General features: G+C 65.6%; 37 protein-coding genes and 2 pseudogenes. 27 read left to right on the top strand and 12 right to left on the bottom strand.

Features of this window, described 5'->3' with window-relative positions:
* Positions 1-110 precede the first annotated feature (110 nt).
* Positions 111-1,085 (bottom strand): M23 family metallopeptidase, encoded by a 975-nt coding sequence (locus AB0J47_RS38860; protein WP_364358531.1) that lies wholly within the window; start codon positions 1,083-1,085, stop codon positions 111-113.
* 132 nt (positions 1,086-1,217) lie between these two features.
* Here AB0J47_RS38860 and AB0J47_RS38855 point away from each other — a divergent pair, with 132 nt between their 5' ends.
* The 5 genes and pseudogenes from AB0J47_RS38855 to AB0J47_RS38835 all read left to right on the top strand — a co-directional run.
* Positions 1,218-2,384 carry a pyridoxal phosphate-dependent aminotransferase gene (locus tag AB0J47_RS38855; RefSeq protein ID WP_364358528.1) on the top strand — a complete coding sequence of 389 codons (1,167 nt, stop codon included), beginning with the start codon at positions 1,218-1,220 and terminating at the stop codon, positions 2,382-2,384.
* A 143-nt stretch (positions 2,385-2,527) separates the two neighbouring features.
* Entirely contained in the window at positions 2,528-3,238 is a 711-nt protein-coding gene (locus tag AB0J47_RS38850) for a TetR family transcriptional regulator (RefSeq protein WP_364358525.1), read from the top strand.
* A 160-nt stretch (positions 3,239-3,398) separates the two neighbouring features.
* Positions 3,399-4,820 carry an adenylosuccinate lyase gene (purB, locus tag AB0J47_RS38845; RefSeq protein WP_364358522.1) on the top strand — a complete coding sequence of 474 codons (1,422 nt, stop codon included), beginning with the start codon at positions 3,399-3,401 and terminating at the stop codon, positions 4,818-4,820.
* Between the two features lie 21 nt (positions 4,821-4,841).
* Positions 4,842-5,264, top strand: coding sequence for an HIT family protein (locus AB0J47_RS38840; RefSeq protein ID WP_364358519.1), 423 nt, complete (start codon positions 4,842-4,844; stop codon positions 5,262-5,264).
* Positions 5,265-5,414: 150 nt separating this feature from the next.
* A pseudogene (locus tag AB0J47_RS38835) lies at positions 5,415-5,543 on the top strand (esterase family protein); the annotation flags it as partial.
* 2 nt (positions 5,544-5,545) lie between these two features.
* Here AB0J47_RS38835 and AB0J47_RS38830 read toward each other — a convergent pair.
* Together AB0J47_RS38830 and AB0J47_RS38825 are read right to left on the bottom strand one after the other, a co-directional pair.
* Positions 5,546-6,589, bottom strand: coding sequence for a DUF2330 domain-containing protein (locus tag AB0J47_RS38830; protein ID WP_364358516.1), 1,044 nt, complete (start codon positions 6,587-6,589; stop codon positions 5,546-5,548).
* 41 nt (positions 6,590-6,630) lie between these two features.
* Positions 6,631-7,719, bottom strand: a complete 1,089-nt coding sequence (locus AB0J47_RS38825; protein ID WP_364358513.1) for an alkene reductase — start codon at positions 7,717-7,719, stop codon at positions 6,631-6,633.
* Between the two features lie 185 nt (positions 7,720-7,904).
* On the opposite strand from AB0J47_RS38825, the gene AB0J47_RS38820 reads away from it, so the two are divergent.
* From AB0J47_RS38820 to AB0J47_RS38810, 3 genes are all read left to right on the top strand, one after another.
* Positions 7,905-8,276, top strand: coding sequence for a MerR family transcriptional regulator (locus AB0J47_RS38820; protein WP_364358510.1), 372 nt, complete (start codon positions 7,905-7,907; stop codon positions 8,274-8,276).
* Positions 8,277-8,285: 9 nt separating this feature from the next.
* Entirely contained in the window at positions 8,286-10,475 is a 2,190-nt protein-coding gene (locus AB0J47_RS38815; RefSeq protein WP_364358507.1) for a S9 family peptidase, read from the top strand.
* 86 nt (positions 10,476-10,561) lie between these two features.
* The gene (locus AB0J47_RS38810; protein ID WP_364358505.1) at positions 10,562-10,780 is read left to right on the top strand and encodes a nitroreductase family protein; all 219 of its coding nucleotides are present in this window, start codon (positions 10,562-10,564) and stop codon (positions 10,778-10,780) included.
* A 1-nt stretch (position 10,781) separates the two neighbouring features.
* On the opposite strand, the gene AB0J47_RS38805 is transcribed toward AB0J47_RS38810, so the two are convergent.
* Entirely contained in the window at positions 10,782-11,072 is a 291-nt protein-coding gene (locus AB0J47_RS38805; protein WP_364358502.1) for a hypothetical protein, read from the bottom strand.
* A 103-nt stretch (positions 11,073-11,175) separates the two neighbouring features.
* Between AB0J47_RS38805 and AB0J47_RS38800 the strand changes: the two genes are divergently transcribed.
* The gene (locus AB0J47_RS38800; RefSeq protein WP_364358499.1) at positions 11,176-11,877 is read left to right on the top strand and encodes a DUF2334 domain-containing protein; all 702 of its coding nucleotides are present in this window, start codon (positions 11,176-11,178) and stop codon (positions 11,875-11,877) included.
* A gap of 141 nt (positions 11,878-12,018) precedes the next feature.
* Here AB0J47_RS38800 and AB0J47_RS38795 read toward each other — a convergent pair whose 3' ends face one another.
* Complete coding sequence (locus tag AB0J47_RS38795) at positions 12,019-13,428, bottom strand: glutamate decarboxylase (RefSeq protein WP_364358496.1); 1,410 nt, start codon at positions 13,426-13,428, stop codon at positions 12,019-12,021.
* Between the two features lie 232 nt (positions 13,429-13,660).
* Here AB0J47_RS38795 and AB0J47_RS38790 point away from each other — a divergent pair, with 232 nt between their 5' ends.
* Complete coding sequence (locus tag AB0J47_RS38790) at positions 13,661-15,025, top strand: dipeptidase (protein ID WP_364358493.1); 1,365 nt, start codon at positions 13,661-13,663, stop codon at positions 15,023-15,025.
* Between the two features lie 87 nt (positions 15,026-15,112).
* Here the strand turns inward: AB0J47_RS38790 and AB0J47_RS38785 are convergent, their stop codons facing one another.
* Entirely contained in the window at positions 15,113-15,757 is a 645-nt protein-coding gene (locus AB0J47_RS38785) for an MBL fold metallo-hydrolase (protein ID WP_364358490.1), read from the bottom strand.
* Between the two features lie 95 nt (positions 15,758-15,852).
* On the opposite strand from AB0J47_RS38785, the gene purS reads away from it, so the two are divergent.
* Positions 15,853-16,092 carry a phosphoribosylformylglycinamidine synthase subunit PurS gene (gene purS, locus AB0J47_RS38780; protein ID WP_040686358.1) on the top strand — a complete coding sequence of 80 codons (240 nt, stop codon included), beginning with the start codon at positions 15,853-15,855 and terminating at the stop codon, positions 16,090-16,092.
* Positions 16,089-16,787 carry a phosphoribosylformylglycinamidine synthase subunit PurQ gene (purQ, locus tag AB0J47_RS38775; protein WP_364358486.1) on the top strand — a complete coding sequence of 233 codons (699 nt, stop codon included), beginning with the start codon at positions 16,089-16,091 and terminating at the stop codon, positions 16,785-16,787. Before purS ends, purQ begins: the two co-directional genes overlap by 4 nt.
* A 26-nt stretch (positions 16,788-16,813) precedes the next feature.
* Here the strand turns inward: purQ and AB0J47_RS38770 are convergent, their stop codons facing one another.
* A complete protein-coding gene (locus AB0J47_RS38770; RefSeq protein ID WP_364358483.1) occupies positions 16,814-17,890 on the bottom strand; it encodes a substrate-binding domain-containing protein in 1,077 nt (358 codons plus the stop codon).
* Positions 17,891-17,939: 49 nt separating this feature from the next.
* Here AB0J47_RS38770 and AB0J47_RS38765 point away from each other — a divergent pair, with 49 nt between their 5' ends.
* A complete protein-coding gene (locus AB0J47_RS38765; RefSeq protein ID WP_364358480.1) occupies positions 17,940-18,365 on the top strand; it encodes a MarR family transcriptional regulator in 426 nt (141 codons plus the stop codon).
* 30 nt (positions 18,366-18,395) lie between these two features.
* Here the strand turns inward: AB0J47_RS38765 and AB0J47_RS38760 are convergent, their stop codons facing one another.
* Positions 18,396-18,725: a hypothetical protein gene (locus AB0J47_RS38760; protein ID WP_364358477.1), complete on the bottom strand. Its 330-nt coding sequence runs from the start codon at positions 18,723-18,725 to the stop codon at positions 18,396-18,398.
* On the opposite strand from AB0J47_RS38760, the gene AB0J47_RS38755 reads away from it, so the two are divergent.
* Positions 18,724-20,013 (top strand): M18 family aminopeptidase, encoded by a 1,290-nt coding sequence (locus tag AB0J47_RS38755; protein WP_364358474.1) that lies wholly within the window; start codon positions 18,724-18,726, stop codon positions 20,011-20,013. The two genes, AB0J47_RS38760 and AB0J47_RS38755, sit on opposite strands and share 2 nt — an antisense overlap.
* Before the next feature lie 18 nt (positions 20,014-20,031).
* Here the strand turns inward: AB0J47_RS38755 and AB0J47_RS38750 are convergent, their stop codons facing one another.
* Positions 20,032-21,321: a glycosyltransferase 87 family protein gene (locus AB0J47_RS38750; RefSeq protein ID WP_364358471.1), complete on the bottom strand. Its 1,290-nt coding sequence runs from the start codon at positions 21,319-21,321 to the stop codon at positions 20,032-20,034.
* A gap of 178 nt (positions 21,322-21,499) precedes the next feature.
* On the opposite strand from AB0J47_RS38750, the gene purL reads away from it, so the two are divergent.
* Both purL and AB0J47_RS38740 read left to right on the top strand, forming a co-directional pair.
* Entirely contained in the window at positions 21,500-23,794 is a 2,295-nt protein-coding gene (purL, locus tag AB0J47_RS38745) for a phosphoribosylformylglycinamidine synthase subunit PurL (RefSeq protein WP_364358468.1), read from the top strand.
* A gap of 149 nt (positions 23,795-23,943) precedes the next feature.
* On the top strand, positions 23,944-25,725 hold the full coding sequence (locus AB0J47_RS38740; protein WP_364358465.1) for an alpha/beta-hydrolase family protein: 1,782 nt from the start codon (positions 23,944-23,946) through the stop codon (positions 25,723-25,725).
* 60 nt (positions 25,726-25,785) lie between these two features.
* Here AB0J47_RS38740 and AB0J47_RS38735 read toward each other — a convergent pair whose 3' ends face one another.
* Positions 25,786-26,076, bottom strand: a complete 291-nt coding sequence (locus tag AB0J47_RS38735; RefSeq protein ID WP_364358462.1) for a YiaA/YiaB family inner membrane protein — start codon at positions 26,074-26,076, stop codon at positions 25,786-25,788.
* Between the two features lie 379 nt (positions 26,077-26,455).
* Between AB0J47_RS38735 and AB0J47_RS38730 the strand changes: the two genes are divergently transcribed.
* The 5 genes from AB0J47_RS38730 to AB0J47_RS38710 all read left to right on the top strand — a co-directional run bounded on the left by AB0J47_RS38730 (position 26,456) and on the right by AB0J47_RS38710 (position 30,569).
* Positions 26,456-28,207, top strand: coding sequence for an alpha/beta hydrolase (locus AB0J47_RS38730; protein WP_364358459.1), 1,752 nt, complete (start codon positions 26,456-26,458; stop codon positions 28,205-28,207).
* A gap of 68 nt (positions 28,208-28,275) precedes the next feature.
* A complete protein-coding gene (locus tag AB0J47_RS38725) occupies positions 28,276-28,845 on the top strand; it encodes a CPBP family intramembrane glutamic endopeptidase (protein WP_364358456.1) in 570 nt (189 codons plus the stop codon).
* Positions 28,846-29,070: 225 nt separating this feature from the next.
* Entirely contained in the window at positions 29,071-29,772 is a 702-nt protein-coding gene (locus tag AB0J47_RS38720) for a hypothetical protein (RefSeq protein WP_364358454.1), read from the top strand.
* Positions 29,772-29,939 carry a hypothetical protein gene (locus AB0J47_RS38715; protein ID WP_364358452.1) on the top strand — a complete coding sequence of 56 codons (168 nt, stop codon included), beginning with the start codon at positions 29,772-29,774 and terminating at the stop codon, positions 29,937-29,939. Before AB0J47_RS38720 ends, AB0J47_RS38715 begins: the two co-directional genes overlap by 1 nt.
* A gap of 234 nt (positions 29,940-30,173) precedes the next feature.
* Positions 30,174-30,569 carry a sterol carrier family protein gene (locus tag AB0J47_RS38710; RefSeq protein ID WP_364358449.1) on the top strand — a complete coding sequence of 132 codons (396 nt, stop codon included), beginning with the start codon at positions 30,174-30,176 and terminating at the stop codon, positions 30,567-30,569.
* Positions 30,570-30,867: 298 nt separating this feature from the next.
* Here the strand turns inward: AB0J47_RS38710 and AB0J47_RS38705 are convergent, their stop codons facing one another.
* A complete protein-coding gene (locus AB0J47_RS38705; RefSeq protein WP_364358446.1) occupies positions 30,868-31,980 on the bottom strand; it encodes an acyl-CoA dehydrogenase family protein in 1,113 nt (370 codons plus the stop codon).
* Positions 31,981-31,990: 10 nt separating this feature from the next.
* Positions 31,991-33,244, bottom strand: a complete 1,254-nt coding sequence (locus AB0J47_RS38700) for an ABC transporter permease (protein ID WP_364358540.1) — start codon at positions 33,242-33,244, stop codon at positions 31,991-31,993.
* Between the two features lie 216 nt (positions 33,245-33,460).
* Here AB0J47_RS38700 and purF point away from each other — a divergent pair, with 216 nt between their 5' ends.
* From purF to purM, 6 genes and pseudogenes are all read left to right on the top strand, one after another.
* Positions 33,461-35,020 (top strand): amidophosphoribosyltransferase, encoded by a 1,560-nt coding sequence (gene purF / locus AB0J47_RS38695; protein ID WP_364358537.1) that lies wholly within the window; start codon positions 33,461-33,463, stop codon positions 35,018-35,020.
* A gap of 394 nt (positions 35,021-35,414) precedes the next feature.
* Positions 35,415-36,971 (top strand): ABC transporter substrate-binding protein, encoded by a 1,557-nt coding sequence (locus tag AB0J47_RS38690; RefSeq protein WP_364358443.1) that lies wholly within the window; start codon positions 35,415-35,417, stop codon positions 36,969-36,971.
* A 119-nt stretch (positions 36,972-37,090) separates the two neighbouring features.
* Complete coding sequence (locus tag AB0J47_RS38685) at positions 37,091-38,101, top strand: ABC transporter permease (protein WP_364358534.1); 1,011 nt, start codon at positions 37,091-37,093, stop codon at positions 38,099-38,101.
* A gap of 92 nt (positions 38,102-38,193) precedes the next feature.
* Positions 38,194-39,054: pseudogene (locus tag AB0J47_RS38680) on the top strand (ABC transporter permease); the annotation flags it as partial.
* A 341-nt stretch (positions 39,055-39,395) separates the two neighbouring features.
* Positions 39,396-41,081, top strand: a complete 1,686-nt coding sequence (locus AB0J47_RS38675) for an ABC transporter ATP-binding protein (protein ID WP_364358440.1) — start codon at positions 39,396-39,398, stop codon at positions 41,079-41,081.
* A gap of 110 nt (positions 41,082-41,191) precedes the next feature.
* Positions 41,192-42,271, top strand: a complete 1,080-nt coding sequence (purM, locus tag AB0J47_RS38670; RefSeq protein WP_364358437.1) for a phosphoribosylformylglycinamidine cyclo-ligase — start codon at positions 41,192-41,194, stop codon at positions 42,269-42,271.
* Positions 42,272-42,417: the final 146 nt, after the last annotated feature.

Below are 42,417 nucleotides of genomic sequence, written 5' to 3'. Positions count from 1 at the left end.
CTCGCGTCCGAGTCGTCGAAGCGCATGCGACGTAGTCGCGAGTCTCGACGGCTCGGACGCGAGACACCAGGGGGCCGCGAACACGCCGCGCCGAAGGCGCGGCCAACAACTCAGGCGAACGTGAGCCCGTGCACCGCCAACCACTGCTGCGGATCGACGTGCTGTCCGTTGACTATGACCTCGAAGTGCAGATGCGGTCCCGTGGAGTCACCACGGTTACCCATGCGGGCGATCTGCATACCCGCCGGAACACGTTCGCCGACCGAGACGAAGAAGTCGTACATATGGCCGTAGACGGTGATGCTGCCGTCATCGTGCCGGATGCGCACCCATAGCCCGAAGCCCTGCGCCGGTCCCGCATCGATGACGGTGCCGCTGGCAACGGCATAGATCGGTGTGCCGATCGGCCCCGCGATATCGATTCCGTTGTGGAAAGTGCCCCAGCGCGAACCGAATCCGGAGGTGAATGTGCCGCGCGTCGGCAAAACCATACTGGTGATGCCGGGCAGCACCGAGCCAGCGGTGACCGGCGCGCTGCCCGCCAGCCACGGCTGGTACTCGCCGGACACGGCCGCGGCCGCCTCGGCCTTGGCACGTTCCAACGTCGCGCGTGCCGCGGCCGCCACGACCTCCTGCTCACGGATGCGCTCACCGTTGGCGATGGCATTCAGATAGCGCTTCACCGACGGCGGTGTCGACTGCATCTGCTGTGGATAGGCGAAGGCGACGCGTTGGGACTCGTCCGGGCCGGGCGTGCGATCGGTGATGCCCCAGTCGAACGCGGAATCCGCGGCCGCGAATACGGCGGTGACACAGACACCGGCGATCAGGATTCGGTGCTTGCGCGATAACGCGCGGTAGTCGGGTTTGGGTCGGTCCTGCCACAGCGCGCGCAGGTCGGGCGGTGGTTGCCGACGCAGCCAGACCAGGCCTTCCCTGCACTCGCCGAACACCTCGTGCGCTCGCCGACGCAGCTCGGACTCGCGCCGCTCCCGCAACTTGGCACGCCAATCGGGGGGAATGACACCGATGCCACCCACCCCGGGTACTCGGTCCAGCCGCGCCCGGCGAGCCTTGTCAAGCATTAACGCCGACCATAACCCGTACCGCATGCCGCACACATGCCGAAACACGCGGTGGGTCGCATTTCGCTACCTGTCGACAAAAGCCGAGTATCGGCGCCCACTCGACCTGCGGGACCGTCTACCGTACGTCGGGTGTCCAGAGAATCTCGCCGGTCGACCATTCCACCTTTCTACGTGATGGATGTCTGGAAAGCCGCCGCGGAACGTGCCAGGACGCACGGCGATGTGCTGGTGCTGGCGGCCGGGCAGCCCTCGACGCCCGCACCAGCCCCGGTGCTGCGTGCGACGAAGGCGGCGATCGATGCCGAATTGCTCGGTTACACAGAGACATTCGGCATTCTGCCGCTGCGCGAGGCGATCGCCGAACACCACCGCGATACCTACGGATACGCCGTCGAACCCGATGACGTCGTGGTGACGACCGGATCCTCCGGCGCATTCACCCTAATCTTCCTGGCCGCGTTCGATGTCGGGGATACCGTCGTGGTGGCCAGGCCCGGATATCCGGCCTACCGCAACACCCTCACCGCGCTTGGTTGTCGCGTGGTCGAACTCGATTGCGGTGCGCAAACCCGATTCCAGCCGACGGTCGCCATGCTGGAAGCGCTGCCGGAACCTCCCGCCGGCCTGATCGTGGCCAGTCCGGCCAACCCGACCGGCACCATGATCGATCCCGATGAGCTCTCCGCACTGGCCCGCTGGTGCGATGCGCACGGCACTCTGCTGATCTCCGACGAGATCTACCACGGCATCACCTACCAGGGCCTCAGCGTTGGCCGAACGTCGTCGGCCTGGGAGACCTCGCGCGAATCCGTGGTCATCGGTTCGGTCTCGAAGTACTTCTCGATGACCGGCTGGCGGCTCGGCTGGATGCTGGTGCCGAGCGGTTTGCGGCCCGCGCTGCAACGGCTCGCATCCAATATGACCGTCTGTCCGCCCGCGGTCTCGCAGTTCGCGGCGCTGCACGCGTTCGGTGCCGAGGCCAAGGAGGAGCTCGACGGTCACGTCCGCCGCTACGCGGTGAATCGGCAACTGCTGCTGGAGGGGTTGCCGAAGCTCGGCATTACCGAGCTGGCCCCGGCCGACGGCGCCTTCTACGCCTACGCCGATATCGGCCATCTCACCGATGATTCGAGGAAGTGGTGCGCCTCGGTGCTCGACCACACCGGAGTCGCGTTGGCCCCCGGAGTCGACTTCGATACCGCGGCGGGGAACCGGACGGTACGGATCTCCTTCGCCGGCGCTACTGCGGACATCGAGGCGGCACTCGTTCGGCTGGGTCACTATCTGCGTGGTTGATCATGCTGTCGGACAATGAGTTTGCACAGTTCGGCACCCTGAACGAGCAGATGCGGTAAAACAACGATGGCTGGGTTTTCACTCTCTGGGTTTCCTCTCTGATTTCGCACGGATGAACTGATGATGACTGGCACGATGGCACGGTGATAACCGCGACGACCCCGAAAGGCGAACGGCGTCGCCAGGCTTTGGTAGCGGCCGCCGCCGAGTTGTTACTCGAAGGCGGATTCGATGCGGTGCGGCATCGCTCGGTCGCGACGCGCGCCGACCTTCCGCTGGCGTCGACGACGTACTACTTCGAGTCGCTCGATGATCTGATCGCGCGAGCGGTCGAATTCAGCGGCAATGCGGAACTGGACGCGATGCGGCGTCGGGTCGGCGAGGTGAGCCACCGCAGACGCGGCTCGGAGGCGACCGTCGATCTGGTGTTGGACCTGTTGGTGGGGTCGGACGGCAGCGACGAGGGCGCACGCGGACAGCTCATCGCGCGCTATGAACGTTCGGTGGCCTCGGCGCGGCATCCGGAACTGCGCGAAGTGCAGCTCCGACTAAGGGCACAGCTGGACGAGTTACTCGCCGACGTACTGCGCCGCTCCGATCGGGCGGTTCGACCGGAGCAGTTGCGCAGGATGGTCGCGGTGGTCGACGGTGCCGTGGTCGCGGCGCTGAGCGAAATGGACCCGGAGCCAAGGCGAATGGCGCGCGGTGCGTTGCTCGAGGTCATCGATATCGTCGCGCCCCCGGTGCGAGCGTCCGGCCCGGAGGTGGTAGCTCGGGTAACCACAGAGGGTCCGCTCGCGCCACATCAGATACAGACGCCGCAGCAGGTCGACAGGTTCCGGACACTAGACTGACAACACGTGAGAGAGCGCAGCGAGCGAACCAAAGACACAGCGCCCAGGCGTACGACGGAGCCGAGCGCTAGCGAGGTGCAGTCGTGAGGGAGCGCAGCGAGCGAACCGAAAACTCAGCGCCCAGGCGTACGACGGAGCCGAGCGCTAGCGAGGTGCAGTCGTGAGCCTCGTCCCGAATGTCCTTGCCACTCGATACGCCAGCCCGGAGTTGGTGCATCTCTGGTCGCCCGAGAACAAGATCGTGCTCGAGCGGCGGCTGTGGCTGGAGGTGTTGCGGGCGCAGTCCGAACTCGGCATCGGACTGCCCGCGGGCGTCATCGACGATTACGAGCGGGTCATCGATCAGGTGGATCTGGCCTCGATCGCCGAGCGTGAGCGGGTCACTCGCCATGACGTGAAGGCGCGCATCGAGGAATTCAACGCGCTGGCCGGGCACGAGCATGTGCACAAGGGCATGACCAGCCGTGATCTCACCGAGAATGTCGAGCAGTTGCAGATTCGGCTCTCGCTCGAGCATGTGCATGCGCACGGTGTCGCGGTGGCGGCGCGGCTGGCCGAGCGGGCCGCCGAGTACCACACGCTGGTGATGGCGGGCCGTTCGCACAATGTCGCCGCCCAGGCCACCACGCTGGGCAAGCGGTTCGCCTCCGCCGCCGATGAGCTGCTCATCGCGCTGACCCGGCTGCGCGAGCTCATCGACCGCTACCCGCTGCGCGGTATCAAGGGCCCGATGGGCACCGCGCAGGACATGCTCGATCTGCTCGGCGGCGATTCGGCCAAGCTGGCGACGCTGGAGCAGCAGGTCGCGCGGCATCTCGGTTTCGCGAATGTGCTCACCAGTGTCGGTCAGGTGTATCCGCGCTCGCTCGATCACGATGTGCTCTCGGCGCTCGTTCAGGTCGGTGCGGGCCCGTCGTCGTTCGCCCACACCATTCGGCTGATGGCGGGCCATGAGCTGGTCACCGAGGGCTTCCAGCCCGGGCAGGTGGGCAGCTCCGCCATGCCGCACAAGATGAACACCCGCTCCTGCGAGCGCGTCAACGGTCTGCAGGTGGTGCTGCGCGGTTATGCCTCGATGGCCGCCGAACTCGCTGGTGCGCAATGGAACGAGGGCGATGTGTTCTGCTCGGTGGTGCGCCGTGTCGCGCTGCCGGATGCCTTCTTCGCCATCGACGGCATGATCGAAACCTTCCTAACCGTGCTCAGCGAATTCGGCGCCTACCCCGCCGTCATCTCCCGCGAACTCGACCGCTATCTCCCCTTCCTCGCCACCACCCGCATGCTTATCGCCGCCGTGCGCGCCGGTGTGGGCCGTGAAACCGCCCATGAGGTAATCAAGGAACACGCCGTAGCCGTCGCCCTCGCCATGCGTGAACAGGGCCGCGAACCCGACCTGCTGGACCGCTTGGCCGCCGACTCCCGCTTCCCCTTGGACCGTGCCGAATTGGAAGCCGCCCTGGCCGACAAGTCGGCCTTCATCGGCGCGGCAGAAGCTCAGGTTTCGGATGTGGTGGCCGGCGTCGAAAAGCTCGTGGACCAGTATCCGGACGCCGCTCGCTACACCCCGTCCCCGATCCTCTAGCCGACCGGCCATAGTGATCGGGTGAATCCGTACACGATCTTCGGGGACATTGTGGCCGGGCGGGCCGAGGCCAGCTGGGTGTATGAGGACGATGATGTGGTGGCGTTCATGGACATTCGGCCCATGACGCCCGGGCATTTGCTGGTGGTGCCTAAGGTTGCGGCGCGCAGTCTGGCGGAGTTGGATCCGGTGGTCGGGGGGAAGTTGTTCCAGGTGGCGCAGAAGCTGGCCGAAGCGCTGCGGGCCAGCGAGGTGGGGTGTGATGGAGTCAACTTCTTCTTGGCCGACGGGGTGACCGCGGGTCAGGAAGTGTTCCATGTGCATCTGCATGTCATTCCGCGGACGCCCGGTGACGGGTTCGGATTACGTGGGCGGCCGACCAGTCCGCGCCGCGCTGACCTGGACTATCTGGCGAGTTCGATCCGCGGCGCGCTCGATCGCTGAGCCGTCGCCGGGTTGGGCGGTGCCGGCGTGAAAGTCGGCGGGAGCTACCGCTGATCATCGACGCCGATACGACAATGGCGTCAATGCCATCGGCGGCCTGTCCATGGGCGGTAATGCGGCCTCTATCCTCGCCGCCGCATCCATTCGAACAGGCGGCTGCGCGCCCTCGGCATCCCGGCCGAGATCGAATACAGCCCAACCGGAACCCACTCCTGGCCCTACTGGCAGGACACCCTGCACGCCTCCTGGTCGACCATCGGTCCGGGCATCGGAGCCTGAGGTCAGGTCCGCAGCACCCGGACGATGGCGAAGACCACGACGATCGCGGCCAGGGATGCCGTGCCGAGGATGACGATGCCCGCGGGCACGCCGAATAGTTCAACATCCTCGGTTCGGTGGATCGTCTGGTAGACCTCCGCGTCGCTGGCATCGGCCTCGAAGGCGAAGTCGGAGCGGATATCCGCGGGGGTGTCGATCGAAACCCGCAGTTCGGTCAGGTAGTTGCGGCCATTCGTGGTCACCGCCGCGAGTTCTGGATCCGATGTGGCAACCCGGCCTGCGAAGTCGACATGCACACTTTGGGCGGCGGCATCGGGATCGCTGCGGCGCACACGATGCTCGCTCAGCGCGTAAAGGTGCACGTACTGGGCCTGTTTGGCGGCGCTCGACATGCGCATCGGATAGACGAAACGATCCGAATCGAAGCTCAGGCGCACCGGATCTATTGCGCCATCGAGTGGTTGGGCGCTGGTGAGGCGCATCGCGACGAAGGACCAGCCCTCGCGCAGATATGGTTCGACAGTGGTGACCACCTCGGGACGTATCTCGTAGCCGTTGTCGCTCAGCCACTTTCGAATGCCGTCCAGGTTGCCGCCGGACAGGGTGGTTGCTTCGAGCGGGCCGAGTTGCACGCGATCGAGGACGGTCGGGCCGCCACCGGCAGCGGTCATAGCGCCCTCGCCCGCGGCGTCGCTGGAACCGGAGCCGAACCATCGACGCTGGGTAACAACCTTGGGCGCGGTCAAGTTCGCCAGGTCGGTAAAGGTCGCCGCCGAGCCACCCGCGACGGTCGCCGGTTTCGGTGTCGGCACGATGAGCGCCGCCTGATCGGTACCGGATTTCAGCGTGAGCCGCATGAGCATCGTCTCGCGCTGTCCGTCCCAGCTGACCAGCGCCGTCTCCTCGCGCACCGACGCCGGATGCCCGGGTGGATTGGCGACTGCGCCGCACGCGCATGCGGATGCCGGTGCGAGCGTGCCGATTCCGGCGGTGGCGAATAGCATCCCCGTGACGGCCAGCAGGCGAATTGCGATTGTGGCGCGCATGGCCGCGAGCCTAGTGGGCTGCGCGGCCGTGCATCCGGACCTCAGGCGCACCGCGTTTCGCGCAACCCCCAGCGTGGATAGTCGCTGTAACCCGCCGCATCGCGCCCGTACAGCAGTTCCTCGCGGATCGAACCGAGCGGCAAATTGTAGGTAATCCGTGTCACCAGATCGGGATTGGCGATGAAGGCGCGTCCGAACGACACCAGATCGGCGAGCCCCTGCTGCAGCACCGTCTCGGCCTCGACCGCGGTGGTGGGTTCGCGGTTCTCACCGATATTCGCGATGAGCGTGCCGTGCCAACGCGGCCGCAGGTCGGCGAGAGCCGGGTAGTCGTCGTTATCGGTCAGATGCAGATAGGCAAGGTCACGGCGATCCAACTCGGCCACCAATGTGCGGTACAGCGGTGCCGGATCCGCCTCGTACATATTGAACTGCGGGTTGCCCGGCGATAGCCGAATTGCGGTCCGGTGCGGCCCGACGGCACCGACGACCGCGTCGACGATGGCCAGCGGCGCCCGCATGCGGTTCTCGATCGAACCGCCGAATTCATCGGTGCGCAGATTGGTGTTGTCGGCCAGGAACTGGTGCAGCAGATAGCTATTGGCCCCGTGGATCTCGACACCGTCGAAGCCCGCCGCGATCGCATTGGCGGCAGCGGCCGCGAAATGCTCGATCACGGCGGCGATTTCGGCACGGCTGAACGCTCCCGGCGTGATCGGATCGGCCTTGGTGCCGTCGAGCAGGTGCGGCCGATCGTCATCCACTACGGCCGACGGTCCGGTCGGCCACGAGCCGTCGACGCGCGCCAACGGATGTCCCTTCCGGCCACCGTGCATCAGCTGTGCGACGATCCGCCCGCCCGCCGCGTGCACCGCCTCGGTGACCTGCCGCCAGGCATCGACATGGCGGCCGGTCTGCAGGCCCGGCACCCAGGCCTCGCTCTTGCCGGTCGAATGCGGCCAGATGCCCTCGGTCACGATCAGTCCGGCCGTGGCCCGCTGCGCGTAGTAGTCGACCACATCGGCGGTCGGCGAACCGTCCGGATGCGAACGCAACCGGGTCATCGGTGACATGACGATGTGATTGGGCAGGGCCAGAACGTTGTTGCGATATTCGCTCAATAGCTGCATGACGGCACCATAAAACCTGACATCGATGTGAGGTCAAGTAAGCTCGACACCGCAACGGCTGATCTCGGGAGCGCATGGGTAACTCGTCGGGAACGTCCAGCAGCTCTTCGTGCGTGGCCGCCGACCCGCAGCGCGCCTTCCGTTGCACTCACTTGTCGGCAAAGGTCCGGGAAGGCGGAACAGATATGCGCATCGGTGAGCTGGCCGAGCGGACCGGGGTGAGCGTCCGGTCGCTGCGGTACTACGAGGCCAAGGGCATGCTCGGATCCGAGCGCAGCTCCGGTGGTCAGCGCGAATATCCGGAGTCGGCGGTCGCGCGGGTGCTGCGCATTCGTGAAATGTTCGCCGCGGGCATCGGCAGCGATACTGTCAGCCAGCTGCTGCCGTGTATCCACGACGAAGATGGCACGCCGAACGAACTGGCGACACCGTTCCTGGTGGACAAGCTGGCCGAGGAGCGCCGCCGCATCGACCAGGCCATGACCGATCTGCACCGGGCGGGCGCGGTACTCGACGAGATCATCCGAGCGGCGGGCGGTGTGCAGCCCGAACAGTAGGGTGGGCCCATGGCTCTCGACAGTGGAACCGGAACGCTCGCCGGTCCGGGTGATGAATCGGCCGTGGTGACGGCCCCGGTCGCCAAGCAGGTGCGCACCGAGCGGGTGCACCATGGCGACGTCTTCATCGACGAGTACGAATGGCTCCGCGATAAGGAAAATCCCGAGGTCATCGCCTATCTGGAGGCTGAGAACGCCTACACCGAGGCGCAGACGGCGCATCTGGGCGGGCTGCGGGACAAGCTCTACGACGAGATCAAGGCGCGCACCCAGGAGACCGATCTGTCGGTGCCGACCCGGATCGGCGAGTACTGGTACTACTCGCGCAGCTTCGAGGGCAAACAGTACGGCGTGCACTGCCGCTGTCCCATCGTTGCCCCGGCGGGAGCCGAGGGGATCGACGCCTGGACCCCGCCGCAACTCGAGGCCGATACCGAGATTCCCGGCGAGCAGGTGCTGCTGGACAGCAACCAGGCCGCCGAGGGCCACGACTTCTTCACGCTCGGCGCGTTCTCGGTCAGCCATGACGGCAACCTGCTCGCGTACTCGGTCGACACCAGCGGTGACGAGCGCTACCTGCTGCGCTTCAAGGATCTGCGCACCGGGGAGGAGCTCGCCGACGAGATCGCGGGCACCGCCCCCGGCGCGACCTGGTCGCTGGACGGCACGCACGTCTTCTATCAGACGGTCGACGAATCCTGGCGGCCCGACACTGTGTGGCGGCACCGGCTCGGCACGGCCAAGGATGACGATGTCAAGGTCTTCCACGAGCCCGATGAGCGCTACTGGGTGAGCATCGGCTCGACGCGCTCGGAGAAGTACCTGATGATCTGGCTCGGCTCCAAGATCACCAGCGAGGCCTGGGTACTCGAATCCGATAATCCGGAAGGGGATTTCCGGGTCGTTATTCCGCGTCGCGAAGGTGTCGAGTACTCGGTGGACCATGCCGTGGTCGGCGGTGAGGACCGTTTCCTGATCCTGCACAACGACGTCGTGGACGGGGTGAAAGCGCAGAACTTCGTACTCGCCGAGGCCCCGGTATCGGATCCGTCGAATATGACGCTGCTGATCGGCCACCGCGACGACGTGCGGCTCGAGGACATCGATCCGTTCGCCGATCATCTGGTGCTGAGCTATCGGCGCGAAGCCCTTCCCCGCATTGCCATTTGGCCGCTGACCGAATCCGGCTACGGCGAGCGGCGCGAACTCGAGTTCGATCTGGAACTCTTCGCGGTCGGTTCCGGCCGCAATCCGGAGTGGGAGCAGCCGACGCTGCGGATCGGGTTGACCTCGTTCATCACACCGATGCAGGTCTTCGACTATGTCCCGGCCACCGGTGAGCTGTTGCTGCGCAAGGAGCAGCCGGTACTCGGCGGTTATGACGCGAACGACTATGAGCAGGAACGCGATTGGGCGATCGCTGCGGACGGCACCCGGATTCCGATCTCGCTGGTGCGCAAGAAGGGGCTGCCCGCGGGGCCGAAACCGCTGCTGCTGTACGGATATGGCTCCTACGAGACCCCTATTGATCCGTCCTTCTCGTTATCGCGGCTTTCGCTGCTCGACCGCGGCATGGTGTTCGCGGTGGCGCATGTGCGCGGCGGCGGTGAAATGGGGCGGCTCTGGTACGAGAACGGCAAGACGCGCACCAAGAAGAACACCTTCACCGACTTCATCTCCTGCGCAAGGCATCTCATCGATACCCGTGTCACCTCGGCGGACCGGCTGGTCGCCGATGGCGGCAGCGCGGGCGGTCTGCTGATGGGCGCGGTGGCGAATATGGCGCCCGAGCTGTTCAGGGGCATTCTGACCAACGTGCCGTTCGTCGACCCGCTCACCTCGATCCTGGACCCGTCGCTGCCGCTTACCGTCATCGAATGGGACGAGTGGGGGAATCCATTGGCGGACAAGGACGTCTACGACTACATGAAGTCCTACGCGCCCTATGAGAACATCGAAGCCAAGGACTACCCGGCCATCCTGGCGGTCACCGGCATCAACGACACCCGCGTGCTCTATGTCGAACCCGCCAAGTGGGTCGCCAAACTGCGCGCGACCAAGACCGGTGACACCCCGCTACTGCTCAAGACCGAAATGAGTGCGGGCCATGGCGGTGTCAGCGGCCGCTACGAGCAGTGGAAGGAAGTCGCCTTCGAATACGCCTGGCTGCTGAGCACTCTCGGCCTGGCCGACGCGTAGGTCGGGTGAGCGGTCGGTGCACCCCGGCCGCTCACCCGGTGGGGCCAATAGTTTGCCGAGCAGCGCCGTGAGCTGGCGGCGCCGCGGTGTGGAGCTTCATGCTCGCCGCGCGCGCTCGCGGACTCGGCACCACCTGGACCAGTGCGCAGGGGCCGCTGGAACGCGAACTAGCTGCGGCACTGGGGATTCCGTACGACACGGTGATGCTCGCGGCATTCATCCCGCTGGCCTACACCCTCGGCACCGACTTCAAACCCGCGGTCCGGGTGCCGAGGGAGCAGGTACTGCACTGGGAGCGGTGGTAAATCAGAGGCCGCAGGTGCGCATGTTGTCCAGGAACGTCGCACGATCGCTGTCGCGGTATTGCTCGATTCCCTGATATGCGCCGTTCGCATCCATGATCGCGATATAGGCGTCGGCGATCTGATCCGGCGTCGCGTCCGGCGTGCGGCTGCGCACCTGGTTGACGAACCCCTGTGTCGCAGTGCATGTTTCGTCTTGGCTGAAGATCTGGGGGGCGTCCGGATCGGCTAGGGCGGTCGCCGGTGCGATGAGCAGGAGTGGAACTGACAGAGCGCTGAGCAGGGCTGTCTTCACGCCGGAGATCTTAGGTCAGATGTGCCGCGGGTGTGACGCAGTGTTCGTCGGCGGGTCATCCGCCCTGCACGCCGAGTACATCTGCGGCTGGCACCGTGAGGTCATGAACGCTGAGCTGATCGTGTCGATTTCCGGGATCCGGGACACCACGCGGGACGCGGCTATCGAATTCGCGGCCGAAATGGATCGCCGCGATGTGCGGCTTTCGCTGCTGATCGCGCCTCGGTTGAAGGGCGGCTACCGGCTGGTGGAAGATCCGGCGACGCAGGCATGGCTGCGTGGCCGGCGGGCCCGCAGTGATGCGATCGTGCTGCACGGCTACGACCAGGCGGCGACCAAGCGGCGCCGAGCCGAATTCGCCACCCTGCCCCGGCACGAGGCGCGCCTGCGGCTGACCGCGGCGGATCGCGTGCTCGAGCAGGTGGAATTGCGCACCCGGTTGTTCGCGGCTCCGCGCTGGGATGCCTCGGCGGGCGCCATCGAGGCGCTGCCCGAGGCCGGTTTCCGGCTCGCGCTCGGGCTGACCTCGATTCTCGATCTCGAGCGCAATATCGCCCAGAAGGCGCGCGTCTACGGCATGGGCGAGGGTTTCCGCGCCGAACCGTGGTGGTGCCGCGCGCTGGTGCTCGGTGCGGCCAGGACCGCACGTCGCGGCGGTGTGCTGCGCTTGGCCGTTTCCGCCGCTCAGCTCGGCCGTTCCGGTCCGCGGCAGGCGATGCTCGATGCGGTCGATCTCGCGCTGTTCCACGGCGCGTCCAGCGAGGTGTACCGCTGGGAGCCGTTCGCCGCCGTCAAGGCGGCCTGATCAGGTCTGCCCGAAGCCGTGTGGGGGTGTGGTCGGCACCGCCTACACGAGCCGCCGCCGCCCGTAATGGCGTGATCGGGCGGCGGCGCGCGGCGAAATCAATTCTGCGCCAGCGCTATTCGGTGGCGGAGCGCTGGCGGGTCAAGATCGGGGCCGGACGGCTTTCGCCTTCTCGCTCGGTACGGCCGCGGTCGCGTTATGCGTGAATCCGCCCGCTTCCTCTCGAGTGAGCGGTTTGGATTGTGGATGCTTCTCCAGTTGCTCCATGCCGCGCGCGATATCGGCGAGCAGTAGGTCGGCCATATCGATGCTGAACCCGTGCCGGACCAGTGCGCGCATGATCGTCTCGTGCTCACGGTCGGCGGGCAACGGATACGCGGCGATCAGCCAACCCCTGGTCCGCAGCCGATCCGACAGTTCATAGAGATTGAACCCGACATCCTCGGTCAGCCGCCACGACACCGCCGCGATGCCACGATGCGGATCGCCGCCGTGGATCATCTCGAACGGCCCGAGTTTCAGTAGGCCATCGGCCATATGCTGGGCGACGTGGTAGAGCTGGGACTGTAGACGGGTGTATCCGGTGTGGCCGAGCCGGATGAATTCGTAGTAAGAGGTGATCACCTGCCCGCCGGGGCGGGAGAAGTTGAGATTGAAGGTGGCCATGCTGCCGCCGAGGTAATCCACATTGAAGATCAGCTCCTCGGGCAGATCGGCGGCCTCGCGCCAGATCGCCCAGCCCGAGCCGAGCGGTGCCAGCCCGGTCTTGTGGCCGGAGGCATTGATCGATTTGACCCGCGACAGCCGGAAATCCCAGATCAGATCGGGTGCGGTGAACGGCGCGAGGAATCCGCCGCTGGCGGCGTCGACATGGATCGGGATATCCAGGCCGCTGACCTCCTGCAGCCGGTCCAGTGCCCGGCTTATCCCGGCGACATCCTCGAACAAGCCGGTATAGGTCTGCCCGAAGGTCGGAACCACCATGATGGTGTTCGCGTCGCAGTAGGCGGCCACATCTTCGGGATGCATGGTCAGCCGGTCCCCGCGCAGCGGAATCTGGCGGATCTCCACATCGAAATAGCGCGCGAACTTTTCCCAGCACACCTGCACCGGGCCGCAGACGAAGTTCGGGGTTCCGGTGCCGCCGCGTTTGCGCCAGCGGAATTTGGCGGCCAGACCGCCGAGCATCGCGGCCTCACTCGAGCCGGTGGTGGAGGTGCCGTGCGTGCCCGCCGGATCCGGCGCATGCCAAAGATCGGCGACCATCCGCACGCACCGGCGCTCCAATTCGGCGGTCTGCGGGTATTCGTCCTTGTCGACGATGTTCTTGTCCAGGGCTTCGTTCATCAGTCTGCGCGCCTGGTCGTCGACCCAGGTGGTGCAGAAGGTCGCCAGATTCATCCGGGAGACGCCGTCGAGCATCAGCTCGTCGTGCACGATCTCGTAGGCGACCTGCGGGATCAACTCGTTTGTCGGGAATCCGGCCTTCGGTGCCGACCGGCGCAGGCCCGGCAGGGCGAATAGGTCGTCGGGCTCCAGTTCTTCTGTCATCGAACCGCCTCCGAACATGGCTTGCGTGATGTTTGCGAAAACAAGTGGCAACCAGCGTCGACGTTTCAGCATGTCACAGCGGCGACCGGATTTTCGGTGTTCCGATCCGGACGACACAGACCGATCGGTCGGGTGATTTCTCCGTATGCACCGAGCGGTTCATGCCAGAGTGGGCGGGCGGCGCGCGGTCGGCCGCTTCTGTGCTGGATCGGATCGGAAATGAGGTTCGCAGATGATCGACGACTCCCGCATCGCGGCGCTGCGCCAGCGGGTGGCCGCGCTGATGCCGCAGGCGAAAACCGATCTCACCCAACTGGTTTCGTTCAAGTCGGTGGCCGATCCCCGGCAGTTCCCACCGGAGGACTGCAACCGGACCGCGCAGTGGGTGGCCGACGCATTCGCTGGGGCGGGTCTGACCAAGGTGGGGCTGCACGAAACTCCCGATGGCAGCAAGGCCGTCATCGCCTCGCGTCCCGCGCTGGACGGTGCGCCCACGGTATTGCTGTACTGCCACTACGACGTGCAGCCGCCGCTCGACGACGATGCCTGGCGCACGCCGGTCTGGGAGCTGACCGAGAAGGACGGCCGCTGGTACGGGCGTGGCAGTGCGGACTGCAAGGGCAATATCGTGATGCACCTGACCGCGCTGCGGGCACTCGGCGCGGATCTGCCGCTCGGGGTGACGCTGGTCGCGGAGGGTTCCGAGGAGCAGGGCACCGGCGGACTCGAACAATTCGTCGAGGCCAATCCGGATCTTTTGCGCGCGGATGCGATTCTGATCGGCGACTGCGGCAATTTCACGATCGGGATGCCGACCTTGACCGAGTCCTTACGCGGCAATGTCAACGTGGTCGTCACCATCGAAACCCTCGCCGGGCCAATGCATTCCGGCATGTTCGGCGGTCCCGCCCCCGATGCGCTGGCCGCGCTCATCCACCTGCTCGCCTCCTTACGCGACGAATACGGCAACACCACCGTGGCCGGTCTGCCCAATGATCAGCGTTGGACCGGTGTGCAGTACTTGGCGGACCAATTCCGCGCTGACGCAGGCGTACTCGGCGGTGTCGAACTCACCGGTAACGGCACCGTCGCCGATATGCTCTGGGCGCGACCGGCTTTGACTGTGCTCGGGATCGACGCACCGAAGGTCGTGGGCTCAGCGGCGGCAATCCAGCCCGCCGCGCGAGCCCGGCTGAACCTACGCATTCCGCCGGGCACCGATCCAGATCAGGCGCTGGAACTGCTGACCGCACACCTGCTGTCGCATACGCCGTGGAGCGCGAAAATCAGCGTGGAAACCGAGGGGACCGGCGCGCCGTTCCGCTCGGCCAGCGGCGGTCCCGCGCGCACCGCCATGGAAGCCGCACTCACCGCCTCATACGGTCGCGCGACCACTACCCAGGGTCAGGGCGGTTCGATCCCACTGTGCAATGTCTTCGCCGACACCTACCCGCACGCCGAGATCATGCTGCTGGGCGTCGAAGAGCCCAAATGCCTCATCCACGCCCCCAACGAGAGCGTCGACCCCTCTGAAATCGAACACATGGCCCTCGCCGAGGCCCTCTTCCTCGCCACCTACGCCGAACACGCCCCCTGAGGTGTTGGACGCCCGATCACCACGCATCCGTGGCGGATCCGCTCGACGTTTGCCGCCAGGGATACATGGTGATCAACAGTCCAGGTATCAGAGGTCGCGCTGGGACTCGGGGGCGATGACCGTGAATTCTGTATTGGTGGGGCCCATTTCGGCTAGGCGGCCGAAGTAGATGCCTTGGGCTTCGGGCTGGATGATGCCGAAGTGGATGGGGAAGGCGGTGCGAGGGGAGACGGCGCGCAGGTAGTCGATGGCCTCGCTGATTCGCATCCACGGGGCGGATGCGGGGATGGCGAGGACGCCGACCGGCACCGGTGGCACCCAGAGCGAGTCGCCGGGGTGCACGAGTTGGGCCGGGTCGTCCGGGGTGCCGAGTTGGAAGACCGTGTTATCGATCACCGGGATCTCCGGGTGGATCACGGCGTGTCGGCCGCCGCCTCCGGTGATCCGGAGATCGCCGAGGGTGATCACATTGCCCGCGTGCACTGCCTCCCATGGTTCGCCGCGCTGCTGTGCGGTCTGTGGATCGCTGAACAGGCGTGCGTTCGGGTTGTTGTCGAGCAGCGCCTCGATCCGGCTCGGATCGATATGGTCGGGATGCTGGTGGGTGACGGCGATGGCGTCCAGGCCGGTAATGCCCTCGAAGCCGTGCGAGAAGGTGCCCGGATCGAACAGCACCTTCTTGCCGTGCAATTCGACGAGGATGCAGGAGTGGCCGAAGTGGGCTATGCGCATGGGGCCATGCTATTTGACTCGACCCCGACCGTAGCTCGGACAAGCTGGACAACTACGCTGCTCAGGTAACCCCAACACCACCTGAGGAGCAACGCGTGGCACGAGTCGTGGTCGAGGTGATGCCGAAGGCCGAGATCCTGGATCCGCAGGGTCAGGCCATCGCCGGCGCGCTCCCGCGCCTGGGATTCGCCGGAGTGTCGGATGTACGGCAGGGCAAGCGATTCGAACTCGATGTCGACGACAGTGTCAGCGACGCGGAGCTCGAACAGATCGCCGAGGCGCTGCTCGCCAACACCGTGATCGAGGACTGGAAGGTCGTGCGGGTTTCGGCATGAGCGAGCGAATCACAAGCACGACGGCGCGGATCGGGGTCATTACTTTTCCCGGCACGCTCGACGATGTCGATGCCGCACGGGCAGTGAAGTTGGCGGGTGCCGAGGCGGTCAGCCTGTGGCATGCCGATGCCGATCTGAAGCAGGTCGACGCGGTGATCGTGCCCGGCGGCTTCTCCTATGGTGACTACCTGCGCGCCGGTGCCATCGCCCGGTTCGCCCCGGTGATGGGTGAGGTCGTCAAGGCCGCGGGTCGGGGCCTGCCGATCCTGGGCATCTGCAACGGTTTCCAGGTTTTGTGCGAGGCCGGTCTGCTGCCCGGCGCGCTGACCCGCAACGAGGGTCTGCACTTCGTCTGCCGTGACGAATGGCTGCGCGTCGAAACCGCGAATACCGCATGGACCTCGCGTTTCGAGCCCGGTGCCCAGATTCTCATCCCGGTCAAGAACGCCGAGGGCCGCTACCAGGCCTCCGATCGTGTGCTCGACGAACTCGAGGGCGAGGGTCGGGTGGTCTTCCGCTACGCCGGTGACAATCCGAACGGCTCCCAACGCGATATCGCGGGTGTCTCTTCGGCCGATGGCCGGATCGTCGGCCTGATGCCGCATCCCGAACACGCCACCGAGCCGCTGACCGGCCCGAGCGATGACGGCCTCGGCCTGTTCCTCTCGGTACTCGACACCTTGGTTTCGGCCTAGCCACCACGCCGTCGGCAAGCGCACGGCTAGGTGATCTGGGCGATGACGTCGAAATCGACGCCATTGGCCAGCGCGATGTAGCCGGGCTGCTGGGCTTGGTTTCCGAGGAAGCCCCGTGTGCCTCCGGGGGTTTCGAGTAGTACGCCCTGATCGAGTGCCGCGTGTACGTCGGGTACGTGTAGTGATCCGGCCGTCTCGCCGATCGCGCGCAGGGTGTGGATCGCCTCGTAGCTCATATTGCTGAAGCTGGTCAGTGCGGGTGCGAAGGTGCCGTGTAGTCGGCGGTAGCGGGCCAGCCGGTCACGGCCGTCGTCGGTGTGCGGGTCGACGAAGAAGCTCGATGCCACGTAGAAGTTGTGGTTGGCCTCGGCACCGGCGGTCAGCAGTACGTTCTCGTCGGCGGCCGGGCTGACGCGCGGCAGCGTGTCGGCGCGGCCGGTGGCGGCGAACTGCCGGTTGAAGCGGGAGACATCCGCGCCGACCATCAGGATCATGACGGCGTCGGCCTGGTCCAATGCGGGATGGTCGAGGAATTCCGTGAAGTCCGGTGCGCCGAGCGGTACGAATCGCTCCAGCACGATGGCGCTCGGATCGGCCAGGCTACGGCGCACCGCCTTGGCCGATTCGCGCGGCCAGATGTAGTCGTTGCCGATGATCGCCCAGCGGCGCACACCGTGTTCGCGCTGCAGCCAGTGCACCGCGGGCAAGGTCTGGTCCGCCGGATGCTCCCCGAGCATCAGCACCCCGGGTAGCTCATTGGTGAGACCCTCGTGTCCGGTGGCGAAAAGATAGGGCACCCGACTGGCATTGGCCCGCGCGACGGCCAGTCGCACCGCCGAGGTGTGCCAGCCGGTGATCGCGTGCACCATTCCGGTGGCGAGCAGCGCGGAAACCTCATCGGCGACCTCGCGCGGATTCCGGCCGCCATCGATATTCGTAGTACGAATTTCGCGGCCCAGAAAACCCGTCCCAGCATTGATTTCGTTGACCGCGAGGGAAATCGCCGCATCGCATGACGCCGCAACGATACCGCCCGGTCCCTGCATCGGGACTATGTTCAGTATCTCGATCGTGCCGTCTGGGCCCTCGCCGAACGCTGACATTCGGTACTCTTCTTCTCGTTCGAGCGAAATTCATGGCAGGCAGGAAATAATGACGACCATTGTAAGCGGATATTCCACGCTGCATGGTGCGCTGCGTGCCGCACAACGGCGTTGGCTGGATCACCTCGACGCCGCCCTGTGCGCCAGGCAACTGACGGCCGATCAATGGTCGATGCTGTCGAATCTGTCCACCGGGTTCGGGGTCACCATGAGTGAGCTCGCGGCCAGGTCGCAGCTACCGCCGTCCTCGGCGACCAGGCATGCCGACGCACTCGCCGAACGCGGCCTCATCTTCCGGATTGCCGCGGAGGACGACCGCCGCCGCATCCTGATCGGGCTGAGCCGGCTCGGTTCGGATCTGGTCGACGCGGTGCGCGCCGAGGAGGAGCACGCGGAGCAGGAGTTGCGTTCGCGTATCGGTGTGCGGCGTTATGCCGAGCTGATGCGTTTGCTCGAGCTCGTTTCCGCGGAGTAGTTCAAATTGGTAAGACTTTCATCGGATGAATTAGTCCGATGAATGTCCGGTTGCGCTGATCGCGCGGAATTTACCATTACTCGGGTTATGTTCCGAGGCCTCATTGTGCTGCCCGAATATTTGACCATCGGCGTACGACGAGACCGAGTTGTACTGCACCGCGACGGTGATTTTCGGCGATGAGACCGCGTATTCGCCGAGGCCTGCCGCCGCAACACGGTCGGTGGCGTGTTCTCGGTGGTGCAGCGGCACTTCGACGGCGCCTGCTTCGGTCCCTGCGGGCTGTTGAACCGCAGCGGCGGCCGAGCGCTGGGTGCGCGGGTCAGGCGGACTGCCCGGTCTGCATAGGATCGCAGGCATGCCCGTTTCCACTACCGCTGCCACGGCCGCCGGGTTGTGCGCCTTCATCGACGCTTCACCGTCGCCGTTCCACGTGTGCCGGACGGTCGCGCGGGAGCTGGACTCCGACGGCTTCACCCCGCTCGCGGAATCGCAGCCGTGGCCCTCGGATGGGCCGAGTCGCCATTACGTTGTGCGCGGCGGTTCGCTGGTCGCGTGGGCGACGGCCGATTCCGCCGATGTGACGCCGTTTCGGGTGGTCGGTGCGCACACCGACAGTCCGAACCTGCGGGTGAAGCAGTATCCGGATCTGGCCGCGGTGGGCTGGCAGCTGGTCGGTTTGGAGCCCTATGGCGGAGCCTGGCTGAATTCGTGGCTGGACCGGGAACTCGGCATCTCCGGGCGGCTCAGCGTGCGCGGCGGAAATGCGGTGCGAGACCAGCTGGTTCGCATCGATGAACCGATTCTGCGGGTGCCGCAGTTGGCCATCCACCTATCGGAGGATCGCCGCGGTGTCACGCTGGATCCGCAGCGGCATGTCAATGCGATCTGGGGTCTGGGTGCGCAGCCGCGCTCATTCCTCGAATTCGTCGCCGAATATGCCGAGGTCGATCCGCGGTCTGTGCTCGGCTGGGAGCTGATGACCCATGATCTGGCACCGAGCCGGTTGGTCGGCCGGGACCGCGATCTGGTGAGCGCGCCGCGCCTGGACAATCAGGGCACCTGCTATGCCGGATTGAATGCCTTCCTCGCGGCGATCGAGGAGCCCGGTGCGAACATTCCGGTGCTGGCGATGTTCGATCACGAGGAGGTCGGCAGTCAGTCCGATCGCGGCGCGCAGTCGGATCTGCTGCCGACGGTGCTCGAGCGCATCGTGCTCGCACGTGGCGGCGGCCGCGCCGAATACTTGGCCGCGCTGGCCGGATCCGTCTGCGCCTCCGGCGATATGGCACACGCGACGCACCCCAACTACCCGGACCGCCATGAGCCCGCCCATCGCATCGAGGTCAACGGCGGCCCGGTACTCAAGGTCAACCAGAACCTGCGCTACGCAACCGACGCGGCGGGTGCGGGTGCCTTCGCCCTGGCCTGCGCCCAAGCCGAGGTCCCCCTGCAGCGCTACGTGCACCGCGCCGATCTCCCCTGCGGCTCCACCATCGGCCCGATGACCGCGGCCCGCACCGGCATGCCCACCGTCGATGTAGGCGCAGCCCAGCTGGCTATGCACTCGGCCCGTGAAATCATGGGCGCAGAAGATGTTTCGGCCTACGCCGCCGCACTAGCCGCCTTCCTGACCCCCGCACCGTAGCTTCGCCGACGCGTGGCGCTACGCAGTTGCGGATTTTTCCCGAGTTGCCGGGTGGTAGGTGATGACGGCGACAACGAATACCGCCAGCGTGACGAGAACGTAACTGCTGCCGATGAGCTGTTGCCACCAGGCCCAGCCGAGTTCCAGGTCCTTCGAGTGCGGCAGGAGCCATTGGGGGCCGATCATGAACAGGACGGTGCAGGCGGCGACGGAGCCGATGAACCAGCGGTTGCGGGTGCCGCGGGCGATGGCGTCGGCGGCGACCAGGATGGCGGGGGCGATCCAAACCCAGTGGTGCGACCAGGAAACCGGGGACACCAGCAGTACCGCGGCAGCGTTCACCATCAGTGCGGCGACCTGCTGCCCCGCTGCGAGCAGCCGGTGCATCCACACCGCGGCCAGGGCAATCGCGATGAGCGACAGTGTGATCCAGATCATGGTGGCCAGCGAGTCGGAGACGCCGATGCGAAAGGCCATGCCCTTGATCGACTGATTGCCCGCGAAGTACGGCGGGCCGATGCGGCCGGTATCGGCAAGGGTGTGGAACCAGTATTCGGCCGAATCACTCGGGAACAGCAGGAATCCGAGTCCGACCGCGACGATCGCGGAGACGATCAGCGTGCCCGCCGCCTTCCAATCCCGGCGTAGCAGGAAGTACAGCAGATATCCGGCCGGAATCAATTTCACCGAAACCGCGATGCCGATCAGCATGCCGCGCGGCCAGACGGGTTTGCGGACAAGGCAATCCATGGTGACCGCGGCCATCAGCACCAGATTGATCTGACCGAAGCCGAAGGTCTGCCGGATCGGTTCGGACATCTGTGCCACTGCGACCACACCGATGACCAGCGCGAGCATGGTCCGCCGCTCGAGGCTCGGGCGCAGTCGCGCGAGCACCAACCACAGTGTGATGCCAAGACTGAGCACCGAGGTGGCGGTCACCAGCACCTCGGCCAGCGGCAGCGGCATCAGCGCGAGCGGTGCGAAGAACAGGGCGGCCAGCGGGGGATAGGTGAAGGGCAGCCCGATCCCCTCGACCGGGGGCATCGGTCCGTACAACTCGCCGTCGTCGAGCCAGACGCGCGCACCGTTGCGATAGACCTGGAGATCGATGTATCCGTTCCACCAGTGCACCACCAGCGAGACGATGGCCGATACGGCGAACATCGCGACGGCGATCAACAGCCAGCGCACCTGCGGGTTCGACAATGAGAATCGCGGCGAGACAGCCGAGTCGAGTTCGAGCCGAGTGTTCTGCGTGGTGACGGGCTGCTCGGCCGGATCCGCAACCCCCGATCGATCGTTCACGGCCAAAGCGTAGCGGTTGCGAGCTCGCGCGATGTGTGCCGACCCGAGGCATCCGCGGCCGAAAAACCGGCGATCCGGACGACCGGTCGATGCGACCGGCCGCCCATCGAGGGCCAGGGCTAAACTTCATGGCGAATCCCCAGCTTCGCGCTCCGGCCCGAAAGGACCCTGGTACTCCGTGACTCCGCAGGTCGACACCGTCAGCGCAGCCGCAGCAACTCCCGACGCCCCGCAGCCCTACAAGGAGCTCGGTCTCAAGGACGACGAGTACGCGCGGATCAAGGAAATCCTCGGCCGTCGGCCGACCGACGCCGAATTGGCGATGTATTCGGTGATGTGGAGCGAGCACTGCTCCTACAAGTCCTCGAAGGTGCATCTGCGCTACTTCGGCGAGACCACCACCGACGAAATGAAGTCAGCGATGCTCGCGGGCATAGGTGAGAACGCGGGCGTCGTCGATATCGGCGAGGGCTGGGCGGTCACCTTCAAGGTGGAAAGCCACAACCACCCGTCCTACGTGGAGCCGTATCAGGGTGCGGCCACCGGCGTCGGCGGCATTGTGCGCGACATCATGGCCATGGGCGCACGGCCCATCGCGGTGATGGATCAACTGCGCTTCGGTGCGGCGGAGGCACCCGATACCCGGCGCGTGGTCGACGGTGTGGTGCGCGGTGTCGGCGGCTACGGCAACTCGCTCGGCCTGCCGAATGTCGGCGGCGAGACCGTTTTCGATGCCTCCTACCAGGGCAACCCGTTGGTTAACGCGCTGTGCGCCGGTGTCATGCGGGTCGAGGATCTGCATCTGGCCTTCGCCTCCGGCGCAGGCAACAAGATCATTCTGTTCGGCGCGCGCACCGGTCTCGACGGCATCGGCGGCGTTTCGGTGTTGGCCTCGGACACCTTCTCCGGTGATGAATCCGGTACCGGCCGCAAGAAGCTGCCGAGCGTCCAGGTCGGCGACCCGTTCGCCGAGAAGGTGCTCATCGAATGCTGTCTCGAGCTGTACGCGGCCAAGCTGGTGGTCGGCATCCAGGACCTCGGTGGCGCCGGATTGTCCTGCGCCACTTCCGAACTCGCGGCCGCGGGCGACGGCGGCATGCATATCGACCTGACCAAGGTGCCGCTGCGCGCCAAGGGCATGACCCCGGCCGAGGTGCTCTCCAGCGAATCGCAGGAGCGCATGTGCGCGGTGGTCACGCCGGAGAACGTGGACGCGTTCATGGCCGTCTGCCACAAGTGGGATGTGCTGGCCACGGTCATCGGTGAGGTCACCGAGGGCGACCGGCTGGTGATCAGCTGGCACGGCGAGACCGTTGTCGATGTGCCGCCGCGCACCGTCGCGCATCAGGGCCCGGTGTACGAGCGCCCGGTGCAGCGACCGGATTTCCAGGACGCGCTCATCGCCGACACCCCGGACACGCTGCCCCGCCCGAAGACTCCGGACGAATTGCGCGCCACCGTACTGCAGATGGTCGCCAGCCCGCAGCTGTGCAGCCGCCGGTGGATCACCGAGCAGTACGACCGTTACGTCCGCGGCAATACCGTGCTCGCCGAACATGCCGACGCGGGTGTGATTCGGATCGATGAAGAGACCGGCCGCGGCATCGCCCTGGCCACCGACGCATCGGGCCGATACACCAAGCTCGACCCCTACACCGGCGCGCAGCTCGCGTTGGCCGAGGCCTACCGCAATGTGGCCACCACCGGCGCGACGCCGAAGGCGGTCACCAACTGCCTCAACTTCGGCTCGCCGGAGGATCCGGGCGTCATGTGGCAGTTCCAGCAGGCGGTGCGTGGTCTCGCGGACGGCTGTGTGGCCCTGGGCATTCCGGTCACCGGCGGCAACGTCAGCTTCTACAACCAGACCGGTCAGGACGCCATCCTGCCCACCCCGGTGGTCGGTGTGCTCGGCGTCATCGACGATGTGCACCGACGCATCCCGACCGGTCTCGGCCTGGAGCCGGGCGAGACACTGATCCTGCTCGGCGAGACCGCCGACGAATTCGGCGGCTCGATCTGGTCGCAGGTCGCGCACGACCATCTCGGCGGTGTGCCGCCCAAGGTCGACTTCGCCCGCGAGCAGCTGCTCGCCGAGGTGCTGACCTCGGGTTCACGCGACGGCATGATCAGTGCGGCGCACGACCTTTCCGAGGGCGGTCTGATCCAGACCGTGGTCGAGGCCGCGCTGGCCGGCGAAACCGGTTGCCGCATCCTGCTGCCCGAGGGTTCGGATCCGTTCGTGCAGTTGTTCGCCGAATCGGCGGGCCGGGTGCTCGTCGCGGTGCCGCGCTCAGAGGAGACCCGCTTCACCAAGATGTGCACCGCGCGCGAATTGCCGTGGGTGCGTATCGGTGTGGTCGATCAGGGTTCGGATTCCGTTGAGGTGCAGGGCCAGTTCTCGATCACCCTGGACGATCTGCGCGAGGCGCACGAGGGCACGCTGCCGAAGCTGTTCGGGGCCAGTGCCGTTTGAGCGCGCCGGAGGCTGATGAAGTCTCGGCAGTCCTACGCGGAGGTGGATTAGCGGCGTTCGCGGTCCCCTTCGTGGTCACGCTCGGCTACCGCCTCCGGGGCCTGAGCTCACGCCGCGGAGGTGGACTAGCGGCGTTCGCGGTCCCCTCCGTGGTCACGCTCGGCTACCGCCTCCGGGGCCTGAGCTCACGCTGCGGGGGCGTCGGCAAAATCGTCGGCGCCGTCGAGCGTTTCTTCCACCCGAATTACGTCGGCCTCATCGTCGCCACGGTGTTCTTCGGCTGGTCGCTGACCCCCTCACTGCTGCCACGGGATTGGCTGTTCGAGGGACTGGTCAGCGGGATCAATGCGGCCATCGGCTACGGCGTCGGCTGTCTGTTCGAATGGGTGTACCGCAAGTGGTTGCGGAAACCGATACGCCGCAAGGTCGCACAATTGCCAACCGCGGTCACGCGGGTGTGGGCGAAACGACCCGCGTGGCTTTCCGGCGCGGTCAAGACCGCGATTGTGTTCGCCTGTCTCGCTGTCGCCGTATTCCTACTGGTCGAATCGTCCTGCTGGCAGCGGGAAATCACCGCGCTCATGGGCATGGAACCCACGACTACCTCTGGATTCATGCGCACCGGCGCACTGAGCGCACTGGTCGGTGCGATCGTCATCGCGGTATTCCGGATACTGCGGCGGCTCGTCCGTTCGGTCGCGTTCGAGCTGATCAGGCGCGCCCACTTTCCGCGCCAATTGGCCGTCCCGACCGGCGTGCTCGTGGTGGTGGTCGCGGCGATGCTGCTGTTCAACGGCGTGCTCACCAAAGTCTTTTTCGACGTGGCGAACTCGGCGTTCAGCGCGCGCAACAGCAACACCTCGCCGAACGCCGTACAGCCGCAGCTGCCGGAGCGCTCCGGCAGTCCGAATTCATTGGCAGCCTGGGACACTCTGGGGTCCGAGGGCCGCTGGTTCGTCTCGTTCGTGCCGCGCGCGGCCGATATCAGCCAGGTCACCGGAAGCCCCGCGCGCGAACCGATTCGGGTCTACGCCGGATTAGAATCGGCCGACGGACCCGAGGCACAGGCCGAATTGGTCGCGGCGGAGTTGGAGCGCACCAAGGCTTTCGAGCGCAAGGTGCTGGTGGTCGTCACGACGACGGGCACCGGCTGGGTCGACTCGTCCAGCGCCGAATCCATCGAGCTGATGTACAACGGCGACACCGCGATCGCCGCGACCCAGTATTCCTATCTGCCGAGTGTGCTGTCGTTCCTGTCCGATAAGGACAAGGCCACCCAGATGGGAAAGCTGGTCTTCGACAAGGTTTATGAGCACTGGTCGGCCCGGCCGGAGCAGGAGCGGCCCAAGCTGCTCGTCTACGGCGAGAGCCTGGGATCCCAAGGCGCCGAAGGTGCTTTCACCGGCCTGGCCGATATCCGGTCGAAGACCGACGGCGTGCTGTGGGTCGGACCGCCGAATTCCAACCGGCTATGGAGTGAATTCACCGCCCGCCGTGATCCCGGCACGCCGGAAATCTTGCCGACCTACGCCGACGGACTGGTGGTGCGCTTCTCCGACAGCCGCGCCGACCTGTGGAAGCCTGGGGACAACTGGCTGTCGCCGCGCATTGCCTATCTGCAGCACGCCTCCGATCCGGTGGTCTGGTGGTCGGCGGATCTGCTGTTCAGCGAACCGGATTGGCTGCGCGAATCGCGCGGCCCCGATGTTTCCTCGCGCATGGCGTGGTATCCGATTGTCACGTTCTGGCAGGTCGCCGCGGATCTGCCCAGGGCGCAGAGCGTCAGCGACGGACACGGACACAACTACGGCAACCTGGTATTGGATGCGTGGGCCGCGATCGCGCAGCCGCCGGATTGGTCGGCTGATCTGGCGGATCGGATCCGGGATTATCTGGCGGTCTCCGCCGCCCGTGAGCACCAGCTGAAATAGCGCACACATACTGAGCGGGCTCGAACCCCTCGTTCGCCGGACCCGTCCAGGTGCGCACCATCAGGTGACGGATTTGAACGGATCGTGCTCCGCGATCAGTTTTTCCATCCGCGCCTCGTCCAAGCGGCGGCTGATGCTCGCCGATTCCTGTTGGTCGCGAACCACCTTTGCCAGCGTGAACGCGCTCGACACCAGGAACAGCACGGACATGCCGAGAAAGCCCCGCTGTGCGATATCCAGTGGCAGGTAGAAGATGCCGACGCCGGTCCCGAAGAAGCTGACGCCGAATGCGATCGCGGCTTGCGCGAGGAAGGCCGAAGAGGTTTTCGGCCGGGCGTTGGGATTGCTCATGCCTGCCCCTCGCTGACGCTCGACTCCGGCATGCGCAAAGCGCGCTGGCACATTATTCGTTCGCTTCGCTCACTCATAGGTACCGAGTCTGCTGATTCAGGGCGCTGCGCAACCGCGTACAACTACTCGAGCGCGTTGGGTAGTTGCCGGAGGTCGCGGTAAGTGACACTGCCGCTGGATGATTCGCGAATCGAGTCGGTTGTGGCGGGCCGAGTGGCGGTGTGATCTGCGTCGGCAATACCGCGCGCCGCTGCGGGCGACACACCCGTTGACCCGAGCGCACCCGCATACTGTTCGGGTGATGATCGCTACGGACCTGTCGACGCCCGTGCCCGATCCGAACCGCCACGATCCGGGCATCGCGCCGTCGCGCTGACCGATGCTCGAAACCACGACCACCCTGACGAAGCTGCGTGCGCGCGGCGTCGTGGTCGTGCGGCGTGCCGAGGACATCATCGACCTGAACTATGTCGGTCTGGTCTTCGCGACGATCTTCTTCGCACTTTCGGTGACGCCGTCGCTGGTGCCGCGCGACTGGCTGTTCCAGGGCCTGATCAGCGGCATCAATGCCGCGCTCGGCTACGGCCTCGGCTGCCTGTTGGAGTGGCTGTTCCGGCTCTGGGGACGGCCGCGGCTGGCCAAGCTACTGCGCGACCGGATTTCGCCGCCGCCGACCTGGGTGCGCTATGCGGTGAAGTCCGCGATCCTGCTCAGCGCCGCTGTCACCGCGGCCTTCATGCTGGTGCAGTCGGCCCGCTGGCAGCGCGAGATCACCGCGCTGATGGGTATGGAGGGCACCACCACCCCCGCATATCTGCGCACGGGATTGCTCAGTATCGCGGTGGGGACCGGGGTGGTCGCGGTGTATCGAACGCTGCGCGAGATCATCCGTTTCCTGGCCCGCCAGCTCAACCGCTGGGTGCGGGTGCCGCGCGAGCTGGCGCCATCGGCCGGATTCCTGGTTCTGGTGGTGCTGACCGTCACGCTGTTCAACGGCGTCGCCTCACGTGCCTTCTTCGCGGTAGCCAACTCGGCGTTCAGCGTGCAGAACGATCACACCTCGCCGAATGCGGTTCAGCCGCTGCAGCCGGAGCGCTCGGGCAGTCCGGCCTCGCTGGCGAAATGGGATTCGCTCGGATTCGAGGGCCGCTGGTTCGTCTCGCACGGTCCCTCTGCGGCCCGGATCACCTCGATCACCGGGAAGCCCGCGCGCGAGCCGATACGCGCCTATGTGGGTCTGGAGTCTGCGCAGAGCGGTGAGGCGCGGGCTGAGCTCGCGGTCTCCGAACTGGAGCGCACCGGCGCCTTCGACCGAAAGGTGCTGGTGGTGATAACCACGACCGGGACCGGATGGGTGAATTCCATGGCGGCCGGCGCAATCGAGTACATGTACGGCGGCGATTCCGCCATGGTGGCCTCGCAGTATTCGTATCTGCCCAGTGTGCTGTCCTTCCTCGCGGACCGCGGCAAGGCATCGGATGCGGGTAAGCAGCTGTTCGACGCGGTCTACCAGCATTGGTCGGCGCGCCCCGAGGGGGCGCGGCCGAAGCTGCTCGTGTACGGCGAGAGTCTGGGGTCGCAGGGCTCGGAGGCGGCCTTCGACGGACTCGCCGATCTGCGCTCCAAGGTCGACGGTGCGCTGTGGGTCGGGCCGCCGAATTCGAATCGACTGTGGGAGCAGTTCGTTTCGCGGCGCGATCCCGGATCGCGCGAGGTCGAACCGGTGTACGCCGATGGTCTGGTGGTCCGATTCGCCTCCGACAGTGCCGATCTCGTGCGTCCGACGACCGAATGGCGTGCGCCACGCATCGCCTATCTGCAGCACGCCTCCGACCCGATCGTCTGGTGGTCCTCGGACCTGATCTTCTCCCAACCGGATTGGTTGTCCGAACCACGCGGCTCCGATGTGTCATCGCAGATGCGCTGGTGGCCGTTCGTCACGTTCTGGCAGGTCTCGTGTGACCTGTCCAATGCACAGGGCGTCACCGACGGGCACGGGCACCGGTACGGCAGTCTGGTATTGGACGGCTGGATCGCCGTCGCGGCGCCGCCGGATTGGACCGTGGAACAGTCCGACAAGATCCGGGCCCAGATCGAGGCCGCCGAGGACTACGAGCGCGAGATCAAATGACGTTTATCGGGCGCGTTGCGAAAACTGCTGTCGCCGTTGGCATTCCATTGGCATGGAGCAATTGGCTGTTGCCGCGCTCGAGGCTGGATCTGCGCGGCCGCACCGCAGCCAATGCCGGATTCGCGACTGGCTACGCACTGGCATTTCGGGGCCGACCGAACTGGTTGTCTGTGCGGGGGCTCGGTTACGGACTCGCCTCGGCGAGCGTGGTCGCCGCCGGTTATGGTGCGGCCGTCGCTATTCCGGCGCTGCGTGATCGTCTCGGTGGGTTCGCCGACCGGGCTCCGGACGGCCCGCTCGTTGAGTGGGTCGCGGTACATATCCCGATCGGCACCGTCTACAGCGAGGAACTCATCTTCCGTGCGACCCTGAACCCATTGCTGGACAAAGAGTTCGGGCCAAGCGGCGGTGCGTTGATCGGAGCAGCTACCTTCGGCCTCTGGCACATCTATCCCGCACGCGCTGCGGGCGACAGCGTTCCGGCATCGATTGCCGCGACCGCTGCCAGTGGCCTCCTATTCGACCTGCTGCGCCGCCGCACCGACAGTGCCACAGCCCCCGCTCTGCTGCACTTCGCCGTGAACGCCGGAGGTGCGCTTGCGCCGCGCCTCGCCGCGGCTGGTTCGCCGAGCAGTTGACCGGCTTCAGCCGCTGTCACGTTGCGGCTCCGAGCTTGTGGCCGAGCCATCCATCCCGGCGCGAACGAGCCTGAACGTGCATACCTGACCGTGACGACCGAACTCTTTGCCGCCATTGACAATTGAACGGTGTTCTATAAGCATGGCTGCGATACTCAGTGCTCGGGACACACTCACACAGACGCGAGGTTTTCGTCAGCCACGGCAAAGGAGACGAGGCAAATCATGGGGGACGACCAGCACGACGAGGACTCTCGGAACTCGAGCCGACCCCAGCAGGAAGTCCCTCCCGGGCGGCGCAGCTGGGCCAGTCGCCACCCCGTTCTCGCCGCGATACTCTTGCCGGTCATTCCCGGTTTGATCGTCGGCTTGATCATCCTCGTACCGGACAAGTTCTTCGATGCCAAGCAGGACGGAAACTCCTCCTCCCAGTCCCCTCCACCGACCCAGCAGGCTTCCCGGACCGAGCCGGCCGACCGACCGCCCACTGTCTCCGCGCCCGCTACTTCCTCGACATCGATCTCGTCGGAGGACGTTCGGTGGTCCGGCACGGTCAACCTGACCTACCTCGACCTGGACTCCGTCCCACCCAGGGTGGTATCCGGCAACAAGGGCGCCAGCACGTGGGCCAGCTACAACTACTCTTCGTCCAAAAAATTCTCCGAAGCCACGCTCTACGGCCAGCCAGGCGACTTCTTTACCGTGCAGCCCACCATCGCGTCCTGGAGCAATCCGGCCAAGCCGACCCGGCAACAGTGCGCAGACCTCATCGTTACCCAGGGCGTCGAATCCCTACCTCTCAGCAAGAACAGCAGCTACTGCGTCAAGACCGCGGCCAATCGCGTCGCCTTCATTACCGAACTTTCGCTCAGCGACGCCATCCACGCCTACACGGCCGTGGTGACCGTCTGGTCCGCCACCAGCTGATGGGCCTCGCCCACACCACCCCACATTCTCGCCTGGTTGTCATCAGCGACACCCCGTTGATGATCAACGAGGTGCCACACGTGATAGCCGACACCAGCGTCATCCTCGATGGCGCACAACCACTCTCGTATCGAGGGCAGCGCACCAGCGTGCCGCCGGTCGTCTGATGGCTTCTCGGGTATGCAGCTGGTCCGGCTCTGGTCTTCACCCCCGGCTGCCTTCACGACGAGCGTGCAAAACGGCGACTTCAACCGGCCCGAAGCGTCGACGCCATCCGCAGAGCGACCGACCCGCACTCGTCTGGCCGTAGCGCCCATTCTCGCTCGATCCGGCGGGAATCCCCGGATACGGGGCAAGAGCACGGCCGCTGCGGCCAGTCGCCTCCCAGTATTCTCGGCATCGTGGCAGGACGAGCAAAGGTGGATCCAACGGAACTACGAGCGGCCGTCGCGGCGGTCAGCGCGTGGCTGCGCGACGATTCGACGCCCGCACCCGCCCGGCCCGAACTCGCCGCCGCGGTCCGCGCCACCGTTCGCACCCTCGCCGCCGCCGCACCCGGCCACTCCGTCGAGGTCCGCGTCCCACCTTTCGTGGCCGTGCAGTGCGTCGAGGGCCCGCGGCATACCAGGGGCACACCGCCGAATGTCGTCGAAACCGACCCGCGCACTTGGCTTTTGCTTGCCACCGGCCTCCTCGAATTCGACGTTGCGGTGGTATCGGGCGCGGTCAGCGCTTCCGGCAGCCGAGCTGGCGAAGTGGCCCACTGGCTGCCCATCACGCGTGCCACCGCAGACTGACGATCGTCCTGGCCAGTGCCCGCGAGAACTCCATTGGCTGAATGTGTCTGCTCGACGCGCCCCTGCTGGACTCCATCCTGGACGGCGACGAGGACGAGGGAACCAATGTCTTCGATCGAATCCTGGAAGTCATCATCACCAGTTGAAAGACTTCCCGCCCGAGAGGTCTTCCGCAGGGTAAGGGGATGCCCGGGATAGCCGTTCTCACAACAGGTTCCGGGATCCAGCCATCCCCACTGTGCCCACATTTTGCTCAGAGGAGGCGTGAATCCCGGTGAGGGATGCGAGGATTCGCAGGCTAAGGGTAGACGGTGTCGGCGGCCTGGGTCAGGCGGTCCAGCAGCGCGGTCCTGATGGCCGGGCGGGAGCCGAAGACCAGCGTGAAGGTCGCCTCACGCAGTGAGCGCTCGGCGAGGTTGCCGCGCGTGACGGCCGCGCTGCCGACTGCGGTCACCAGAGCCGACGCCGCGCGGACCGCGAGTTCGGAGGCGCGGGCGCGAGCCAGGTAGACATCCGACTGGCCGGTGAGCGCATCGTCGAGTTCGGTTCGGATGCGGGCGGCTTCGGCAGCCGAAGCGGTGGTGTCGATGCCGAGCCGCGTGAGTTCGCCGAGACAGCGCCGCACGATGCCGAGGGCCAGCGCGCCGTTGCGCCAGGCGGCCAGGATGAAGGAGGCGTTGAAACTGCGCAGCGAAATCCGGTTGTCCACAGCGGAATCGGGCACCTGGACGCCGTCGAAAGTGAGTGTCACGGTCTTGCTCGCGTCGGCGGCGATGAGCGGGAGCGGGGTGGCATGTACCGCGGGGCTCGGTTCGGCGGGCACCAGCACGCTGATCAGCGATCCCTCGTCGTCCGCATCGCGCGCCATCACGCCGAGGATGTCCACCAGACCCCACCCGGTGACGAACGGGGCGGTGCCGTCGAGGACATACCCACCGTCGACGCGACGCGCGATCAAGCCGGGTTGGTCGTTCGCGCCCGCGTAGCTCACACCCGCGCGTACCCGTCCGTGCCGCAGGTCCTCGGTAAGTCGTTCGCGCAGTTCGAGATTCGGTGAGGTGGCGACCCGGCGCGCGACCCCGAGATGCTGCGCCCAGACGAAGGTGGTCGTCAGGCATCCGGCGACCAGGATCTCACCGGCCTGGGTGAAGGTGGCGATATCCATATCGGCCCGCCTCGTCACCCGGCCACCATCCCTCATCGAATCGCTGCGGGATGCTGGATCCATGGTCGCGCCGTAGAACCCGTATTCGGCGAGCAGGTCGAAATGGGTGCCGGGAATTTCGCCGGTGCGGTCGACCGCGTCGGCCTGTGGTGCGAATATCTCATCGGCCAGATAGCGCGCGTGTTCGATCCACGAATTCACACCACCCATCTTGGTGCATGCCGCGAATCCGGTCGCAGTCGCCATGAGGCTCGCCTCAGCCGCGGGACAGATCGCGCCGATGCAGGCCCTTGTAGTCGTAGTACCGGGTGATGAAGGTGCCGAGCACCAGCCCGATCACGAGCCCGAGCACCGCCATCCACACCCCGCGTGCCAACCCCGCCGGGAAGTTCGCATCGAAGTAGAGAATGGCGCGCACACCGACGAACACCTGGTGCATCGGCTCGAATTTCGCCAGCCAGCCCAGATATTTCGGCGTCGCCTCGATCGGCACGGTGCCGCCCGAGGAGGGCAGCCCGAGAATGATGAACAGGATCAGGTTGATCAGCAAACCCGCCGAACCGACCGCTGCGAGGATGGACAACCCGGTGATCCCGACCGCCATGATGGCCAACGCGCTATAGAGAAACAGCGTGAGCGGATGATCGATCGGCATATCGAGCAGGCCGGCCACAGCGAGGAATACGCCCGCGACGATATTCGCGGTGATCACCATCACGCCCCATTTGATCAGCAGCGTATTGAACCGCGAGATCGGTGTGTACGGAAAATGCACGTACCACGGCCCGTATTCGGTGGGCACGAATCCGAGTGCGGCATCGATCATGGTGTGGATGGTCATCGAGCCGACCAGCCCGGCGAGCAGGAGTAGCAGCGCGTAGAAAAACGCCGTCAAACCCTGTCCGGTGCCGGATGGCAGCGGGCGGAACGGTGCGATGACGATGTGCAGCGGATCCGCGAGCGCCACCCGAGTCGCACCCGTCAACTCCGGCGCCGCCCCGCCACCAGGCGGCCTCAACTGCGCGTTCACCTGATCGGTCAGCTGCTTACCGACCTGCTCGTTCACTTGGGTCAGCGCCTGGGTGCCGATGGTCGTGACGATATTTGTGACGAACGCCCCACTGCGCGGATTCGTCTGCAACGTCAGCGTCGGGCGCTGGATATCACCGGGCACTACACTGCCCGCCCCGAGAATGCCGAGGCGCTTACTGAAATCGCTGGGAATCAGGATCGTGCCGTACACCGCACCGGACTGCATCTTCAGCTCGGCCTCGTTGATGCCGAACACCTGCAGATCGACCTTGTCCGCCGGAATGCCATGGCGCAGCGCATCGGTGATCTGTGTGCCGAAATTCACCTGCTGCCCGCCGACCGTATCGCCGACATCCTGATTGACCAAGGCGATCGGGAAGTCGTGCAGGTTCTTCTCCGGGTCGACGACGTAATCCAGATACATTGTGCCCAGCAGCGCCATGAACAGGGTCAATACGGCGATCGGGGCCAACCACATACGCGCGGTCAACCGTGTATCCGACCCACGGGTGCGTGCACGGTCCGAAGTCGTCACGGCTGGCACGGTAGCACCGTGCCGCACGGAAAAACGGCAGCGTCGCTCGGCGATTGCTGCGCCTCCCCGGTGGCGGTGATCGCGGCGCATCATTCACCCGTAGAATGGCGATTGCCCCCAGCCCGCCCGAACAGGGAGCAAACGGTGACCAACGCCGAAATGCCGGTCGAAACTACCTCCGATCAGGTCGAGAACGAACCACGCGAAGAGTGTGGTGTGTTCGGAGTCTGGGCGCCGAGCGAGGACGTGGCCAAGCTCACGTACTACGGCTTGTATGCGCTGCAACACCGTGGCCAGGAAGCCGCGGGCATCGCCGTCTCCGACGGCTCACAAATTCTGGTCTTCAAGGATCTGGGACTGGTCAGCCAGGTATTCGACGAGCAGACGCTGGCTGCGATGCCGGGTCATATCGCCATCGGCCACTGTCGCTACTCCACCACCGGCTCCACCACCTGGGAGAATGCGCAGCCGATCTTCCGCACCACCTCGGTCGGTTCCGGACTTGCGTTGGGCCACAACGGAAATCTGGTCAACACCGCCGAATTGAGCGCGCGCGCACGCGAACTCGGGCTGATCGGTATGCCGCCGGTCTCCGGTGGTCGCCCCGCGCAGATCACCGCCACCTCCGACTCGGATGTGATGACCGCACTGCTCGCGCACGCCGCCGCGGATTCGAGCATCGAACAGGCCGCGATGAAACTGCTGCCGACGCTGAAGGGCGCGTTCTGCCTGACCTTCATGGACGAGCACACTCTCTACGCCGCGCGCGATCCGCACGGTGTTCGTCCGCTGTGCCTCGGTCGGCTCGAGCGTGGCTGGGTCGTAGCCAGTGAGACCGCCGCATTGGATATCGTCGGCGCCGCCTTCGTCCGGGAGATCGAGCCGGGCGAACTGCTGGCGATTGACGCCGATGGCGTGCGGTCCATGCGCTTCGCCAATCCCGAACCCAAGGGCTGTGTGTTCGAATACGTCTACCTGGCCCGGCCCGACAGCACCATTGCCGGTCGCTCGGTGCACGCTACCCGGGTGGAGATCGGCCGTCGCCTGGCCAAGGAACATCCGGTCGAGGCCGATCTGGTGATTCCGGTGCCGGAGTCCGGCACCCCCGCCGCGGTCGGTTACGCACAAGGTTCGGGTGTGCCCTACGGGCAGGGCCTGATGAAGAACGCCTACGTCGGGCGCACCTTCATCCAGCCGAGTCAGACCATCCGTCAGCTCGGTATCCGACTCAAGCTGAATCCGCTGCGCGAGGTGATCCGCGGTAAGCGGCTCATTGTGGTGGACGACTCCATCGTGCGCGGCAATACTCAGCGCGCGTTGATCCGGATGCTGCGCGAGGCGGGGGCGCTGGAGATCCACGTGCGGATCGCTTCGCCGCCGGTGAAGTGGCCGTGCTTCTATGGCATCGATTTCGCCTCGCGCGCGGAGTTGATCGCCAATGGCGCGGGCGCCGATGACAGTTACGACGACATGGTGGAAGCGGTGCGCCGCTCGATCGGCGCCGACACCCTCGGCTATATCTCGACCGAGGGCATGATCGCCGCCACCGAGCAGCCGCGCTCGCGGCTGTGTTGTGCCTGCTTCGACGGCGATTACCCGATTCCGCTGCCCACCGAGGCGGCCATCGGCAAGAACGTGCTCGAGGGCATGCTCACCGGCCAGTCCGAGGCAATGTTGTTGAGCGAGAACGCGAATGCGAGCGCGTTGAGCCGTCCCTGACGAAAGACGATCGACGAACCCCTCGGCAGCAGCCGAGGGGTTCGATCGTGTTCGGACCTAGTCCCGAGTCTATGTCCGCCGGTGTGCTGTGGCCTACTCGAGACGCCTTCGGGCCGATTTCGGAGTGAACCTGGTCATTCGTCCGGTGATCCGGCCTTACCCGTGCACCATGCGCAACGTCGGCTAACACCCTCGTGATTTTTTCTTTGAAAACGCAACATCCCAGAAATGGATCGTGGGTACGGTGCCCGACATATCGGAAGTTCACCGTGCCCGCCGCGGTCCTGTGATCCAGCACATGCGGTGTGGCGCGCTCGAGAAGTGGGGCCTGATGATGAGGGTTTCGAAGAAGCCTGGGCGAGGGAACCGGACGCGACGAATCGCGGCGGTCGGGATGGCGGCGCTGGCCGTGTCCGCGATCGCGGGATGCGGTTCGGGGCGTACCGGTGGGGGTGGTGACGGGGCAGGTTTGGTGGCGGGCACCACAGACAAGATCTTCTCGCTCGACCCGGCGGCCGCCTACGACAACGGTTCGCTGCTGGTCGAAACCCAGATCTATTCGTATCTGCTGAATTTCGCGCCCGGCGATGCCACCCCTAAGCCGGACGCCGCGGACAAGTGTGACTTCAGCTCTCCGACGGTATACACCTGCAAGCTGAAGTCGGGGCTGAAGTTCGCCAACGGCAACCCGTTGACCGCCAAGAGCGTCAAGTTCTCCTTCGATCGGATGCAGGGCATCAACGACCCGAACGGTCCCGCCTCGCTGCTCGGCAATCTCGAGAAAACCGAGGCCGTCGACGACCTGACGGTGAACTTCACATTGAAGGTCGCCAACGATCAGACCTTCCCCGCGATCCTGCCGACCCAGGCCGGTCCGATCGTGGACGAGAAGGTCTTCCCGGCCGACAAGGTGCTGCCGGATGAGGACGTAGTGAAGAACAAGGGCTACTCGGGCCCGTATACGATCGCCAGCTACGACAAGAACAAGCTGGTCGAGTACCAGGCGTACCCGGACTACAAGGGCATCCTCGGCACACCGAAAACCGCGCAGGTCTCCACCAAGTACTACGCGACCTCCGACAATATGAAGCTCGATCTGCAGAGCGGTGCGCTCGATGTCGCGTACCGATCCTTCACGCCGACCGATATCGAATCGCTGCGCAAGGACAGCAAGGTCACGGTGGCGGACGGGCCCGGCGGCGAGCTGCGCTACATCGTCTTCAATTTGAACACCATGCCGGGTGGTACCCCGGAGCAGAAGCTGGCGGTGCGCAAGGCCATCGCCTCGTCGATCGACCGGCCCGCGCTGGCCGAAGGTGTCTACAAGAACACCTATCAGCCCGCGTACGGCTATGTGCCGCAAGGCATGCCGGGTGCGGCCGAGCCGCTGAAAGATCTCTATGGTGCCAAGCCCAATAAGGACGCGGCGGCGAAATTCCTCTCCGGCGCCGGCGTCGCGGCACCGGTGGAACTGAACCTGCAGTACAACCCCGATCACTACGGTTCGAGCAGCTCCGAGGAGTATGCGGCGATCAAATCGCAACTGGAGTCGACCGGGCTGTTCAAGGTGAATCTGCAATCCACCGAATGGGTTACCTACCAGAAGGAACGGGCCCGCGACGGTTACCCGCTCTATCACTTCGGCTGGTTCCCGGACTACCCGGACGCCGATGACTACCTGACCCCGTTCTTCGCGCCCAACAACTTCCTGCAGTCGCACTTCGAGGATCCGAAGATCACCGCGCAGCTCACCGCGGAGACGACCGAGCAGGACAAGACCAAGCGCATCAAGCTGATCGAGGACGTGCAGAAGGATCTCGCGCAGAACTACCTGCCGACCCTGCCGCTGCTGTCCGGTAAGCAGATCGCGGTGTCGAATCCGAGCGTCAAGGGTGTTTCGGACACACTCGACGCGTCGTTCAAGTTCCGATACACGGTGCTGAGCAAGTGACATCCGGCGAAGCCGGGCCCGAAGCTGTTGCCACCGCTGACAAGCGGGGACCGGTTCGGGCCCGGCGCTTCGGGCTGCCTAGGGTTGGGAAGTCGAGTGGGGATTCCCGACAGCTGGCGTTGTTGCGGTACTTGGTGATTCGACTGTTGTTGATTCTGCCGACGGCGTGGATCCTGGTCACCGTCGTGTTCTTCCTGATGCGGGTGATCGGCGATCCGATCAGCGCCGCGATGGGCGGACGGATGACCCAGGAACAGATCGAAGTGCGCAAGGAGGCGGCCGGTTTGAACCGGCCGATCCTGACCCAGTATTGGGAGTACATCTCCGGGCTGATGCACGGGGATTTCGGTCACTCCCAGGACAATCGGCAGATCAGCGAGGTGGTGACCACCTACGGCGCGGCCACCCTGGAACTGGTGTTCTGGGCGCTGCTCGTCGCCTTCGCGGTCGGCGTGCCGCTCGGCAGATACGCTGCGACACATCGTGATTCGACGGCCGACGCCGGGCTGCGGTTATTCGCCATCCTGGCCTACGCGGCGCCGGTCTTCTTCGTCGGTCTGCTGCTGAAGCTGATCTTCGCGGTGAAACTGGAGTGGCTACCGGTCGCCGGCCGGGCGAGCACTCCCGTCGAACTGCAACTGCAGCATGTCTCACCGAAGACCAACATCATGGTGGTCGACGCAATCCTGTACGGGGACAACAGTTATCTGATCGATGTGCTGAAGCACGCGATATTGCCCGCGGTGGCGCTCGGTCTGTTGACGGCGGGCATCTTCTTGCGCCTGGTGCGCGTCAATCTGATCCAGACACTGCGCAGCGAGTTCGTGGACGCCGCACGGGCCCGCGGACTTTCGGCACGGGTGGTGACGGGACGACATGCCGTGCGCAACGCGATGATTCCGATCATCACGGTGATGGGCATGTATATCGCGACGATGCTCGGCGGCGCGGTGCTCACCGAGACCACCTTCGAATGGAAGGGGTTGGGTTATCAACTCGCGGAATACCTGCATCAGCGCGATTTCATCGCGGTGCAGGGGATTGTCGCGTTCCTGGCGCTGGCCGTCGCGGTCATCAGCTTCCTGGTGGATGTTGTTGTCGCGCTGATCGATCCGAGGGTGAGGTTCTGATGACCGCTCCGGAATTGGCGAACGAACCACTGGTGATGCCGCCGGTGCCGCCGACCAGGCGCAGGCGGATTCCCGGATTGCGGCTGTTCACCATGACCGCTGGATTGCAGCGGGTGACGTTGATCGTCGGACTCGGCCTCGTCGCGGTATTCGTATTCGTGGCGATCTTCGCTCCGCTGATCGCACCGTACGGGCTGGCCCAGAACTCTTCGGACGGTGTCGGCTTCGTCGCACAGCAACCGCCATCGGGTCAGCATTGGTTCGGCACATCGGTGCGCAGCGAGGATGTACTGTCCCGGGTGATCTTCGGTGCCCGTACCGCGCTGCTGGTGATCGCGATCTCGCTGGTGATGTCGCTGGTCGTCGGGGTACCGCTGGGCTTGGTGTCCGGGTACATCGGACGCGCCCTGGACCGGGTGCTCGTACTGTTCATGGACGCCATCTACGCGTTCCCGACTCTGCTGCTCGCGATCGTCGTCTCCATCGTGGTCGCGGGTGGGCAGTCGAGCAGTTTCGGCGGCGTGCTGTCGGCCGCCGTCGCGATCACGGCGATCTATGTGCCGCAATACTTTCGGGTGGTTCGCAATGCGACCGTCGCGGTGAAGAACGAACCGTATGTGGACGCGGCCAGGGTCACCGGTGCCTCCACCACGCGAATCATGTTCCGGCACATCCTCGCCAACGTCACCCAGTCGCTGCCGGTGATCGTCACCCTCAATGCCGGCGATGCGATCCTGACGCTGGCCGCGCTCGGCTTCCTCGGTTTCGGTATCGAACCGACCCAGGCCGCCGAATGGGGTTACGACCTCAATAAGGCGCTTTCCGATGTGTCCAATGGCATTTGGTGGACGGGCATCTTCCCCGGTACGGCCATTGTGCTGGTGGTGCTCGGACTGACGCTGGTCGGCGAGAGCCTGAACGAGGTGCTCAATCCATTGCTGCGCACGCGCCGTGCCCTGAGCCCGGCCACCGTCACCGGCGACACGCTGAGCGCCGCAGGTGCCGACCTCGAAAATGGCCCTCCCGCAGCGGAACTCACCGCAGCGGAACTCGACCTCGTCATTGGGGCCGAAGAGGAGAGCAACGAAAAGGGCAGCGCCGAAAAGGGCAGCGTCGAAAAGGGCAGCGTCGAAAAGGGCAGCGTCGAAATGGACGGCATCCCAGAGGACAGCGCCGAACAGGACGTCACTCCAGAAAGTTGCGCCGGAAAGGGCAGTGCCGCAGAGGGCGGCGCCGAAAAGGGCAGCGCCGAAAAGGGCAGCGGCCCAGTCGAAAACACGGAGGGACCAGCGCGATGACGCAAACGTCAACCGAGACCAAGCGCCCGGCACTGTCCATCGAGTCGCTGTCGGTCACCTTCGCCACCGACGCCGGTCCCGTATACGCGGTCAGCAATGTCTCCTACGAGGTATTCCCCGGCGAGGTGCTGGCCATCGTCGGGGAATCCGGCTCGGGCAAATCGGTGAGTTCGCGCACCGCGATCGGGCTGCTGCCGAATACCGCGCGGGTCGAGGGACTGGTCACCCTCGGTGCGGACAAAGTCACCTCGATGAGCGAGCGGCAGCTCACCGCACTGCGCGGCGGCGCGATCTCGATGATCTTCCAGGAGCCGGGACGAGCACTCGACCCGCTGTTCACGGTGGGCTATCAGATCGCCGAGGCACTGCGGGCGCATAGCGATATGAGCCGCAAGGCCGCCAAGACCAGAGCGATCGAATTGCTGCGCATGGTCGGCCTGCCCGATCCGGAGCATCGGGTGGACTACTACCCGCATCAGCTCTCCGGTGGTCAGAAGCAGCGCGTGATGATCGCGATCGCGATTTCCTGTGAGCCGAAGGTGATCATCGCCGACGAACCGACCACCGCACTCGATGTCACCGTGCAGGCCGAAATCCTGGAGCTGCTGCGCGATCTGCGCGATCGCATCGGTAGCGCCATCGTGCTGATCACACACAACATGGGCGTGGTCGCCGATATCGCCGACCGGGTGGTGGTCATGCGCGACGGCAAGGTGGTCGAGCAGGCGCCGGTGGACGAGCTGTTCACGGCTCCGAAGCAGGAGTACACCCGCAAACTCCTCGCCGCCGTACCACATTTGGGCACCGAGCAGTTGGAACACGGTGCCGTCGAGGATGTCGCCGCCGCCGAGCCGGTGCTCGAGGTAACCGATCTGGTGGTGCAATTTCCCGGACCGTTCGGCCGACCGCCGTTCCGCGCGGTGGACAACGTGAGTCTGTCCATTCGGCCCGGCGAAACGCTTGGCTTGGTCGGCGAATCCGGTTCCGGGAAGTCGACCATCGGCCGCTGCGTCGCCGCCTTGCAGCGCCCGACCTCGGGACTGGTCAAAGTGCGTGGACAAAACATCGCGGATCTGTCCCAGCGGCAGCTGCGGCCGATTCGCCGCCGCTTCGGATTCGTCTTCCAGGATCCGGCAAGTTCGCTGAATCCGCGGCTCACCGTCGGCGACTGCGTGGCGGAACCGCTGATCGTGCACAAGGCGGGCAGTTCCGCGGAGATCCGGGCGCGGGTCCGCAAACTCCTCGATGACGTGCAGCTGCCCGCGGGCACCGAACGCCGCTATCCGCACGAACTGTCCGGTGGTCAACGTCAGCGCGCCAGCCTGGCCAGAGCGCTGGTCCTCGACCCGGACCTGCTGGTCGCCGACGAGCCGACCAGCGCACTGGACGTCTCGGTGCAGGCGGCGGTGCTGGAGCTGTTCGGACAGCTGCAGCAGGAGTGCGGCTGGGCCTGCCTGTTCATCAGCCACGATCTGGCGGTCGTCGACCAGCTGGCCGATCGGATCGTGGTCCTGCGCAATGGCGCGGTGGTCGAGCAGGGTGATCGTGATCGCATTCTGCGCCGACCGGAGCAGGAGTACACCCAGCGGCTGGTCGCCGCGGTCCCGGTGCCCGATCCGGTAGAGCAGCGACGGCGTCGCGCGCAATCCGCTGCTCTGTTCGCCACCGGACACGCCGAGTAATCGGCATCGGGGGAGCCGTTCGGCGCTATGTCCGCTGCAAGCTTGTTATCCGACTCCGGTAGCGTGAGCTGGCATCTATCCGCCGATTCGGTTTGGAGCTTTCCCCGAAAATGACTGAACAGAGCCCCAGTGGTGCCGGTGCCTCGTACGCCGCAGCCGGCGTGGACATCGAGGCAGGTGACCGCGCAGTCGAGTTGTTCGGGCCATTGGCGAAGAAGGCCAGCCGACCCGAGGTGCAGGGTGGGCTCGGCGGCTTCGCCGGGCTGTTCGCACTGAAGGGTGGCTACCGCGAGCCATTGCTCGCGGCCTCCACCGACGGGGTCGGCACCAAGATCGCGATCGCCCAGGCGATGGACAAGCACGACACCGTCGGCCTCGACCTGGTCGCCATGGTGGTGGACGATCTGGTGGTCTGTGGCGCCGAGCCGCTGTTCCTGCAGGACTACATTGCCATCGGCAAGGTCGTCCCGGAGAAGGTGGCCGAACTGGTCTCCGGTATCGCGGAGGGCTGCGTGCGGGCGGGCTGCGCACTGCTCGGCGGTGAGACCGCCGAACATCCCGGCCTGATGGATCCCGACGACTACGACCTGTCCGCGACCGGTGTCGGCGTTGTCGAGGCTGATTCGGTGCTCGGTCCCGACCGGGTGCGTCCCGGCGATGTGGTGATCGCCATGGGCTCTTCGGGACTGCACTCCAACGGCTACAGCCTGGCCCGCAAGGTGCTGCTCGATATCGACCGGATGTCGCTGACCGGCCATATCGAGGAGTTCGGCCGCACCCTCGGTGAGGAGCTGCTCGAGCCGACGGTCATCTACGCCAAGGACTGCCTGGCACTGATCGCCGAAACCGATGTGCGCACCTTCGCACACGTCACCGGCGGTGGCTTGGCGGCGAATCTGGGCCGGGTGATCCCCGCGGGCATGGTCGCCGAGCTGGATCGTGGCACCTGGAATCCAGCGCCGGTATTCAAGATGATCGCCCAGCGCGGCCGGGTCGATCGGGTCGAGATGGAGAAGACCTTCAATATGGGCGTCGGCATGGTTGCTGTGGTGGCGCCCGAGGACGTCGACCGGGCCCTGGCTGTGCTGACGGCACGCCACATCGCCTGCTGGACCCTCGGCACCGTCAAGAAGGCCAAGGATGCCGACGCGCTCCGCGCCGTATTGGTCGGCGAGCACCCGCGCTTCTGAGTCTGATTTGCAGCGCCTGCGGCGCTGTGTGTGCTCTGTCTAATGGCCGCGCCTGCGGCGCGGCGTGTTCGCGGCCCCCTGGTGTCTCGCGTCCGAGTCGTCGAGACTCGCGACTTCGTCGCATGCGCTTCGACGACTCGGACGCG

The sequence above is a fragment of the Nocardia sp. NPDC049737 genome (assembly GCF_040674755.1).
Lineage (GTDB): Bacteria > Actinomycetota > Actinomycetes > Mycobacteriales > Mycobacteriaceae > Nocardia.
Note: the sequence above shows the minus strand (reverse complement) of the source record. Positions and strands in the feature narration are given on the sequence as shown.

Bases quoted from the DNA above. Each gene is read 5' to 3' on its own strand.
- AB0J47_RS38705 (WP_364358446.1), bottom strand. From the start codon at position 31,980: ATGGCGACTGCGACCGGATTCGCGGCATGCACCAAGATGGGTGGTGTG.
- AB0J47_RS38760 (WP_364358477.1), bottom strand. From the start codon at position 18,725: ATGCCTGCGATCCTATGCAGACCGGGCAGTCCGCCTGACCCGCGCACC.
- AB0J47_RS38830 (WP_364358516.1), bottom strand. From the start codon at position 6,589: ATGCGCGCCACAATCGCAATTCGCCTGCTGGCCGTCACGGGGATGCTA.
- AB0J47_RS38715 (WP_364358452.1), top strand. From the start codon at position 29,772: ATGGGCCTCGCCCACACCACCCCACATTCTCGCCTGGTTGTCATCAGC.
- AB0J47_RS38770 (WP_364358483.1), bottom strand. From the start codon at position 17,890: ATGTCAGCGTTCGGCGAGGGCCCAGACGGCACGATCGAGATACTGAAC.
- AB0J47_RS38700 (WP_364358540.1), bottom strand. From the start codon at position 33,244: ATGTGGTTGGCCCCGATCGCCGTATTGACCCTGTTCATGGCGCTGCTG.
- AB0J47_RS38790 (WP_364358493.1), top strand. From the start codon at position 13,661: ATGATCGACGACTCCCGCATCGCGGCGCTGCGCCAGCGGGTGGCCGCG.
- AB0J47_RS38755 (WP_364358474.1), top strand. From the start codon at position 18,724: ATGCCCGTTTCCACTACCGCTGCCACGGCCGCCGGGTTGTGCGCCTTC.
- AB0J47_RS38815 (WP_364358507.1), top strand. From the start codon at position 8,286: ATGGCTCTCGACAGTGGAACCGGAACGCTCGCCGGTCCGGGTGATGAA.
- AB0J47_RS38860 (WP_364358531.1), bottom strand. From the start codon at position 1,085: ATGCTTGACAAGGCTCGCCGGGCGCGGCTGGACCGAGTACCCGGGGTG.
- AB0J47_RS38820 (WP_364358510.1), top strand. From the start codon at position 7,905: ATGCGCATCGGTGAGCTGGCCGAGCGGACCGGGGTGAGCGTCCGGTCG.
- AB0J47_RS38785 (WP_364358490.1), bottom strand. From the start codon at position 15,757: ATGCGCATAGCCCACTTCGGCCACTCCTGCATCCTCGTCGAATTGCAC.
- AB0J47_RS38765 (WP_364358480.1), top strand. From the start codon at position 17,940: ATGACGACCATTGTAAGCGGATATTCCACGCTGCATGGTGCGCTGCGT.
- purQ (WP_364358486.1), top strand. From the start codon at position 16,089: ATGAGCGAGCGAATCACAAGCACGACGGCGCGGATCGGGGTCATTACT.
- AB0J47_RS38825 (WP_364358513.1), bottom strand. From the start codon at position 7,719: ATGCAGCTATTGAGCGAATATCGCAACAACGTTCTGGCCCTGCCCAAT.
- AB0J47_RS38675 (WP_364358440.1), top strand. From the start codon at position 39,396: ATGACGCAAACGTCAACCGAGACCAAGCGCCCGGCACTGTCCATCGAG.
- AB0J47_RS38730 (WP_364358459.1), top strand. From the start codon at position 26,456: ATGCTCGAAACCACGACCACCCTGACGAAGCTGCGTGCGCGCGGCGTC.
- purF (WP_364358537.1), top strand. From the start codon at position 33,461: ATGCCGGTCGAAACTACCTCCGATCAGGTCGAGAACGAACCACGCGAA.
- AB0J47_RS38735 (WP_364358462.1), bottom strand. From the start codon at position 26,076: ATGAGCAATCCCAACGCCCGGCCGAAAACCTCTTCGGCCTTCCTCGCG.
- AB0J47_RS38720 (WP_364358454.1), top strand. From the start codon at position 29,071: ATGGGGGACGACCAGCACGACGAGGACTCTCGGAACTCGAGCCGACCC.
- AB0J47_RS38690 (WP_364358443.1), top strand. From the start codon at position 35,415: ATGGCGGCGCTGGCCGTGTCCGCGATCGCGGGATGCGGTTCGGGGCGT.
- AB0J47_RS38795 (WP_364358496.1), bottom strand. From the start codon at position 13,428: ATGACAGAAGAACTGGAGCCCGACGACCTATTCGCCCTGCCGGGCCTG.
- AB0J47_RS38800 (WP_364358499.1), top strand. From the start codon at position 11,176: ATGAACGCTGAGCTGATCGTGTCGATTTCCGGGATCCGGGACACCACG.
- purM (WP_364358437.1), top strand. From the start codon at position 41,192: ATGACTGAACAGAGCCCCAGTGGTGCCGGTGCCTCGTACGCCGCAGCC.